General features: G+C 61.6%; 40 protein-coding genes and 1 tRNA gene (1 of these 41 running past the window's edge). 15 read left to right on the top strand and 26 right to left on the bottom strand.

Annotated elements, in window-relative coordinates:
* The 3 genes from HY962_07800 to HY962_07810 form a co-directional block, all read right to left on the bottom strand.
* A protein-coding gene (locus HY962_07800; GenBank protein MBI5646822.1) for an aminotransferase class V-fold PLP-dependent enzyme crosses the window boundary here: on the bottom strand, nucleotides 1–347 show its 5' end (the start). Its footprint begins 1,123 nt before the window's first position; the window shows 347 of its 1,470 coding nt (coding positions 1–347); it begins with the start codon at nucleotides 345–347; its stop codon lies beyond the left edge, outside the window.
* A gap of 329 nt (nucleotides 348–676) precedes the next feature.
* On the bottom strand, nucleotides 677–2,260 hold the full coding sequence (locus HY962_07805) for a DEAD/DEAH box helicase (protein ID MBI5646823.1): 1,584 nt from the start codon (nucleotides 2,258–2,260) through the stop codon (nucleotides 677–679).
* Between the two features lie 260 nt (nucleotides 2,261–2,520).
* Nucleotides 2,521–2,679, bottom strand: a complete 159-nt coding sequence (locus tag HY962_07810; GenBank protein ID MBI5646824.1) for a hypothetical protein — start codon at nucleotides 2,677–2,679, stop codon at nucleotides 2,521–2,523.
* Between the two features lie 108 nt (nucleotides 2,680–2,787).
* Here HY962_07810 and HY962_07815 point away from each other — a divergent pair, with 108 nt between their 5' ends.
* The 7 genes from HY962_07815 to frr all read left to right on the top strand — a co-directional run bounded on the left by HY962_07815 (nucleotide 2,788) and on the right by frr (nucleotide 7,266).
* A complete protein-coding gene (locus HY962_07815) occupies nucleotides 2,788–2,988 on the top strand; it encodes a hypothetical protein (GenBank protein ID MBI5646825.1) in 201 nt (66 codons plus the stop codon).
* A gap of 213 nt (nucleotides 2,989–3,201) precedes the next feature.
* Complete coding sequence (gene rplM, locus HY962_07820; GenBank protein MBI5646826.1) at nucleotides 3,202–3,651, top strand: 50S ribosomal protein L13; 450 nt, start codon at nucleotides 3,202–3,204, stop codon at nucleotides 3,649–3,651.
* Nucleotides 3,652–3,696: 45 nt separating this feature from the next.
* Complete coding sequence (gene rpsI / locus HY962_07825; protein MBI5646827.1) at nucleotides 3,697–4,092, top strand: 30S ribosomal protein S9; 396 nt, start codon at nucleotides 3,697–3,699, stop codon at nucleotides 4,090–4,092.
* Between the two features lie 127 nt (nucleotides 4,093–4,219).
* Complete coding sequence (rpsB, locus tag HY962_07830) at nucleotides 4,220–4,984, top strand: 30S ribosomal protein S2 (GenBank protein MBI5646828.1); 765 nt, start codon at nucleotides 4,220–4,222, stop codon at nucleotides 4,982–4,984.
* A 51-nt stretch (nucleotides 4,985–5,035) separates the two neighbouring features.
* Entirely contained in the window at nucleotides 5,036–5,887 is an 852-nt protein-coding gene (locus HY962_07835; GenBank protein ID MBI5646829.1) for an elongation factor Ts, read from the top strand.
* 64 nt (nucleotides 5,888–5,951) lie between these two features.
* Entirely contained in the window at nucleotides 5,952–6,695 is a 744-nt protein-coding gene (locus HY962_07840; GenBank protein MBI5646830.1) for a UMP kinase, read from the top strand.
* A 13-nt stretch (nucleotides 6,696–6,708) separates the two neighbouring features.
* Nucleotides 6,709–7,266, top strand: a complete 558-nt coding sequence (gene frr, locus HY962_07845) for a ribosome recycling factor (protein ID MBI5646831.1) — start codon at nucleotides 6,709–6,711, stop codon at nucleotides 7,264–7,266.
* A gap of 33 nt (nucleotides 7,267–7,299) precedes the next feature.
* Here the strand turns inward: frr and HY962_07850 are convergent, their stop codons facing one another.
* The 11 genes from HY962_07850 to purE form a co-directional block, all read right to left on the bottom strand.
* A complete protein-coding gene (locus tag HY962_07850; GenBank protein ID MBI5646832.1) occupies nucleotides 7,300–9,744 on the bottom strand; it encodes a PQQ-binding-like beta-propeller repeat protein in 2,445 nt (814 codons plus the stop codon).
* 270 nt (nucleotides 9,745–10,014) lie between these two features.
* Nucleotides 10,015–12,618 (bottom strand): T9SS type A sorting domain-containing protein, encoded by a 2,604-nt coding sequence (locus tag HY962_07855; GenBank protein ID MBI5646833.1) that lies wholly within the window; start codon nucleotides 12,616–12,618, stop codon nucleotides 10,015–10,017.
* A 132-nt stretch (nucleotides 12,619–12,750) separates the two neighbouring features.
* A complete protein-coding gene (locus tag HY962_07860; protein ID MBI5646834.1) occupies nucleotides 12,751–15,015 on the bottom strand; it encodes an IgGFc-binding protein in 2,265 nt (754 codons plus the stop codon).
* Nucleotides 15,016–15,306: 291 nt separating this feature from the next.
* Nucleotides 15,307–15,792 (bottom strand): heme-binding domain-containing protein, encoded by a 486-nt coding sequence (locus HY962_07865; protein MBI5646835.1) that lies wholly within the window; start codon nucleotides 15,790–15,792, stop codon nucleotides 15,307–15,309.
* 48 nt (nucleotides 15,793–15,840) lie between these two features.
* A complete protein-coding gene (locus HY962_07870) occupies nucleotides 15,841–17,940 on the bottom strand; it encodes a BamA/TamA family outer membrane protein (GenBank protein MBI5646836.1) in 2,100 nt (699 codons plus the stop codon).
* Entirely contained in the window at nucleotides 17,937–18,617 is a 681-nt protein-coding gene (locus tag HY962_07875; GenBank protein MBI5646837.1) for a response regulator transcription factor, read from the bottom strand. Before HY962_07875 ends, HY962_07870 begins: the two co-directional genes overlap by 4 nt.
* Nucleotides 18,614–21,163, bottom strand: a complete 2,550-nt coding sequence (locus tag HY962_07880; protein ID MBI5646838.1) for a GAF domain-containing protein — start codon at nucleotides 21,161–21,163, stop codon at nucleotides 18,614–18,616. The genes HY962_07875 and HY962_07880 overlap by 4 nt, the downstream gene beginning before the upstream one ends.
* The gene (locus tag HY962_07885) at nucleotides 21,154–23,115 is read right to left on the bottom strand and encodes an OmpA family protein (protein ID MBI5646839.1); all 1,962 of its coding nucleotides are present in this window, start codon (nucleotides 23,113–23,115) and stop codon (nucleotides 21,154–21,156) included. Before HY962_07885 ends, HY962_07880 begins: the two co-directional genes overlap by 10 nt.
* A 211-nt stretch (nucleotides 23,116–23,326) precedes the next feature.
* A complete protein-coding gene (gene uvrA, locus HY962_07890) occupies nucleotides 23,327–26,257 on the bottom strand; it encodes an excinuclease ABC subunit UvrA (protein ID MBI5646840.1) in 2,931 nt (976 codons plus the stop codon).
* A 104-nt stretch (nucleotides 26,258–26,361) separates the two neighbouring features.
* Nucleotides 26,362–27,348 carry a hypothetical protein gene (locus HY962_07895; GenBank protein MBI5646841.1) on the bottom strand — a complete coding sequence of 329 codons (987 nt, stop codon included), beginning with the start codon at nucleotides 27,346–27,348 and terminating at the stop codon, nucleotides 26,362–26,364.
* Nucleotides 27,349–27,439: 91 nt separating this feature from the next.
* The gene (purE, locus tag HY962_07900) at nucleotides 27,440–27,928 is read right to left on the bottom strand and encodes a 5-(carboxyamino)imidazole ribonucleotide mutase (protein MBI5646842.1); all 489 of its coding nucleotides are present in this window, start codon (nucleotides 27,926–27,928) and stop codon (nucleotides 27,440–27,442) included.
* A gap of 181 nt (nucleotides 27,929–28,109) precedes the next feature.
* Between purE and HY962_07905 the strand changes: the two genes are divergently transcribed.
* The gene (locus HY962_07905) at nucleotides 28,110–30,410 is read left to right on the top strand and encodes a TonB-dependent receptor (GenBank protein MBI5646843.1); all 2,301 of its coding nucleotides are present in this window, start codon (nucleotides 28,110–28,112) and stop codon (nucleotides 30,408–30,410) included.
* A 7-nt stretch (nucleotides 30,411–30,417) separates the two neighbouring features.
* Nucleotides 30,418–31,347, top strand: coding sequence for a DUF4249 family protein (locus HY962_07910; protein ID MBI5646844.1), 930 nt, complete (start codon nucleotides 30,418–30,420; stop codon nucleotides 31,345–31,347).
* A gap of 20 nt (nucleotides 31,348–31,367) precedes the next feature.
* Here HY962_07910 and HY962_07915 read toward each other — a convergent pair whose 3' ends face one another.
* The 7 genes from HY962_07915 to HY962_07945 form a co-directional block, all read right to left on the bottom strand.
* Entirely contained in the window at nucleotides 31,368–35,183 is a 3,816-nt protein-coding gene (locus HY962_07915; protein MBI5646845.1) for a T9SS type A sorting domain-containing protein, read from the bottom strand.
* Between the two features lie 138 nt (nucleotides 35,184–35,321).
* On the bottom strand, nucleotides 35,322–36,839 hold the full coding sequence (locus HY962_07920) for a DUF92 domain-containing protein (protein ID MBI5646846.1): 1,518 nt from the start codon (nucleotides 36,837–36,839) through the stop codon (nucleotides 35,322–35,324).
* Between the two features lie 96 nt (nucleotides 36,840–36,935).
* Complete coding sequence (locus HY962_07925; protein MBI5646847.1) at nucleotides 36,936–37,640, bottom strand: hypothetical protein; 705 nt, start codon at nucleotides 37,638–37,640, stop codon at nucleotides 36,936–36,938.
* Nucleotides 37,641–37,695: 55 nt separating this feature from the next.
* A complete protein-coding gene (locus tag HY962_07930) occupies nucleotides 37,696–38,793 on the bottom strand; it encodes an OmpA family protein (protein MBI5646848.1) in 1,098 nt (365 codons plus the stop codon).
* Nucleotides 38,794–38,896: 103 nt separating this feature from the next.
* Nucleotides 38,897–39,643, bottom strand: coding sequence for a 16S rRNA (cytidine(1402)-2'-O)-methyltransferase (rsmI, locus tag HY962_07935; GenBank protein MBI5646849.1), 747 nt, complete (start codon nucleotides 39,641–39,643; stop codon nucleotides 38,897–38,899).
* Nucleotides 39,630–40,916 carry a GTPase HflX gene (gene hflX, locus HY962_07940; protein MBI5646850.1) on the bottom strand — a complete coding sequence of 429 codons (1,287 nt, stop codon included), beginning with the start codon at nucleotides 40,914–40,916 and terminating at the stop codon, nucleotides 39,630–39,632. The genes rsmI and hflX overlap by 14 nt, the downstream gene beginning before the upstream one ends.
* Nucleotides 40,917–41,176: 260 nt before the next feature.
* Nucleotides 41,177–43,312: a BatA domain-containing protein gene (locus tag HY962_07945; GenBank protein ID MBI5646851.1), complete on the bottom strand. Its 2,136-nt coding sequence runs from the start codon at nucleotides 43,310–43,312 to the stop codon at nucleotides 41,177–41,179.
* A gap of 196 nt (nucleotides 43,313–43,508) precedes the next feature.
* Between HY962_07945 and HY962_07950 the strand changes: the two genes are divergently transcribed.
* The 3 genes from HY962_07950 to HY962_07960 all read left to right on the top strand — a co-directional run bounded on the left by HY962_07950 (nucleotide 43,509) and on the right by HY962_07960 (nucleotide 47,369).
* Nucleotides 43,509–44,234, top strand: a complete 726-nt coding sequence (locus HY962_07950) for an SIMPL domain-containing protein (protein ID MBI5646852.1) — start codon at nucleotides 43,509–43,511, stop codon at nucleotides 44,232–44,234.
* A gap of 122 nt (nucleotides 44,235–44,356) precedes the next feature.
* A complete protein-coding gene (locus HY962_07955) occupies nucleotides 44,357–44,830 on the top strand; it encodes a TlpA family protein disulfide reductase (GenBank protein ID MBI5646853.1) in 474 nt (157 codons plus the stop codon).
* 340 nt (nucleotides 44,831–45,170) lie between these two features.
* Entirely contained in the window at nucleotides 45,171–47,369 is a 2,199-nt protein-coding gene (locus HY962_07960) for a TonB-dependent receptor (protein ID MBI5646854.1), read from the top strand.
* Nucleotides 47,370–47,454: 85 nt separating this feature from the next.
* On the opposite strand, the gene HY962_07965 is transcribed toward HY962_07960, so the two are convergent.
* The gene (locus tag HY962_07965; protein ID MBI5646855.1) at nucleotides 47,455–49,500 is read right to left on the bottom strand and encodes a thioredoxin domain-containing protein; all 2,046 of its coding nucleotides are present in this window, start codon (nucleotides 49,498–49,500) and stop codon (nucleotides 47,455–47,457) included.
* Nucleotides 49,501–50,092: 592 nt separating this feature from the next.
* Between HY962_07965 and HY962_07970 the strand changes: the two genes are divergently transcribed.
* Together HY962_07970 and HY962_07975 are read left to right on the top strand one after the other, a co-directional pair.
* On the top strand, nucleotides 50,093–51,349 hold the full coding sequence (locus HY962_07970) for a DUF445 domain-containing protein (GenBank protein MBI5646856.1): 1,257 nt from the start codon (nucleotides 50,093–50,095) through the stop codon (nucleotides 51,347–51,349).
* A 184-nt stretch (nucleotides 51,350–51,533) separates the two neighbouring features.
* The gene (locus HY962_07975) at nucleotides 51,534–52,361 is read left to right on the top strand and encodes an RNA methyltransferase (GenBank protein ID MBI5646857.1); all 828 of its coding nucleotides are present in this window, start codon (nucleotides 51,534–51,536) and stop codon (nucleotides 52,359–52,361) included.
* Nucleotides 52,362–52,441: 80 nt separating this feature from the next.
* On the opposite strand, the gene HY962_07980 is transcribed toward HY962_07975, so the two are convergent.
* From HY962_07980 to HY962_07995, 4 genes are all read right to left on the bottom strand, one after another.
* Complete coding sequence (locus HY962_07980) at nucleotides 52,442–53,515, bottom strand: Omp28-related outer membrane protein (protein ID MBI5646858.1); 1,074 nt, start codon at nucleotides 53,513–53,515, stop codon at nucleotides 52,442–52,444.
* 57 nt (nucleotides 53,516–53,572) lie between these two features.
* A complete protein-coding gene (locus HY962_07985; protein MBI5646859.1) occupies nucleotides 53,573–54,418 on the bottom strand; it encodes a DUF58 domain-containing protein in 846 nt (281 codons plus the stop codon).
* Nucleotides 54,419–54,475: 57 nt separating this feature from the next.
* A complete protein-coding gene (locus HY962_07990; protein ID MBI5646860.1) occupies nucleotides 54,476–54,991 on the bottom strand; it encodes a tetratricopeptide repeat protein in 516 nt (171 codons plus the stop codon).
* Nucleotides 54,992–55,381: 390 nt separating this feature from the next.
* Nucleotides 55,382–56,134, bottom strand: a complete 753-nt coding sequence (locus HY962_07995) for a TSUP family transporter (GenBank protein ID MBI5646861.1) — start codon at nucleotides 56,132–56,134, stop codon at nucleotides 55,382–55,384.
* Between the two features lie 124 nt (nucleotides 56,135–56,258).
* On the opposite strand from HY962_07995, the gene HY962_08000 reads away from it, so the two are divergent.
* Nucleotides 56,259–56,345, top strand: a tRNA-Leu gene (locus HY962_08000).
* Nucleotides 56,346–56,653 lie beyond the last annotated feature (308 nt).

Genomic DNA, 56,653 nt, shown 5'->3' on the forward strand with positions numbered 1-56,653 from the left:
TTCGAGAGCTTGTTCACCACCTCGGTCGTGTTCTTCCCGAATATCACGATGTCGGATGCGGGATTGTATCCCACAAACGCGCCGGCCATTTCGTGGGCCTCGTCGAAGGCCCTGGTCGCCAGCATCGCCTTGAAACCCGTCCCGCGATGTACGCCGGAATAGAACTCCATAAAATCGTAAATGACGTCGAGCGCATGCCGCAGCGTGGGGGTGCTGGCGCCGTTGTCGAGAAACACATACTCCACCGTCCTCCCGTCCAACAGCGGAACCTGCGTGTCAATGCCCGCAATGTTCTCGCGGAGCATGTCCATGCTCCAGGCGCAGTGATGAGTGGACAGGTGTATCATGTGCGTGTCTCCATAGTTTTGTCTATCAACAAAGATAGAATTCTCCGCCTGCCCCGCAAAGCCGCCGCCGACAGCGGACGCCCGACACGCCTGCAACGCAAACCCGCTCCGCGGCCTGTTGCGCAGAGCGCCAGGTTTCAGCGCGATGTCGCTCCGCGATATGATCCTGCTTTGCGGAGATCCCCTCCGCGCCCGCGGAGCGGCATGTGTGCCGGCCTGGAAAAGCGGAGTCCCGGCATCGGGTGATGCCGGGACTCGGTGATTTGCGTTTGGGCTCTATGAGGTCTGAAAACACACCGCCTTTCGGCGGCATCAGCCGCGCGGGGTGTTTACCGCGAGCCGCGGCCGGTGTGTGATCCGCCCGCCTTCGGATACCCCGTGCCCTTTTTTTTGTTGCGCGTGCGCTCGTCCTTCGAGAAGGAGCTGGAGCCGCGATGTGTGTAGGTCGACGAGGACTGGGTGGAGCCGTGACGCGAGGTCCCCGTTTCGGAATCGCCGCTGCCGCTCTTCGAATACGACGGCTTGCTCTTTACAGGCGCGGCTCCGCCGGAACCGTATGAGGTCGCTGTGCTCGTGCGCGTACGGGCCGGACCCGCCTCATTATCGTTTTTGCGATACGACGGCTTGCCCTTTGCGGGCGCAGGTCGTGAGGACGAGTACGACGTGGGTGCCGACGACCGCGCGCGCGCGGGTGACGGCTGCTCGGAGCCCCACTGCGGACGTTGCGAGCGCTGCGGACGCTGCGGCTGCGGACGCGACGATCTGCGCGCGGAAGAGGTGTCGAAACGTTCGGCGGGGATGTCGGGATGTTCGGAGAGTTCCAGCGACATGTTGATCAGTTTTTCGATGTCGCGAAGGCCGCTGCGCTGATCCGGCGTGGCCAGCGAGATCGCGTGCCCCGTGCGTCCGGCGCGCGCCGTGCGGCCGATGCGGTGCACGTAGCTGTCGGGATCCTCGGGCAGGTCGTAATTCACGACCAGTTCGATGTTATACACGTCGATGCCGCGCGCGGCAATGTCGGTGGCGCAGAGTATGCGGTACTTGCCCGACTTGAAGCCGTCGAGCGCGTGTTTGCGCTGCGCCTGCGTGCGGTCGGAGTGAATCTCGGCGGCCGAATGACCCGCGCGGCGCAAGGCCTGCGCAACACGTTTTGCCCCGCGCTTGGTGCGCGTGAAAAGCAGGACGGAACCGGTGTACTGTTCGAGAAGTCGCTCGAGCAGGGGACCCTTGTTGTCCTTCGCAACCACAAACACTTCCTGCGAGACACCTTCCGCAGCCGTTCCCGTCGGGGCGATCTCGGTGCGCACCGGCAGGCGCATGTGTGTGGATGCGATCTTGACTATCGGCCCGGGCATGGTCGCCGAAAAGAGCATGGTCTGCCTGTCGGACGGCAGCACCTGGAGAATCTGTTCGATCTGCGGGGCGAAGCCCATGTCGAGCATGCGGTCGGCTTCGTCGAGAATAAGCACGGCCACATCGTTGAGGCGGACGTATCCCTGTCCGGCAAGATCCAACAGCCGGCCCGGCGTTGCTATCACGATGCGGGGTTTTTTGCGGAGGGCGCCGATCTGCGGACCTGCCGCCTCGCCGCCGATAAGAACCACCGCGCCGAGTCCCAGCGGCGGAAGCAGGGGCGCGAGCGCGTCGCGGACCTGCAGGGCGAGTTCACGTGTCGGGACGAGAATCAGCCCGCTGCCTTTTTTCGCGGCGAGCCGCTGCAGCATCGGGATGCCGAAGGCGAGGGTTTTGCCCGTGCCCGTCTGCGCGATGCCGATGATGTCCTTGCCTTCAATGGCGATCGGAATCGCCTTGTGCTGGATCGGCGTCGGCGTCGTGAAACCGAGCTTGGAGATGCTGTTCAACAGCCCCGGCGCGATGCCGAGACCGTAGAACGAGTTGTCAGTTGTGTGCATTGTATCCTGTACTGGCGCAGCATATGAAAGAACCCGCTGCCGGTCTGTCGGCGCGGGTCGTTTCGGGAGAGGGAAATATGTCAGTCGCGCACAATACCGGTTCCGGCGCTGCAAGCGGCCGGGTGATGCGGGAAGACGAAAAATGTGATACGATCGTGTAATCCAAAAAGTAAAAGACAACTATACTACACAATCTTTCTTCCAAAGTCAAGTAATTAGTCCGGAATTATCCTCACCAAGGACGGCGTTCCGATCATTTTTCACGACGAGAACTTCACCTCGCGGCTGGTGAACGGCGAATACCTCTTCGGGCCGGTCGGCGGATTCACCTTTGCGCATATCCGCGCCTTCGGCTCCTTGAAAAACGGCGAGCCCGTTCCCACACTGCGGGAGGCCCTCGACGCGGTTCTGTCGTCCACGTCTATCCGTTTTGTAGAGTTCGACGTCAAGAGTCCTCAGACGCTTGCCGCCCTCTTCGACATCCAACGCGAGTACCACGCGAAGGCGCGGGCGTCGCCCTGCACGTTGTGCGCAGCTACATCGACGCCTTCGGTCAGCAGAGCCGCGCCGAGAAGATGGATCCCGCCTATGTGCTTGCATGCGCCTGGCATGTCCCTCTCGGGGCATCGATGAGTCTGACCGCCGGTGTCGCGGCGCACTATCTCACCACGCTGCGTGTGTGTCTGCTGCTGCCGCAGGTGGGAATCGAACGCCTGCTGCTGGAATAAAGGAACGGGCTTCCGCGACAACAACACCGTCGTGCGAAGTGATATTTCCTCCCGACGCGAAGCCGCCCCGCGGCGGCACAACGGTTTTTTTCTCGATTTTCGGCGCAAAGAAGAGAAAAGCGCAACCACGATTTGACTTTTTGCCCGCCGTGGTGTTAGTTTGTAGATCGGTTTCTTTTATTTCGAGCAGTATCGAATCAACTAAGGCATACCATGAGCAATCAGACAACCGTCCGGACCTTCCACGCAAGGGAGGAAGACGTCGACAAAAAATGGTACGTCGTCGACGCGGAGGGAATGGTCCTCGGCCGATTGGCGGCGAACGTCGCGCACATTCTGCGCGGTAAACACAAGCCGATCTTCTCCCCGCATGTCGACACGGGCGACTTTGTAATCGTCATCAACGCCGGCAAGGTGCGCGTGACAGGCAAGCGCTTCGAGCAGAAGTCGTACTTCCATTATACCGGGTATCCGGGTGGCGCGCGCGTGCGCATGTTCAAGGATCTCGTGCGCAGCAATCCGCGCTTCGTGATCGAACACGCGGTGAAGGGCATGCTGCCGCACAACCGCCTCGGCCGCCGCCTCCTGAAAAAGCTGAAAGTGTACTCCGACGGCTCGCATCCGCACGCGGCGCAGAAGCCCGAAGTGCTTTCGATGAAATAATCGGCCCATTGGCACTGTAGAGAATTTCGATCCAAGGATAGATTCATGAAGCAAGCCCAACACACCCTGACCGTCGGTCGCCGCAAAACCGCCGTCGCGCGCACGCTCCTCGTGCCCGGCACCGGGAAAATCACGATCAACAGCCGGGACATCGACATCTACTTCCCCATGGAAACGTTGCTTGACGCGGTGCGTCTGCCGTTCACCGTGACCGAGACGAACGGAAAGTTCGACGCGGTCATCAGCGTGCGCGGTGGCGGCACTCACGGCCAGGCCGGCGCGGTGCAGCTTTCGATCGCGCGCGCGCTGCTCGAGGTCGACGAGGAATTCCGCCCCAAGCTGCGCGGCGCCAAGCTCCTCACGCGCGACTCGCGCATGGTCGAACGCAAGAAGTACGGCCAGAAGAAGGCGCGCAAACGCTTCCAGTTCAGCAAGCGCTGACACTCGTTTTTCTGTAACCATCACACATGCGTCCCGATCGCCGGGCGGGTGTGCGCGGGCATGCGCGCAGATCCCGGCGAGTGGACGGACGCAGCGGATCGTAACCCATACATAAGGAGACTATCTCATGCCTCGCGTACAGCTCGAAGAGCTTCTTGCGGCAGGTGCCCATTTCGGCCACCTGACCCGTCGTTGGAATCCGAAGATGAAACCGTACATCTTCATGGAGCGCAACGGCATCCACATCATCGATCTCAAGAAGACCCAGGAAAAGATCGACATCGCCTGCGACGCGGTGTTGAACATGGTGTCGCAGGGCAAGCGCCTCCTCTTCGTCGGAACGAAGAAACAGGCCAAGGACACCGTGCGCTCGATCGCCATCGACAGCGGCCAGAACTACGTCACCGAGCGCTGGCTCGGCGGCATGCTCACCAACTTCACCACCATCCGCAAAAGCATCAAGCGCCTCACCAACATCGAGAAGATGGAAGTGGACGGCACCTTCGACAAGATCACGAAGAAGGAACGCCTCATGCTCTCGCGCGAGAAGGAGCGTCTGCACAAGATCCTCAGCGGCATCGTCGACATGAGCCGCCTGCCGGGCGCGATCTTTGTCATCGACATCAAGAAGGAACACATCGCGCTCAAGGAAGCCCGCACGCTCGGCATCCCCGTCGTCGCCATCGTCGACACGAATTGTGATCCGACCGAAGTGGACCTCGCCATTCCCGGCAACGACGATTCGACAAAGACGATCGAAATCGTCGCGCGCGCGATCGCCAACGCCATCATCGAAGGCCGCGAAAAGGCCAAACTCGTGAAGGCCGAAATGGAAGCCGAGGACGAGCGCGTCGCGAAGGAAACCGAACGCAACGAGGAAGCCGGCGCCTGAGCCGCACGCAGAGACACGTATCCCATCACATAATAGCGACGACAGAGTATCATGGAGATTTCAGCAGCAGTAGTGAAGGCCCTTCGCGACAAGACCGGCGCCGGCATGATGGATTGCAAGAAGGCGCTTGCCGATTCCGAAGGCGACATGGAGAAAGCGATCGAGTACCTGCGCAAAAAGGGCGCGGCCACGGCCGAAAAACGTTCAGACCGTGCCGCCAACGAAGGCGTGGTTCTGACCGAGATCGACGGCAGCAACGGCGTTATCATCGAAGTGAATTGTGAAACCGACTTCGTCGCGCGCAGCGCCGACTTCCTCGGCTTTGCAGCGGAGGCGATGGCCGCGGTCAAGACCGCGCGCCCGGCCGACGTGCCCGCGCTTCTCGCCCTCGAATCGAACGGCCGTCCGCTCGCGGATGCGCTTACCGACATCATCGGCAAGATCGGCGAGAAGATTGAAGTCCGCCGTTTCGCCGCGTTCACCACGCAGGGCCAGATGATCGACTATATCCACCCCGGCGCAAAGCTCGGCGTGCTCATCGAACTGTCGGCGGGCAAAAAGTCCGACGAAGTCGTCCAGCTCGGCAAGGATCTCGCCATGCAGGTTGCCGCGATGAATCCCGTCGCCGTCGACCGCGATGCGGTTCCGGCCGACGTGCGCGAGAAGGAACTCGAGCTGTACCGCCAGCAGGCGCTCGAGCAGGGCAAGCCCGAAAACATGGTGGACCGTATCGCGGAAGGAAAACTCAACAAGTACTTCCAGGAATACACGCTTCTGGAGCAGAGCTTTGTGCGCGACACCACAAAGACGGTGAAGGAGCACGTCGAGGCCGTCGGGAAGACGATCGGCGAACCCCTCTCCGTCATCCGCTTCACGCGTTTCCAGGTCGGCGAAGGTAACTAATATCGAATCCCCTCACAGGCCTTCCGGTTTTCCGCCGGAAGGCCTTCGTGTATAGGCACCTCCCATGGATCTTCGCTACAAGCGTATCCTTCTCAAGCTGAGCGGCGAATCGCTGATGGGCGAGCGCGCATACGGCATCGATCCCGCGGCGCTCGAACAGTACGCGCTCGAAATTCTTCCGCTCGTCGAGCTGGGCGCCCAGGTGGGCATCGTGCTGGGCGGAGGCAACATTTACCGCGGCGTGGCCGCGGTTGCGCAGGGCCTGCACAAGGCCTCGGGCGATCAGATGGGCATGCTTGCGACGATGATAAACTCGCTCGCGCTGCAGAACATGCTCGAGGCGAAGGGTGTTGTCACACGCCTTACCAGTGCGATCGAGATGAACCAGATCGCCGAACCGTACATCCGCCGCCGTGTCATCCGTCACCTCGAGAAGAACCGCGTGGTGATCATGGGCGCCGGCACGGGACACCCGAACTTTACGACCGACACCGCCGCCGCGCTGCGCGCGGTGGAAATCGAGGCCGATGTCATCATCAAGGGCACACGCGTCGACGGCGTGTACGATGCGGATCCCGAGAAGAATCCCTCGGCGCAGCGTTTCGACACGATCGATTATATCGACGTGATCAAACGTGAATTGCGCGTGATGGATCTCACCGCCATCACCCTGTGCCGCGAGAACAATCTCCCGCTCGTCGTCTGCGACATCAACTCGCCCAATGCGCTGAGCCGCATCGCGCGCGGCGAACATGTCGGGACACTTGTTACATCGCTGGCCGCATCGAAATCCCCAGACCGTTCATAAACCGGAGTTCCGAATGATTCAGGACATCGTTAAGGACGCCACGCACCGCATGGACAAATCGGTGGAAGCCCTGCGGAATGAACTGCACAAGATCCGCACGGGAAAAGCGACAACCGCCCTGCTCGACGGGGTGAAAGTCGATGCGTACGGATCACACATGCCGCTCAATCAGGTTGCCAACGTGTCGGTGCTCGACGCGCATACACTCGCCGTGCAGCCGTGGGATCGGGGAACGATCCAGGCGATCGAAAAGGCGATTCTCACCGCCGATCTCGGCTTGAATCCCGCCAACGACGGCACCCTCATCCGTGTGCCCATCCCCGCGCTCAACGAGGAGCGCCGCAAGGAATTCGTGAAACTCGTGCGCCGCTTCGGCGAAGAGGCCAAGGTCGCGCTGCGTAATGTGCGCCGCGATGCCAACGAACATTTGAAGAAGGCCGAAAAGGACGATCACGTCTCCGAGGACGAACGCAAAAAGGCGGAAAAACAGGTGCAGGATCTCACCGATAAACACATCGGCATCATCGACCAGCTCCTGAAAGCCAAAGAAACCGAGATCATGGAGGTGTGATCTCCTGTTTCGTCATAAACCCTCTTCATGGTCCTAGCGCAGCACCTGGAATGTCGTTCCGATGGATGCCCCTTCGCCGTCCGTGACGGTGCAGATGTAGGCGCCTGATCGGAGCCCACTCACCGGGATTCGAATCGGGTGTGTGCCGATACCGGATACTTTCTGATCGGCGATCGTCAGAATTGTTCTTCCGAGCAGATCAGTGACATGGACGGAGACTTCCTGCCGCCGTGACGTATGCACACGCAGCACAACATACTCCAGTCCAGGATTCGGATACGGGGCCTCTATCGTGAGCGCCGTTGCGCGTCCGGGTGCGGGTCGATCATCACCCAGTGTCTGAGTGGAATCGTCTACCGCGGCGAAGTAGGATCGGTATTCGTCCATACATCGCGAGAAGACTCCGCCGGCGTACACGGTGATACCGTCGACGGTAATCGCCTGCACGTAGCCGTTGGCTTTCGGATTCCAGGGTTTTGCCCATCCCGTGTTCGCATCGATCGCGGCGAGACACGCGATATCGACGCCTCCCATCTGCATGAAGTTGCCGCCTGCGTACACGGTGTTCCCGGCCGCGGCGAGTGAGAATATCGAAGCCGAGTTCCCCGATCCTGACAGAGTCACCGGAGCCCACGGCATCGTTTCGCCTGTTGATATTGTGATCGCCGCGAGGTCGCGTCCGTACACAAAGCCGAACCTGCCACCCGCGTACAATATGCCATTCCTCGCGGCGAGTCCGTACACCGCATCCGAACCGGTTATCATCGATAAACGGGCATTCCAGGAAAGCAAGGACCCATTGCGCGCGTCGAACGCGGCGAGATTGAAACGCGGCTGCCCTCCGATGGAGAGGAAGTCACCGCCGACAAAAAGTGTGTCGCCGACGGAGAGCAGTGTTGATGCGCCGTTCCTTCCCGGATTGGGTTGCCAGTAGTCGAGTTTGCGGCCACTCTCGCGATCAAAGACGGAATACTCCTTATTGACGCCTCCGAGAAACACCCTGTTACCGTGTACCGCGAGCGATGAAACGCTCGAGCCCGCGGTCGCCTTGGAAAACCGGGAGACATCCGATCCCGGCGCGAATCCGACAATGCGCCACGGGAGCAATGAGCAGCGTATGGCATCGAAAGCCGCCAGGCGTGCGCGCGCCGCCCCGTCTATCCATGCGAAGTCGCCGCTCACGAACAGTGTATCACCCGCAAGCAGCAGACCCGTCACCACATTATCCGCTCTCGGATTCCACGGCGTCGGGGCACCCGTCCTTTTGTCCAACGCGGCAATGTGTACACGTTCCACGCTGTTCACGCTGGATAATTGTCCGCCGGCGACTATTCTGCTCTCTTCGGTCAGAAGCGCGAAGGCGGGCCAATTCGCCTGCGGCGCCCACGCGCCGAGCGAACCGTCGACATAGGAAAAGTCGGCAAGGTACATGCGCAAGGAATCACCTGCCCTTGTGAATTTCCCGCCTGCGTACAGAACCGCGCCACTCACTTCGAGTGTCTGCACGGTGCTGTTCAATCCTGTACGCCACGGAAGCGTATCGCCTGTCGCTGTGTGAAGCGACGCGATGTGCTGACGCGCGGCGTTTCCGATGTTGGTGAACTCGCCACCGGCGTACAGGGCATCTCCCCGTAACGCCAGAGCGTGCACCGGCGCATTCGCATCCGCCCGCCAGGGCAAGGGAGTGCCCGTCGCGAGATCGAGTGCCGCGAGGCGTGCCCGCGCCGTTCCTCCGATCGAGACGAATTTCCCTCCGACGTACAGGACGCTGTCGATGGATCGCAGGCAGTACACTGCCGAATCAACTCCGGGATCCCAGGCCCGGACTGCTCCCGTGCCTGCATCCAGCGCGGCGAGATGAGAGCGCTGCAGCGCGCCCAGTGTCGTGAAATCACCTCCAACGTACACGGTGCCGTGCGCGATATGTACGGACCGCACGGTTGCATCCGCCGAGGGAAATGCGCCCAACGCCATACCCGAACGTGTGTCCACCGCCGCGAGATTCTCTCTGTCCAAACCGCCGATGGTCCGGAACGATCCACCGACGATTAATACATCGCCGACGCGATCAAGCGACATCACCTCCCCGTCGGGTTCGGGCAACCATGCGCGATCAGGTGTGCCATCGGCGTGCACATGCACCAGGTGCCGTGCCTCAAGTACCCCGACGCGTGTAAAATTGCCGCCGATAAAATACCCCCGCGCGCCGTCGGGTACGATGGCACGCACGATGCCGTTGACTTCCGGCAAACCAGGCATACGTTCCGCCGTGACCGGGTCCATCGCGACAAGATTTCCCGTGTATGGTCCGATGCGGACGAAATCGCCGCCAAGGAAAACGAGCGAATCCGTAACCGCGATGCAGCGGACCGGACTGTATGGTATCCAGTACTTCCGCTGCAGAACCTGGGCCTGCATGACCATCGTCATAACGGCGAGTGCTGCCAGAAAAACGGGGTAGATTATCCTTTTTTTCATAGACGCCTCCAAGGCCTCGTTGCTACTGTTCACCACGGGGGTTTACACACCGCCGGACGTGCTTTCATCAACACCATACGACAACCGAACTGTGGACGGCCTGACAGGATGAAGTAAAAGTTCTGATATCCGAAGATCAATGGCCGTATGCAGCATTAGTCTGACTAATGTAAAAAACTGCCGCGGAGTGGAGGCGTGAATCCGACTCCACTCCGCGGAAAGCTCGTATCCAATGTGTCTGCGCCAATCAGGCACTCGACCGGATGTGTATTACCGCGCCAGGATGACGGTGCGCGTCGTTTCATGGGCGCCCACACGCATCGTGATAAAATACATACCCGGAGCCAGTCCTGCGGCGTTCCATTCAACACCATGGGGACCGGCTTCGTATACGTCGTCGACAGGAACGGCCAGCGCATGCCCGAGTGCGTCATACACCGTGATCCGTAGCGCCGCTGTCTCTGGCAGGGTGAATCGAATCATGGTGCTCTCACTGAAGGGATTCGGGTACGACTCGTCCAGCATATACCCTGCCGGCAGGCCGTCCGTGGCGGCGCGCTTTGGTGTACCGACCCGAGCGCCTCCGCCGAGCAGGTGCCAGGCCGCCAGAAGCTGCCGATCGGCGGGGAATACGGCGAGGGCCGTATCGAGCCGCGCGAGTCCGGCCGTCTTGTCGCCCGCGTAGGATTCCATGAGCGCTGCCATGCCCTGTGCCGATGTGTGGCGCGAGTTGACCTTCGCGGGCGACAGCGCCGCGATCTCGTCGTACACCGCCACCGCGTCGGCGTAGCGCCGCTGCGACATGAGACTCTTGCCCAGGTGTGCGAGCGCCGCTGCGCGCTTGTCCGCATCCTTCGTTGCGCCGAGCAGCGTGCGGCAGAACACATCCATCTGCAGCGAGTCCACCCGGCGGCCGAGCATGAACAGGCCGTAATCCAAGTCGCCCGCGCCAAGCGTGGCAAGTTGCGTCTGCAGGTACTGTTTCATCGACGGGGGATCGCCCGCCCGCTGCCACCATGCACGGCTGTCATACGGCGATGCAGTTCCGGCTGCCACGCTTCCGCCTATACCTGAAGGTCCGAGTTCCTCGCCGCAGCCGGACACCGGATTCGCACTCAGACGCGGGAACGTGTAGGCGCTCCCGTTCGGAAGATTAAACGCGTAGTTGTTGTTCCACCAGTCCTGTATCACCCAGGCCTCGGAGCCGCCGTCCATCGTCCCCTGGTACTGCCCAGGGTTGGCATAGACGATCGAATTGTCTCTCCCCTGAAAATGCGCCACCATCGTGCCGCCCTGATCAGGCGCCTCGTAGACACGGGCCATCTCGAAAATGCTGTTTTGATCACCGAACAGATTCTCGATCACATTGTCGTGCACGCAGTTGAGACCGAGCGAATCGGGCTGCACGGCGAGGTCTTCGGGATCGGTCATGCCCGGCGGCGCGTAATAGGCCCGGAGGTATCCGTTTGAGACGTTGTGCAGACCCCACCAGTTGTTGGTTCCGATGCGCGAATGCCGCACAGTGGTCCACTTATACCCGTTGTCATACGAGTAGATGCCGCTCTCTCCGTTCGAAAAGATCTGACAACTGTCGATATACGGCCACGAGTTCGAGAACACGGCCACGCCATGAAGATCGTTCGAGGTGACGAGGAGCTGTCCTAGGTAGGCATAGGCGTTGTCGTCGATGCTCACGCCATTTCCGCCGTTACCCACAATGGAACCATTCTTGAACCACGGCGCGGCTTCAGGTCCCTGCACTTTCACACCGTCGGAGTTGGAATTCGACGCCGTCACGCCGAAGAAGCGCGGATAGCTGTTGGAGACGAGGACCCCGTGGTACAGATTCTGCGAGAATGTACAGGTCGTGAAGGTCGAGGTTGTATGATTGTCGATGATCGCAAGCGCGGTGCGCGCGTATGTGACATAGAAATGGTCGCCGTCGGAGGCAAGATTGGACTGTATGACAACACCGTCCCAGAGGCCGGGCGTCGGCGAGGCGGAACTCGACGTGAAGTTAATCCGCGAGTTGTCGACCAGCGTCCCCGCGTGAATACGGCCATATACGTCGAGACCGGTTCCATCGTCGAAGTACCAGGTTGTGGTGAGTTCGCTGCTGTAGAGATTGTCGGCGAAGCCCTCGATGTCGAGGGTTTTGTCGTTCGTGGAGGACACGTACACGTCGGCTGTCATGCGGCAGTTGACGTCGAGCCGGGCATTGTCGATGCCGTAGCGCGGGAGGTCGCCCCCTCCGAGTTCGAAGAGCCGTGTGGCGAGTGAACCCCGGTCGCGTTTGTATGTCGTGAACGCTGTGCCGCCGCCTGTGGCGCCGCGTATGAGGTCGCGCAGATGCACGTAGTCGTTGGGCTGGATGGTGATGGATTGCTCGCAACGCATCGGATCCGTCGCGTTCGGTGACGCGACAAACGCCGTGAGGTAGCTTCCATCCCACACAAAGAGCACACGGTATGTATTGCCTGCTCCGAAATTTGCATCGATGAGGTTGAGGATGAATGACCATGTATTATTGACGGTAACGGTGAACTCACCAGCGCCGACCGTTCCTTCATAGGTCGTGATATCGCCTCCCGCACTTCCCTGACCCGCGCGGTAGGGGGCGTTGTATCCGGCAGCGTCGAGGAAATTACTGAGAGTCGCGGTTTGCGGATATGCATACTGGTCGTCGTAGAGGAGGTCCTCCTTGAATACGAATCCTTTCAGTGCGAAGGAAAATGTCGCGGATGTTTGAAGAGTGTTTTGGAATGCGAGTTCGCAGCCGTTGAACGAGAAATCGATGTACTGCGCGCGTAGCGGGCAGGTGAACGCAAATGCGAGAATCCCCGCGAGGATTCCTCGTGTGAGAAGGTGTTTCATGGAAACTCCATGGATGATGGGGTGTGTTGCATGAAACCCGGCGTACGCGCGCTTGCGCAGGGTGCGGTATGTCGTGTATAAGTATAGCGGTGCTTCAGTCGCTCCCGAATTGCTGTATCCGATGCCTCTCAATCATCTGAACGGAGGGATGTATGCCACACCCTGTATTATTAAACCAGAAAATGGAAAATCCGCCCGTTGCCAGCCATAGACGAGCATCAGGCAGGGTTTGGGCGATCGAACGACTGCCGGTCCCTGTGGCATTTCCATATCGTACCAGGCGTAATTTCCGATGCGGCGGAAAAGTGCTGGCGGAATGGGAGTGCCGTTCAACGTGATGGTGTCTGATTCGCCCGCGCGCGCATAAACGCGCACCCGGTGATGCGCCGCGATCACGTAATGGTTCGTAGAGTGATTCGGGAGGGTAATCAAATCGGCGAAACCGTAGTACTCGCGCCCCCACAACTCCGTCGGGTGCAGCGCTACCACACCCGCCGTGGCGGCGGAATCCCAGGGACAAGTGTAGTCCCAGAAGGCCGCGAACTGATAGGCCATGACGGGTTTGCTCGCCGTCACAACCATAGGCACGGCGAGGAGTGTGTCGAAACGGTCTCCGCGGTGCAGCAGGCGCTGCCGTGCCGAATCGCCCAGGAACACACGCGTGGAATCGTGCCATGCGACAATGCGCAGCATGTCCTCGTAGCGCAGCGCCACACGTTTCTCGTAGGGGACAAAAACGTATTCCGTACCGAGGCGACGTTCGTCGGGAACCCCGTCGAAGCCCACTCCCCCCCAGTGTCTCGTGAACAGGTTCCCCCCATCCCAGTAGCGTGTCGTGTCGTAGGGGATGCCTCCTGCGAAATGTTGTATCACCTGAATGGGAGCATCGGCCGTGATGACGGTTCCATTGTAATCCCGTGGGGAGGTACGTGGATCGAAGGCATATCTCGGTGTGTTTCTCCACCAGGTGGTGTCCGGTACATGCAGATGCGTCCAGGATCGCGGTGGAAGCCGGAATGAACTCCGGATACCGCGAGTGTATGTCTCGCGGAGGACGTTGCGATCGAAGAGACCACGTATCAGGTCGAACTCCCGGGGAAGCACCCGTATCTCCGCCGCGCTGTCCATGGTTATTACAAAACATTCGCCAGTTCTCAAACCACCCGGAAGTATATACTCCGTTGCCGCGGTTTCCGCCGGCCAAATAAGGGTAGCGTCGGTCTGTTCATCCACTTTCGCGGCCCCGAATGGCCGTGTGCCGTCAAGATGAATCGTCATACTCTGATAACAATGCAGTGAATCCGGCCAATACATTGGGTCAGGTGGACGCCAGATGTACTCAGTGAGACAGACGGTATCGGGAATGCCTGCCAAGAGTGTGATGGTTGTATCACGCGGTGCGAAATTGATGTGTCTATCGTCAATGTACCGCAGGTGTACTTCGGTGTTCTCGGCTGACACAAGCAGCAGGCAATCGGCTCGATGCTCGCCTCCATGAACGTCCTCCGCCCTTACAATAAACCTCTTCCCGAACGAGGTCGGCACGGGTGGTGGATCGGCGGCGCGGAAGCCGAGTGCCGTGCCGGTCTCTCTCGCGCCGGCCGGGGGCACTGCCGCCGCATACCATTCGAGGTACACCGCCGCGTCGTCTATCGGGCGTCCGGGCAAACCCCTGTACCCGTACGCCGCCATGCCCAGCGCACCATGCGAGCGCCACTGGCCGGCCAGGAACAGGTCGGGCGGTGTCACACCCTCGCCTGCAAGGCGCCCCACCGCTGTGTCGGGCGCAAATATCCCGCCCGCCACGCTCCAGCGCGTGGGCACGGCATGATCCGCGAGCAGCGTTTCGGCCGTGCAGGACGCGGTCCCGAGCAGCAGCGGCGCGTTGTCGTTTCCCGCCGCGTTTACGTCCATCTGCACGGCCACGCCCACCGCCGCGGCCGCGCCGGTCCGGTTCTCCACCCGCACGCGTACGCGCACCTCGTTCCACGGCGGCGCCGACACGGGAATCAAATCCTCGATCACCGCATACTGGCCTGTGCGTGTTGCCAGCAGCCAGGTGTAGCGCAGGCGGTCCTGCAGCCGTTCGGCTGTCCCCTTGCCCAGATTTGTCACATTCACATCGCGGCCCAGGATCGCCCAGCGGTAATTCGCCCACACCCGTCCGTCGATGGACACACTCAGATGTGAGGTCAGGTTGTACGGGTGTCGCCAGAGAACGGTGCGCCCGTCGGCGTGGGTAACGCCGAAGCGGCCGGAACTTGTATCGAGCAGCGCCGTGACCTTCCCCACCGTCATCGACACGATGGGTGAGGGCGACGACACGACCTGGGCCGCCACAATCACCGGCGCGAGGACGAGGAGACTGGCAATGAACGAAACCCTGCATCGATTCATGCGTGTGACCCTGAAGGAGAAGACAGAACCCAATCCGTACAGAATATAATACCCCCCCCCCCCCATTGTCAAGGCAAATCGGAAAAATAATTACATTAATACGACAATAATATCGGATGTTATGTATACGATTTGCGTGCGCCTCGGTTCGCCTGACAGAACAAGTGGATACACCGTGCGGCGAGCTACGCGGGTACCGCTAGGGAATAACAACAACGCCCCGCTCAGCGGGGCGTTGTTGTATGTGTGTCGTAGTTCCGCGATTTGCGCGTGGCGCGGAGCTGGGGCGGACTATTCGCGGTCCTCGTCTCCGTGCCCGGCGGCTGTCTCGGGTTTGGCGGGACCAAAGGTCGCCTCGAGTCCCTGCGCGAGCTTCTCCTTCTCGGCGTCGGTGAGTGATGCCGACGGATGCATCAACGTATATTTTTTCAGGGGCATTTCACCGCTGCGTACTTCAGAGGCGGCTTCGTCGGCCTCCTGCTCGCCGCTGCCCCACTGCGAGAGATTCATCTTTGCGCGGCCTCTCTCGACATCGTCCTGCACAAGCCACGACGCCGGGGCGATGTGTGAATGCCAGGGCCACACGGTCTCGTTGCTGTGGCAATCGGCGCAGGCGCGTGTGAAGAGGGCGCGCGTCTCGGGCGAATTCCACGGCGGCTCACCTGTCACGGCGGGATTGCTGTGATCGCGGCCGTAGGGCACAAGCTGTATGCCGAGCAGAACAACGGCAAAAAGTCCGAAGAAGATTTTGGTGAAACGGCGGATGGAGATTTTCATGTCGGGGGATATCCTGATTGTTGCCGGGGGCTGCGACTGCTGTTGCTGCTAAAATGCCTGTCCGAAATTCAGATACAAGCCGGTGCTTTCAGGACCGAAGCCGACGTCCGCCCGCGCAACGAAGGTGTCGTAGTAAAAACGCAGGCCGACCACACGTCCCACGGACCAGCGGTTGAGATCCACACGCAGTGGATCCGGCCACACCTTGCCTGCATCGAGTCCGAGCACGGCGCCGAAACGCCAGACAATGGGGAAGCGCAGTTCGACGTTCGCAATTGCCGTTGTCTTGTCCACGAAGCGGTCGGCGGTGAGACCGCGCTGCGTGTCGTTGCCGCCGATGCTCGGGAGGTAATGCACGGGGATACCCGCGCCGAATACGGACTGGGCTGTGAGACGCGCGGCGAGCACGGTGCGCGGGTAAAAGAGCGTGGCGTACCATTGCAGTGTCGCGCCTATGCGGGCGAACTCGGCGTCTCGGACGGCGAGCGGAACCGCGTATTCCAGCTCGAGCTCAGCCACAACACCGCGTGAGGGGTTGAAGAAGATATCGCGTGTGTCGTAGCGCGCCGACACACGCAGCGAAGATGCCGTCACACGTTCGGTGCCGCGCGCGTCGGGTGTTGCCGCCAGCGCACCCGAATCGGAGAAGTCGGTGTTGCGGTTCCACATCCATCGAAGCCGCACGTCGGTGACGAATCTTGTCGTCCATCCGCGCGAGAATGTGAGCGCGGCATCGACGAACTCGCGGGTGAGCTTCTCGCCGCGCTCGAAGGGCGCGGCCGATCCTATGCCGTAGAAATTGTACTCCGGATTCCAGTCGTACCGGAGTTCAAGGTCCGCCGCCATGTCGTACACCTTCCCCTGCCGCACGTCGGTGTGCGGGAAGGAGGTGACGAACTTGAAGTACTTCTCGCCTTTCATGCTGAAGAAGGCCATGGCGTCGAAACTCTCGCGTGCGCCGAGTTGATTGACGAGCAGCGTCTTCGCGACGATCGCAAGACCGAAGTTGGAATCGTACACGGGTACGGGGAAATATTCCCATGTCGTAGTCACATTGCTGGGCAGGCCGTCGCCGTCGTGCGGCACCTGCGACAACATCGAGCGGAGATTGATGTCGGCATACACGCCGTAGTGATCGGAAAATGCCGCTCCCGCGCCTATCAATGCGGCTGTGCCGCGTTCGGATTGTACCAGACCCGGACCCGCGAAAATGTGGTCGATCTTTCGCGCCATGCCGTCGTGCCAGTAGCCGAGGGCTCCGATCGCATCGCCGGAGTCGACACGGGCCATGGCGGCACGCGACAGCGACACGTGTGCATTCGAGCGTGGATCCCAGGTGGGCGGCAGACCCGCGGTCACGTCGGTGAGAGTACTGTCCGGAAAAAGGATTCGCAGATCCGAATCATCGGCCGTCGTGTTGAAATCGCCGAGCAGTATCAGAGGCGACGATCCGATTTTTTCGTCGAGGTAGCCGCGCAGACGCAGTGCCTGATCGCGCCGCTTTGCCGCACGCTCCTCGAAGTCGCGGCGTATCTCGTCGCCGGTTGTAGCGCCGCCCGCGGCGGTCCGCAGATGCCTGTCGAGCCAGTCCCGCGTTTCAGGTGTCGCGGGTACCGACGCGTCGAGATGCACGTTCACGATATGGAGCACGGCACCGTCTATCATCACACGCGCAACAAGCGCCGCGTTGTTCTCCGTGAAATGGAAGGAGAGGATGTTGCCCGACACGCCGAAGTTGCCCGAAAGATCAACGACGTCGACAAGCTCGAGCCGCAATGCCCGTTTGGCGAGGATGGCTATGCCCTCGTTCAGATTCCACGGCAGGCCCACGCGCCCGGCCTTGAGACCGGCGTTGACACGGTGCGAGACCGCGTCGTAGCCCAGCGCGTCCGCAATGTCACAGGTGAGGGACGAGGACGGATTCACCTCCTGCAGCGCGATGATGTCGGCGTCGAGCGCGCGCAGCGCGCTTACGAGGGAATCGTGGCGCAGCGCGCGCTGCTCGTCCGTTTCCACCTCGCCGACACACAGCGTGCCGCTGTAGTCCAGACCCGACCAGATGTTGACGGTCGCGACACGCACATTCTGCGCCTGCGCGAATACCATGCAGGCAAGCATACACAGGCCGGAGAATACAAGATGTCTCATTGCACGAACTTGTACCCCGCGGTATGCACAGTGACGATATGGCGCGGGTGTGATGGATCGATTTCGATTTTTTTGCGGAGCGACAGGATGAAGTTGTCCACCGTGCGTGTGGTGGGAGTCGCGTCGTACCCCCACACGTCGTCGAGGAGCTGCGCGCGGGTGATGACCTCGCCCTCGCGCTCGACAAGGTACTTGAGCAGTTGAAACTCGCGCGCGCTGACGTCGAGCACGGCCCCTGCGCGGCGCACCTCCTGCCTGCGGAAGTCGACCTGCACCTCGTCGAAGAAAAACTCGGTCAGCGCGGCCGGGGTGTCGCTGCCGCGCCGCAGAATCGCGCGTATGCGCGCGATCAGCTCGCGCACGCTGAATGGTTTGGTCATGTAATCGTCGGAGCCGAGTTCGAGGCCGAGCACCTTGTCGAATTCCTCGCCGCGGCTCGTGAGCATGATGATGGGTGTGGTGTTGCCCGCGGCGCGGAGTTCCTTGCAGATGTCGCGGCCGTCCATGCCGGGAAGCATGAGATCGAGCACGATGAGATCGAAGCGCATGGATGCGGCCGTCCGGTACCCGGCCGCTCCGTCGCTTTCCCCGATGACGTCAAAGTGTTCCGCCGTCAGCGCGTCGGTGAGGCCGCGAAGAATGGCGGTGTCGTCTTCCACGATGAGAATGCGTTTCATGCGTGTGCCGTGTGTGTGATGTGTGTGCCGTCGTTCTCTGTCTGTTCACGCGGTTGCGTCGCGGCGGACGCACGGGCCGCGGGAATAAAAATACGGAAGGTGCTGCCCTCGCCTTCAACACTGCTCACATCCACGCGCCCGCCGTGCGCGCGCGCGATATCCGCGACCAGCGCGAGGCCCAGCCCGGCGCCGCCCGCGCGTGCCGCGTTCGGGTCGCGGGCGCGGAAGAACGGATCGAAGATGAGCGGGAGTTTGTCGGCGGCAATGCCGACACCGCGGTCGCGCACCTCGAAGACCACGTCGGCACCGTCCGGTACGAGGCGCAGCCAGACCTGCTTCGGCGTGCGCGAATACTTCAGCGCATTGTCGAGCAGATTCATGACGGCCTCCTGCAGCGCGTCCGCATCCGCCTCGATCGGGGGAGTACCGGGCGCGATGTCGACCTCGAAGGCCGCCTTTTCGGAAAGAAACTGGTAATGTAATGCCGCGGCGGCCCTGCGTGTGAGCTCGGCCGGATCCACGGGGATGCGCCGGTATTCCTTGATACCGCGCTCGATGCGCGAGAAGTCGAGAACATTGTCTATCAGTCGCGCGAGCCGCCCCGTCTCGCCCTCGATGATGTCGAGATACTCGCGCGCTCTGTCCGGATCGGTGATGGTGCCCTCGCGCAGCATCTCCGCGAACATGCGGATCGAGGTCAAGGGTGTGCGGAGCTGATGCGAGACGCCCGAAACAAAAAACGACTTCATCCGATTCAGCTCTTCCAAACGCCGGCGTTCTTCCGTCTCGATGATCATACGCTCGTGTAAATGCAGCCGCTCGAGCGCGCGCGCCGTCTCCGCCGCAAGGGCGCGCAGCAGTTCCAACTCCTCGGCGTGAATCGCGTCGGCGCGCGATTTCATACGCAGCACAATCACACCCAGCAGCTCGCCGCCGCTGCTGTGCAGCGGTGCGGCCACTGTCCACACGTGCGCGCGCAGCCAGGCGGCGATTGCGGCCGGTATGTCCTGCTTGTCCCTCGTCGCCTCGGGCAGCGCAAACACTTCGCCCGGATGCAACGTCCGGCCTGCGTCGGCGGGCGTTTCGAGCCGCTCTCCGCCGCCATTGTCGACGTCCGCGACGCGGGCGAGGTCGCCGATGCCGGGCACGACGACGTACACGGCGCACTCCTCGGCGCGCAGTAACGACCGCAACTCGTCCGTCACCTGCCGCGCGATCGATTCCGTGCTCAGCTCGCTGTTCAAACGTGACGCGACGGTCCGCACGATGCGTTCGAGATTGGCGCGCGCGGGGAACAGGGCGTCGTCGAGCGAGCGCATGAACTTGCGCCGCAGAGGGAAGTAGGCGAGCGCAAGTGCCACAATCACGGCGATGTCGGGCAGGTGTTCGGTGAAGTTTTTTTCACCCCGCACCGCCGCGGCGGTGGCGAACACGGCCAGCAGATACACGCACCACACAACGATGGAGAGGACGCCGCGCAGCAGACCCCGGTGCCTGTCGACCTCCACGGTCATCATGGTCGAACGCAGGAACACCACAATGAGCGTGAACGGGATGCCCAGGATGAGAATGATGGTGTACTGCTCGGGCACGCGCCCGCCGGTTTGCCAGAATTGCGGGAGCAGATTCAGGACCAGCAGCGGGACGAGTCCGATAAGCACCGCCGCGAGTAAACGCAGTATCGCGCGACGGGTGTGCACATCCTCGGCCCACCGGTACGAGAGGAAAAACATGACGGCCGAGCCGATCGTGGCGGTGCCGAGCGCGATGTGAATGAAGCGGTAGAAGAACAGGAACACATGAAACGTATCCGGATCGTACGCGCGCATCACGGCCACGTGTGTCAGACTCAATCCCGCGGTCACAACGGAGGCAGTACCGTAGAGCACGGCGGTCTTGATGCGGAAGCTCCCGAGCCAGCGAAGAGGGAACTCGCTCGCGACGAGCAGCAGTCCGGCGGAGGTGCAGAGGTACGTGGCGAAAAACAACACACGGAGCATTTCGCTCACAATGTCGTGCGCCTCGATGCGCCCGTATGTCAGAATGATGACCGACGCCGCGCTCACAAGCGCCCAGTGCATCGCCAGTGCCACGCTGTCGCGAGGTCGTTTGACAAGCACAAACACCGCGAGCATCCAGCACACGAAGGCCGTGGCCGCCGTGAATATAGCGTAACTCGCCGACGGATACGCCGCGACAAGCCGCATATGCGCCGACGCCTGCAGCCCGTTGCGCCGGTATTCCACATGACATACGCTGCCTATTGTGGAAAGATCGGCGAACAGCTCCACGGCTTCGGGATCGAAGATTTTGTTTCCGTCCCACGCGACCAGCACATCCCCCGCCTCGATATTTCCCGCGTCGGCGGGATGTGTCACCTCCTCGACAACCACACCGGAATCCGAACCCGCGACAAGCATGGGTGTCATGGGACGGTGGAGCAGGCGCGGGATGTTCACCGCGCCTGCCACCAGAAGAAGTATGTCGACGACGAGGAATAGCGCTGTCCGCGGGGATATGCCCCGTCGAGCGCTCGCTAGTCGCACGTGCGCGTCACCTCGACGGTGATGCGGCGGTTCTGTTTGCGCAGGGCTTCGAGCTGCGATTTTGTCATCTTGCGCAGCGCCTTGCCCGTCGGCTCCTGCACCTTCTCGCGGCTCGAGCCGTAGCCGATGGTCCGGCTGAACTTCTCGGGTTTGGCGCCGTTCTCGATAAGCCACTGCACGACACGCTTCGCGCGCAGCTCCGACAGCTCCTGGTTCCGCACGGGATCACCCTCGCGTGAGGCGTGGCCCTCGATGCCGACCTGCAGACTGTCGCACTGCTGCACGTAGGCCAACAACTTCGCGAGATTCGCGCCCGTCTCCGGCACCTCGAAATTGAACTGGTCGGAATTCACGATGAACAGAATCTCGGGGAAGTCGACGCGTGTGCCGACCTTCGGTTTCTGCGGACAGCCGTTCTTGCCCTTCTCCGTGCTCGGCTTGCCGGGGATGAGCGGACAGTCGTCCTCGCTGTCGATAATCGCGTCGCCGTCGGTGTCGGCCTTCAGCGGGTCGGTGCGATATTTCTCCGACACTTCCTCGCCGTCGCGAAGTTTGTCCTTGTCGGTGTCGGCCGAAAGCGGATCGGTGCGGTAGCGGTCCGACACTTCATCACCGTCGATGAGTGTGTCGTTGTCGCTGTCCGGATTTTTCGGATCGGTCTTGTATTTCACCACCTCGTCGCCGTCGGTGATCTTGTCGTTGTCGGTGTCGGGATTGTCGGGCGCGGTGCCGGTCTTGCGCACTTCGTCGGCGTCGCTCAGGCCGTCGCCGTCGGAATCGGTCTTCATGGGATTGGTCTTGTATTTCGACACTTCCTCGCCGTCGTTGAGGCCGTCCTGATCCGAGTCCGTGGCGTTGGGGTTGGTCTGGAACTTCGACAGCTCCTCGCCGTCGGACAGGCCGTCGGCGTCGCTGTCGGCCTTTGTCGGATCGGTCTTGCTCGTGCGCGCCTCGTCGCCGTCGAGCAGCCCGTCCTTGTCGGTGTCGGCGCCGAGAGGATCGGTCTTGCGCGCGAATTCCTCGCCGTCGCTCAGTCCGTCGCTGTCGGTGTCGGCCTTGACCGGCGAGGTCTTGTGTGTGAAAATCTCGTCGCCGTCGTTGACATTGTCGCCGTCCGAGTCGGATTTTTTCGGATCCGTGCTGTGGACACGCACCTCCGCGAAGTCGTTGAGTCCGTCGCCGTCGGTGTCGGGATTTTTGGGATCCGTGCCGAGCGTGCGCTCCTCGTCGTTGGTGAGTCCGTCATTGTCGCTGTCGATGTTGCCGAAGATGTACATCGACACGCCGAGGCCGAAGGTCAGGAACGCGTCTTTCTCCGTGCCGCTCACCTCGTAGTCGTCCAGGAAATCCGTGCCGGTGAAATGCATGGTGGCGCGGCCGTTCACGACGATGTCGTCGGTGATATACGTTTCAAAGCCGATGCCAGCGGGGAAGTAGATCCTGGCCTTGTCGTATCGCGCATTGCGGTTGTTCGGAAGCGGATCGTTGGCGAAGATGTTTGCGGGATTCCAATCCAGCCAGCCCACGCCGGCGAAGATGTAAGGCACAAAGCGCTGCTGCGCGAAGGGATTCACCGAGAGAAGAAGGTCGTACGTGTTGAATCGAATCGCGTTCTTCTCCTGTATCACAACGGGATCGTTCGGATACGTGTCGCCCAGTTTGGCGCCCGCACCGAAATAGTCCGGATACTTGCTGATGAGTTCGGGCGTCACCTTGTGGCGCATCTGCCCGAAGGTTGTGGACGCGTGCAACGACAGAGGACCGACGATGTTGTACCGCACAAACACGTCGCCCGCGAGCCAGAATTGATTGTCGCTGAACTCGCCCCAGTATTTGACGCCGCCCCCGTTGAAGCCGAAGGAAACACGCCCGCCCGCGCTCTGCGCGGTGCAGTTGTGGCCGAACAGAAAGACCGCTACAGCAAAAAGCGCGACAGCCATGGTCCTTTTCATGGTCCCTCCAAGTTTCCGTGCGAGTATCTGAAGTGTTGTTGCTCTTAAGATACTACAATTCGCGCTGTTGTGTATCGTCCGTCCGCGGATTCGCGGCGCCGTGAGCGGGAGTACCGATTCAGCACACGCTGCACGGAAATACCGGACCGACGTATCGGAAATATCAACAGCCGGCGCACGGGAGCGGTATACGCCGCCGCCTTCGCGTCGGCTAGGAGCCGTGTGCGGCGCCGCGGGACTTTCGCAGTTCTTCCCGGAGAAACGCGGCGGTGTATCCCTTGCCCGATTCCGCAACCTCTTCCGGTGTGCCCTCGACAACAATGTACCCGCCCTCATGTCCACCTTCGGGACCGAGATCGATGACCCAGTCGGCCGCCTTGATCACGTCGAGGTTGTGCTCGATGACGACCACGGTGTTGCCCTTGTCTACAAGCTTGCCGAGCACGTCGAGCAGCATGCGCACATCCTCGAAGTGCAGGCCGGTCGTGGGTTCGTCGAGTATGTACAGCGTGCTTCCCGTGCCGACTTTCGACAGCTCGGTCGAGAGTTTCACACGCTGCGCCTCTCCCCCCGAAAGGGTGGTGGCCTGCTGTCCGAGGCGGATGTATCCGAGCCCCACGTCGTGCAGCGTCTCGAGCTTGCGGCGCGCGCGCGGTATGTCGGCGAAAAATGCGAGGGCGTCTTCGACGGACATGTCGAGCACGTCGGCAATGGATTTGCCGTGGAAGTGAACTTCGAGAGTTTCACGGTTGTACCGTTTGCCCTTGCAGACCTCGCACAGCACGTACACGTCGGGCAGAAAGTTCATCTCGATTTTCCGCACACCGTCGCCGCCGCAGGCGTCACAGCGCCCGCCTTCCACGTTGAAGCTGAAGCGGCCCGCGGAATAGCCGCGGATCTTGGCCTCGGGCAGACTCGTGTACAGATCGCGGATGATGGTGAACAGCCCCGTGTACGTGGCCGGATTCGAACGCGGTGTGCGGCCGATCGGCGTCTGATCGATGTCGATCACCTTGTCGATGTGCTCGAGACCCTCGATCTGCCGATGCGACAGAACCGGGACGGCCGACTTGTAAAAGTGTCGCGCGAGCAGGGGATACAGCGTCTCGTTTATCAGTGTCGATTTCCCCGAGCCGCTGACTCCCGTCACACAGATGAAGGCGCCGAGCGGCAGCTTCAGCGACACGTCCTTCAGATTGTGGCCGCGTGCGCCGTGGAGGACGAGCTGTGTGCCGTGACCCGCGCGCCGCGTGGCGGGCACCGGTATGTCGCGCAGCAAACGCAGATAGTCGACGGTCAACGAATGCGGGGGTAGTGTCTCCGTCGCGGCCGGATCGGCGGCGGCTCCGGCTGCGGTGTTTTTCTTTCCCGCCGCGCGTCCTACACGGCGTGCAGTCGCATGAAGGAGCGTGTCCACCGTCCCCTCGGCCACCACACGTCCGCCGTATTCCCCGGCGCCCGGACCAAGGTCGATCACATGGTCGGCGTTCTCGATCATCTCGCGGTCGTGTTCCACAACGATCACGGAATTGCCGAGGTCGCGCAGCCGCTTGAGCGAATCGATGAGTTTGACGTTGTCGCGCTGATGCAAACCGATCGACGGCTCGTCGAGTATGTACAGGACTCCCGTGAGCTGTGTGCCGATTTGTGTCGCAAGCCGTATGCGCTGCGCCTCGCCGCCCGAGAGCGATCGCGCCGAGCGGTCGAGTGTGAGATAGTCGAGCCCGACGTTGTGCAGGAATTCGAGACGCGAGACGATCTCCTTCAGCACCTGCCGCGCGATTTCCTCCTGCCGCGGCGTGAGTGTCAGATCGGAAAAAAAGACCAGCGCATCCTTTACCGAGCGTCGTGTGATCTCGTGTATCGGCGCTCCTCCGAAACGCACGGCGAGTGATTCGCGCCGGAGCCGTCCCCCCTGGCAGCTTGCACACGCCACCGAGGTCATGAACGACTCGGCCCATTCGCGGATGCCGTTCGACGTGGTGTTGTCGTAGTAGTGTTTGAGACTCGGTATCACGCCGGCGATGGAGGCGTTGTACACCGACGAGCGTCCGTTGGGATGTGTGTACGAGATCTTGTGTTTTTCCTTCCCGCTCCCGTGCAGCAGCATCTCCATCGCCTCCGCCGAAACCTGCGAGAGCGGGGTGTCGAGGTCGAAGCCGAATTTCTGTGCCACGGCCTTCACCTGCGCCCACCACCAGGTGTTGCGCGGTTTGCCGAGCGGCGCGAGCCCTTCGTCGTTCAGAGATTTGCCGGTGTCGGGCAAGATGAGCGTGATGTCGAATTCGCGCCGTTCGCCGAGTCCGTCGCAGTCCGGGCAGGCGCCGTAGGGCGAGTTGAACGAGAACGAATTGGGCGCGGGTTCGTCGTAGCTCGAGCCGCACACGGGACACGCGTTTTTGCGGCTCATCAACACGTCTTCGCCGTTCACGTGTATGATCACGACGCCGTCGCCGAATTTCATGGCGATTTCGAGTGAATCGGTCACACGCGCGCGCGCCTCGGGATTGGCCACGAGACGGTCCACCACAATCTCCACGTTGTGGATTTTGTAGCGGTCGAGCTTCATGCCGTCCTCGATCTCGCGCACCTCGCCGTCGGTACGCACCTTCGTGAAGCCGTCCTTCGCGATCTGCTCGAACAGTTCGCGGTAGTGGCCCTTGCGACCGCGCACCACGGGGGCCAGGATCATGAGACGCGTGCCCTTCTCGAAGGCGAGGACGCGGTCCACCATCTGGTCCAGACTCTGCCGCTCCACGAGTGTGCCGTCGTTCGGGCAGTGCTGCACACCGGCCCGCGCGTAGAGCAGGCGCAGGTAGTCGTATATCTCCGTCACGGTTCCGACGGTCGAGCGCGGACTCCGGCTCACGGTCTTCTGTTCGATCGATATCGCCGGACTCAGCCCCTCGATGTTGTCGACGTCGGGCCGCTCCATCGTGCCCAGGAACTGCCGCGCGTATGGCGACAGGCACTCGACATAGCGCCGTTGGCCTTCGGCGTAAATCGTGTCGAAAGCGAGACTCGACTTCCCCGATCCCGACAGACCCGTGATCACCACGAGTTTGTCGCGGGGGATGTCGAGGTCGATGCCCTTCAGGTTATGCTCGCGCGCTCCGCGTATCTGTATGACGTCGGGTTCCATGCGTTCCATCGTGTCCAATCTTAAAAGATCAGAAAAACAGCGATGGGGAGCAAGGTCCTGAAGGGAGATGCATCTCGTCGGTGCGGGAGTTCCGGATCGTGGTGTTACATCCTCTGCAGCGGTAGCTTGCTGCGCAGCAAGGGAAGGTCATACAATCCGCTGTATGCGTAGCCGGCCGCATCGATACCGATGAACAGTGGAACCTCCGGAAAGCCCTTGCCGTCGTAATAATGGACCCACACACCGGGCGGCGTGACGTCGATCCACGTGGCACCGCCGTCCCGGGAGAATTCCACGAAGGGGCCGGTTGTATGGCGGAGACACACGGCGTTGTTCACCGCCACCATATCGTTCCCATGCGAGGATACCACCGGGCCGCGGTTCACCCAGCTCGCCCCATTGTCGTCGGAGCGATGCAGTTCATCACTCAGCACATAGATTTTTCCGTGTGTGCAGGTGACCGTGAGAATGCTCTTCGCTTCGAGTGCGGGAGGGCAGATCCAGCTCTGCCGCGAAGGATCCGAGATGTACAGGCCCGACGTCGTGCCGATGACGAGCCGCCCGGCGGTATCGGAGCGGATGACGGTCACTTTCTTCGTGGGCGTGATCACCTGTGGCGCGATCGGTGTCCACGAGGCCCCTCCGTCTGTGCTGCCGAAAAGGCCGTTCAGTGGTCTCGCGATGATCAATTCCCCGCCCGGCAGGCTATGAAACGCGGAAGCGTTCTCCTCTCCGAGACGTTTCCATGACCATGCGGCAGTATCCAGAACGTACACCCATGTAGACGATAAGGTTGCGGAGAAGACTGCCCCGCCGCTCGCCCCGGCCAATTTATCGATATAGATGTCTTTGGGCATCCCGCCTATGCGGGCTGACCAGTGTGTTCCTCCGTCCGTTGAGACGTAGGCACCCGATACGGTCGCGCAGACGAGACGGCTGTCTCCGGCGTCGTGAAAGACCAAAGGGCTGCTGCGCTCGGCGGACAGCCTCATCCAGAAGTCGTCCTCGTCCTCGTTGTCGCAACCCATGCTGCCAATGAGGCAGAGGAGACACAGCACGAGCACCGCACATGGAATGCAGTCTCGTCTCACGTCTCTCGTCTCACGTCTCACGTCTCACGTCTCTCGTCTCACGTCTCACGTCTCTCGTCTCACGTCTCACGTCTCTCGTCTCCCTCCAGCCCTACGGCAGCGTCTCGTTGAGCACCTTCTCCGCCTGAGCGGTGCGGAAGGCGCGGAGTTTTTCGCGCAGGTCGGGACGTTTGTTGGCGAGTATCGCGACGGCGAGCAGCGCGGCGTTCGACGCACCGGCCTTGCCGATGGCGAGTGTGCCGACCGGGATGCCCGCCGGCATCTGCACGGTGGAGAGCAGCGAGTCGAGTCCGTTGAGCACGCTGGCCATGGGCACGCCGAGCACGGGCAGTGTGGTGTGCGCCGCGACCACGCCGGCCAGGTGCGCGGCCCCGCCGGCGGCGGCGATCATCACCTCGACGCCGCGTCCTTCGGCATGTGTGACAAGCTGTGTCACCTGCGCGGGCGTGCGGTGCGCCGACAACACCTTGCACTCGTGGGGCACGCCGAATTGGTTCAACATGTCACTCGTATTCTTCATAATTTCCCAATCCGATTTGCTTCCCATAAGCACGATGACAAGGGGCGTCGTGTCCGGCATAGTGTAACCTCTGAGATTCTGGTTCGTAGAATAGCTGATTATTGGTACACGCGGAATGATAGTGTGCGCAAGAACGAGCGGCTGTCTGGCCGCTTCTTTGTGAAAGTACCACACCGGGGCCGACGGGCCAAGTCCGCGCCTTCTCCGCCGAACGACCGCTTTTCCGTCAGGGAATCTCCACATGAAACAGCACATGAAAAAAACACCCATTCGTATTGTATTCGCTCTATGCCTGCTCGCCCTGGCGGCTGCGCGCCTCGATGCCGGAACACCGGAAACCCTCGGCGGCGGCGTGTCGGGCTTTGTGACGGACAAGGAGACCGGCGAAACCCTCGTCGGTGCGACGGTGCGCCTGAAAGGCACGTCACTCGGCACTGTGACAAACAAAAGCGGCTTCTACGCGATTGCAGGACTCGGCGCGGGCACCTACACCATGGTTGTCAGTTTTGTGGGATATCAGAAGCAGGAAATGGTGGTGACGCTGGGTGACGCCGAATCGAAAAAGATCAATGTGATACTCCTGCCTGAAGCCCTGCGCGGCAAGGAAGTGGTGGTGGTGGGAAACCGCTTCGAGACCGACAGGCAGATAACCGTCAGCCATGTCAACATTCCTGCGGCGCAGATACAGCAGATCCGCATCGGCGGTGAAGCCGACGTGTTCCGCTCCATCCAATATCTGCCCGGCGTGCTTGCATCGTCGCAGATTTCGAGCGGCCTGTATATACGCGGCGGCTCGCCCGATCAGACGCTTGTCCTGCTCGACGGGTCCACCGTCTACAATCCCTCGCACCTCTTCGGTTTCTTCTCCACCTTCAATACCGATGCGATAAAGGACGTCGATCTCATCAAGGGCGGGTACCCGGCGGAGTACGGCGGCCGTCTTTCGGCGGTGCTGGATCTTGTACAGAAGGACGGCAATCAGAACCAGATCGAAGGACTCGCGTCGGTCGGACTCATCTCGTCGAAGCTCTCCATGCAGGGGCCGGTCGGAAACGGGTCGTGGTTCATCGGAGGCCGGCGCACCTACATCGATGCACTGACGAGTATGCTCGAATCGGCCGAGGATCCGCTTCCGGACTATTACTTCTACGATGCGAACGCAAAGATCTCGCAGAGTCTGGGCTCGTCCGACAAGGTGTTCCTGAGCGGTTTCGCGGGGAAGGACCAGCTCGACATCGACAACAATTCGGGATTCAACGGCAGCATGGGCATACGCAACACCGCCGCCGCCTCGCGCTGGACACACGTCTTCGGCGAGAATCTTTTCTCGGTGCTGAACCTCAGTTGGAGCGAATACTCGAACAGTTTCCGCACAGCGTCTGCCGGGTGGGAGACCCGCGTCGAAAACGGCATCGAGGACTACACGCTCAAGGGCAACCTCGAGTGGTTCGTCACTCCCTCGTTCACGCTGAAGTCGGGTTTCGAAGGCACACACTACCTCTTCACCTACCTGCAGAACTTCACCGGCAACGCCGACTCGGCCATCGCCGAAGGCACGCGTGAAACCGGGCGCATGAATCTTCGCGCCGACGACAACACACTTGCCGCCTACGTGCAGGGCAACATGCACCTCACGGATCTGCTCTCGGTGCAGTTCGGCCTGCGCGGCAACTGGTACGAGCTGCGCGACATCGTCAAACTCGATCCGCGCTTCTCCCTGCGCTGGCAGGCCCAGTACAACCTTGCGCTGAAGGCCTCGTGGGGCATGTACCATCAGTACTTCCGTCTCGCGTCCCTGCCCGACTTCAGCTTCTTCGACACCTGGCTGCCCACCGATTCCACCGTCAATCCGTCTCACGCGGTACACTACGTTCTGGGCGTGGAAAGTCAGCCCGTCGAGGGATACGATCTGAACATCGATCTGTACTACAAGACGATGCATCACCTGAGCGAGCTGAACATGTTCGCGACCACGGGCCGCGATGTGGCCGACTTCTTCTATGACGGGCGCGGCGAGGCCTTCGGCATCGAGCTGTTTCTGCAGAAAAAAATAGGACGGCTGACAGGTTGGGCGGGATACGCGCTCGGCTTCATGAACCGGCAATTCGATCGTATCAATCGCGGCGCGTGGTTCCGTCCGCGCTGGGACCGGCGGCACGACGTCAAAATCGTGGCCATGTACCAGATCGACGAGTCGTGGGATGTCGGCGCGACGTTTACGTTCCAATCCGGCCAGTCGTACACCGGCATGACCTCGCGTGTGCAAAGCTCCATCCCCGGCGACGATATCAGTGTCGGTGTGACGATGCCGGCCGACAGATACGGTCTGCGTCTCCCGCCCTCGCATCAGCTCAATATCAACGTGAACTACAACACCACGGTGTTCGGTCTCCCCGCAAAAATTCTGCTCGACATCTACAACGTGTATTCGCGGCGCGATATCTGGTTCCGGTACTACAACACCGACGGCGACGTCACCACCGTCGAGGACGTGCGTCTGTTGCCGATACTCCCGAGTCTTGCCATCGAAGTGAAGTTCTGAGGCCGCCATGCAATCATACACATACTCCACAACCCCGTTCCTCTCCGTGCCGCTGTTACTGAAACGCGCCGCCGTCGTCTTTTCCGCCCTCGTGCTTCTTTTTGTCGCAAGCGCCTGCGAAGACACACCGCCCAGCGCCTATGTGCCCGTGCCGTATGTCGAGGCGTATCTGTTTGTCGACGCGCCTATCGAGGGTGTCACCGTGCTGATGTCGCAGTCGTTGGGCGCCCCGTACAATCACGCATCCGCGGTGGTGCGTGATGCGCAGATCACCGTCGCGGCCGACGGAATCGACTACCCGCTCGTGTTTCGCGAAACGTCCGACGGGGGCGCGTACGCCTTTCCCGACACGAGTGTGAAGGTGAAGCCTGGCACCACGTACACACTCACTGTGCGGCTGAAGGACGGGGCGGTGTGTACGGGCGAAACTGTCACGCCGCAGCGCATCGGGTGGACGCGATTCCCGTACTCGACACTGCAGTATCCGAGCGATACCACCAAACTGCCGTCACCCGATTCGCTGCGCATCGCCTGGTCCGCGGGCAGCAACGCGGAGTTCCTGATCCGCGTGCGCTGTCTCGACACGCTCGCCTACGGCGCGCTGCTGCAGCCCCCGACCGGCGAGGAAAACAGCCGCACCAACAACCTCGACGATTTCGAGACGCCCGAGACGCCCACGTTTTACGGCACCGCGCGCTGGGGCTACCTGCAGGCCACCTCGGCGCCGACGGTGTGGAATGTGTTCAAATGGCACGGACGTAATGAGGTGGCTATCATCGCGCCCGACAAACATTTTCTGAACTGGTTCAAACTCACACGTTTCAGCGGCGCGCCGCAGTACAACGAGGAGTTCTCGAACATCCGCGGCGGTACCGGTGTGTTCGGGTCCGCCGCAAGCGCGACGCGCGAAGTGTTTCTGTTCAAGCGGCAGAAGTAAAGGACCAGCAGGTCCGATACTCAGCGCGCAAGCACAAGCATCGACGTGTGTACGCCGCCGCCGGTGCTGAGCACGAGGCGGTACACGCCGTTTGGTTCGTCGCCCGCGATGAAGCTGCGCGTATGATAACCGGCCGCCAGCACCGCGTCTTCCAGGCGCCGCACGAGGCGGCCGTTTGCATCGTACACGTCGAGAGTCACCGCGTCCGCGCGCGGGATCGAGAACACGATCTCGGTCTTTGTGGTGAACGGATTCGGGAATGTGGAGTGCAGGACCACGGAGGCCGGCACACGGAAGGCGACCGTGACGACGGGGCTGTAGTCGAAGGAGCCGTCGCGGTCCACTACCCGGAGCCGGTACTGCACCGCTTCCGTTTCGGGTGGTGCCGCGTCGGTGAAGGAATACGAGCCGGGTCTGTCGCTGCTGCCGCGCGCGTCCACGGATCCCACCTCGTCCCAGGCCGTCAGACCCGGCGCCGCGCGGCGTTCGACCACAAAGCGGAAGCTGTTTAATTCCGACACCGTGGTCCAGCGCAGCATCACGCCGCGCGACACACGCTCGGCGGTGAAGTCCGCCATTTCGACGGGCAGCGGCGACGAGGGATCCCCGACCGCGAAGGGGCCGAACGACGAGACACTCGTGGCGCTGCGTGTGTACGGATTTGAACCGCCGGCCGCCGCATACGTGGTGATGGCCGACCAGGAGCCGCTGTAGCGCGTAATCGCCGAACTGCTTCGTGTGAACAGCGGCGTTTCGTTGATGCCGTTCCACTGCAGGAGGACGGTGGCTGTTGATCCGCCCGCGGCCGCCTCCGCGATATGCCAGGTCTTGCCGACGATGTGTGTGGTGAAGGGACTGCCGCTCGTTCCCGCACTGAGCACACCGTCCGACACACGCACGCGGAACTCGTCGGCGGTGCCGGAATTGGTGATGGTCACAGGCGAATAGCGTGCGGCACTGTCGCCCACCGGGAAGAGTATGGCGCCCGTGCGGCCGCCGGATCCGATGCCCGCCTGCCGCAATTCACCGCTGCCGTCGGTGACGATAAACGCCGAGGAACTTCCTCCGGAAATGCTGCCGGTTGCCGCGATGGACAGGTTGTTCGAACCCAGGACGATTGTACCGTTCACGAGATTCAGCACGTTGTCCACGGTCACCGCCCCCGCGAGTGATGTCGACGTTGCGTTGTCGTAGGACAGGCGGTCGAGTGTCAGGGCGGGGATGGACGCGGGCGGCGTGGTGGAGGACGGAATAAACACCGTGTCGCCGGCCGTCGGAACGGCACAGGGCGCGTCCCAGTTGCCCGCGGTACTCCAGGCCGTCGAAACGGCACCGGTCCACGTCAGCGTGGTAGGATTGGTGGGATGTGTGGTGAGCACCATTGCGTCGGAGCTGAAGCAGCCGTTTGTATCCGTGACTGTCACGGTGTACGTGGTGGTCGACGACGGCGAGGCCTTCGGATACGAGACGACGGAACGGCTCAGGCCCGCGCTGGGCGACCACTCGTACATCTTCGGTTGCCAGATGAATTTTGCGATGGGCCTGTACGGTGTAATTGATGCGGCCGATGCGCCGCAGCCCCCGGTTCCTCCCACAAAAGTGGAACGATACGACGACAGCGTGAAGGGTAGATTCACATGCACGAGATACGCGCTGGCCGAGGGTGTGCCGGAATTGTTGAAGCAGGTCTCGAGAATCAGATTGCTTGTGCCGTCCCACAGAAACGGCGTGTCGAAGTACAGCGTGTCCCAGCGCGCGAGAGGTGTGTACGAGGTCATGGACAGCACGGGAGTCATCCCCGAACGGAATCCCGTGCTCAGCGATGTGTCCGTGGTGTTTTTCATCGAGACGGAGAACGACGACATCGCCTTGGTGCCGCTGGTCGATGACACCTGCAGCGCCACCGCGGTGATGTACCCCTTCTTCACGCCCGCCGCGCTGAGTTCGGATTTCATGTAGAGCATCTGCGTACGCTCGTCCTCGACGGTCGTGTTGTACGGGATGGAGGAACTGACGCCGATGCTGGTGCCTACCGTGGAAATCGAGTCGGTCGTTGCCGTGCCGATACGCACCGAATCGCCGATGCAGATGTCCTTGTCCGCCCCCGCTGACGCTGTCGGGGCGCTGCTCACAGTGACGGTCAGCGTGTCGTTCTGCGTGAGGCAGGTTCCGTTTGTGACAGAGACATAGTACGATGTGGTACTCGCGGGGGAGACCGTCTTTGTTGCAAGCGTGTCGCCCGCCCCCGTGCTCCACAGATACGTGATGCCGCCGTAGGCGCGAAGGTCCACCGATCCGCCCGTGCAGATCGTGGTATCGCGGCCGGCATTTGCCCGGATCTGCGTCATGCGCGGATACGTGCAGACGTCGGCGGTCATGCTGCGCCGCAGCACCGCGTTTGCGGCGGCGGTGTCGTTGCTCGCCAGGGTGCGCTTCGTGGCGCCCGCGCCGATCGAGTAGTGCATCACCACGCTCGAGTTGATGACGTGCGCGAGTTGATGTCCGTGGCCGAGTTCGTGCAGGGCGACGGACTCGAAATCGTACTGCGAGCCGCCGGGTGCTCCCGTTGCATAGTACCAACTCGTTCCGCTGTCGAACACGATGTCGAGTTCCGTCACATACGCGGCGGAATCGCTGCCGCATTTCACGAGGGACCAGTAGGAGGAACAACGGCCAAGCACCCCGGAGGGCAGTTCGGTGCCGACATCAAAACGGATGACGTTGATGCCGTCGTAGGCGATGCTGTCGGCGCCGGTTGTCGGACCGATATCCCAGTTTATTCCGCCCGATACGTTTGTGCCGCAGCGCCAGGTTTTGAATGCGCGGAGAAAGGCGTCCTGCGCTGACGTGAAACCTTTGAACGCCGGGGTCATCTGCCAGGTCAACCCGCCGTTCGGATTGTCGGTGATGAAGCGTGTCGGATGCGAATTGCCCGTAAAGGTCGCCGCGAGCAGGGCGTATGGAACGGTCAGCGTGGCCGCGCTGGTTACCGAATCCGGATCGCTGTTGAAGACACGAATCGTACCCGTGCCCGCCTTGCTCGGCACTTCCACCGTGATCGACGTCGCGCTCCACGAGGTGTATTGCGCGGACGCGGCGCTGATGTATGTCGTGCCGCCGTCGTCGGCGTTTTTGAATCGCACCGTGCCGGATCCGCGCGACGCGTTGTAGTTTGTGCCCGTGATCGTGATGGTGCTGTCCTGCCCGGCGGAACGGTTGGCCGGTGTAAACGAACTGATCGTCGGCGTGGCGAGAAGGGCCTTCTGTTTCGGATTCGTCTGTCCGAAATTCAGAACCAGCGGCGCGATCACGCGCGGCGTTTCGCCGGTGAGGCGTGTGACGGCGTTGCGAAGATCGGTGCTGTATGATGCGTATGACATAAACGGACCGCCCGCGCTGCCGTCGCGATCGTAACGGACAAAACCCTGCAGACTTGCGTACACCATCATGCTGCGCCCGCTGTTTGTCGCGAGGATGCCCGGGATCCGCGAGGGTTCGCAGAAAAACAGGCCCGCATCACCCGGCTCGAGCTCGAGCGTCTCGGTGAGATGCATGTGTACGTCCCCCACGGTTCCGCCTTCCGTGATGATCTCCATTTCCGTGCCCGTGAATCCGCCGCGGAACACGGTGCTCACCTGAAGGAGGTTGGATGTGTAGATGCGCGCCCGCGCCGCATCCCAGTACGACGACTGTGCGGTGATACGTCCCTCGACGATCATGGCCGACTTCGTCACCTTTTCCTCAAGTGTGACGGGACGGAGCTGGGCGTGGCCGACTGCCGCTGCAAGCAGCAGGAGGGCTGTGATGGTGAAGCAGGTCTGTATTCGTCTGCGCATGGTTGTTCCTCGCATTCTATAACCGACAGGTACAGCAAGGCAGAGCGCGAAGATTGTCTCACGTGCTGCGGTGCTGCGGCGGCGGTTTCAATGCGCAAAAAGTAGCAAAAAAATACGGATGATGCAGAGACGTTTTTCTTATATCATGAAAAAGTTGCTCGCGACGATCCAGCCGAGGGCCGCGCCGGCGCACACGCACACGATGTTCACTGCATCATTGCCCATAAAGGCCACGCCGCGTGAATGCGTCGTTTTTGCTCCGCAGTGCTCGCGTTTCTCCGTGTCCGATCCGCACACGGTGCAGGTGTACCGCGCCTGCACCGATGCGCCCAGCACGCTGTCGATGATGGAAGCGAACGCCCCCGCGGCGACGAGTCCCGCGAGCAGGGACCACGGCACCGCGTCCATCCCGAGCATGACGGTCCCCAGGGTGCTCACAACTGCCGCTCCCGCGATTCCGCCGAGAGTACCCAATACCGACACGGCACCCGAGCTGCCCCGCGGTGAGGGGCGGAAGGTCAGGATGTTGCGCGGAAGACCGCGCGCGAGTCCGCCAATTTCCGTTCCCCATGTGTCCGCCGTCGCCGCGGCGACGGAGCCGAGAAAGGCGAGGTACCAGCGCGGATCGGGAAACACCACATGCGCGAGCGCGAGGAGGCCGCCGATGCCTCCGTTTGCGGCCACCTGCCACATGTCGCGCGCGCCCGTTTTTTCGATCAGCGTGTCCATGCCGCTCTTGCGCGTGCGCCCGGCGCGGGAAAGGAAACTCGAGAGCAGGAAAAAAGCGAGTATCGGCAGCGCCCACAGCCATCCCCCCGTTCCATACACGATAACAGCCAGCAGGTAGGTCGCTGCCGCGCCGGAGGGCGAGAGCAGGCGCAGGCGCACGGAGACGGCCGCTGTCAGGAGGCCGAACATGGTGGCCTCGATGAATTGTGCGGCCGATGCGGAGGCATCGGATCCGCCCCATATCCACAGCCCCGCCGCGACGGCGAAGGGCACGGTGATGTTGTCGAGTCCGCGCGACGAGATCGCCTCCCACACGGTGGCGAAGACTGCGAGACTGATGCAGAACAGGATCAGGAGCAGCGTCTGTCCCGACGCGGCGGGCAGCAAACCCGCCGGCGACGTCATATGAGCGATGGCCAATGCGCCGCATGAAACGAGGAACATGGCGGCGGAACCCTGCAGCGATTTTGTATCGGACCCGAGACGGTATTCGCGCGGACGCCTGATGCTCTCACCCACGGCCGCCGCCGCTCCGTCGCCCAGCGCCAGCACCAGCATTGCCGCAACAACAATGTCGGGCCGGCTTTCCCAGAACAGGAGCGCCAGCCCGAGCAGGGCCGCGGGGTAATAGACGGTGCCGAAGGAGCGGCGCTGTGAATGGTGCACTGCGCGCAGCACACCGAAGTGATAGGCCGCCGTATTGACCAGGATGAACACCAGCGACAGCAGCACTATCGGCAGTGCGCGTGTAAAAAGACCAGGGCCGAAGGCGATCAGAATGCCCGTGCCGATGTGCACCGATTTTCGTGCAATCTCGGGCGCAAAACCAAAACGTTTGTGCAGGAGTTCGACCAGGGCCAGCAGAGCGAGGATGCTGCCGGCGAGAATGGCGAGATTCCGTATTTCAATGGCGGATAGGAAAGGCATCGGCTGCGGATCGTGATTGAATGATAGCGCCTAACGTACGGAAACGAAAAACGCCCCGGAACCCGGGGCGTTTTTCCATGCGGGAACAGCGTGTTTTTACAGTCCGCCCATCGGGACGGCCGTCTGATACAGCTTGTCCTTTTCGGCCTGCCAGTATTCGCCGGTGACCTTGCCGCCGGTTGCGCTGATGAATGCCACACCCGTGGCCTGCGTCTTCACGAAGTCTGTCGGCTTCAGGATCTTCTTGCCGTTGGCCTTCACGAGTTCGTGGGCCTTGCCGAGTTCGCGGCCGTTGTCATCGTAAAACTTCACGTCGATGGTCACGTCGCGGCCGTCGCTGTTCGAGAGCACCAGATATGCCTCGACGCCCTTGTCGGCCACAAAATGCGGACACACGAGCTTGCCGTATCCCGGCGCGAGGTAACCGATGGTGGTGGTGTTTTTCCACGCTTCCTTTTTGTAGAACTGCCAGTACTCGGCGTTGATGTACCCGCTCGAGGTGATCTGCACTGTGCCGTTCACCACCGCGTTGTTCACATACTTGCCGGGATTCAGGTTGAGCTTGCCGAAGGGCTGCACGATTTCCTTGCCTTCGCCGACAAGCTTGCCGTCGTTGTTGTAGAACTTCATGTTCACGACGGGACCCATGCCGTCGAGATCGGTGATCACCAGATGCGATTCGATGACGCTGGGATCGGACACGAAGTGGTTGATGATGAAACTCTTGCCGCCCTGCGCGAAAAGCTCGCCGGTAAAGACCAGGAAAGCGGCAATGACGAGGAACTGCGTTGTTCTATTCATGATGTCTCCTGCTTTCAGTCGTGTAAGTGGACGTTGATCGTGATCGTGCGCATGGTCAAAGTTTCTTGAATTCCACACGGCGGTTGCGCGCCCGATTCAGTTCGGAATCGTTCGGCACGATCGGGCTGGCGGGTCCGTAGCCCTTGATCACGAGGCGCTTGTCGGCGACCTTGCCCTTCTTCACGAGATAGTCCTTCACGGATTTTGCGCGGCGCTCGGCGAGCTTCACATTGTAATCCGCCTTGCCCTTGTCGTCGGTATAGCCGCCAACTTCGTATTTGGTTTTTTTGTTCGAGGCGATGTTCATCGCCTTGGCCACTTCGTCGAGATCGGCAAACGAGCGCGCCTGAATCTTGTCGCTGTCGAAATCGAACTGCACCATGAGACGCATCAGCTTCTCGTTGGCGAGCGATTCGGCCGTGGGGGCGCTGCTCAGCATGGCGTGCGCAATCTGGTATTTCTCGCGCGACGACACCTGCCAGTACTCGCCGGTGATCTTGCCGCCTTCGGTCTGAATGTACGCGACACCCGTCATCTTCTTCTTGCCGACGAGATCGTAGGGTTCGATGCGGACCTTGCCGTTCGCGGGAATGACCACCTTGGTCTGGCCGGCGAGATCGCCCTGGTCGCTGTAGAATTCGAGATAGACCGTCGAGCTGCGGCCCTGGCCGTCGGCAACAACAATGTAGCTCTCGATGGCGGGATCGGAAACAAAGTGCTGGCAGACGAGCTTCGTCGAACCGGGCGCAACCGCGGCCGGCACGGCGATGTTCTTCCATCCGAGGTTTTTGTCCTTGTAGAACTGCCAGTACTGACCGGCCACGGGTTTGCTGGAGCTGACGCGAATGGTGCCGATCATCTTGCGGCCCTTCACGTACTTCTCGGGATTGACGTTGATTTTGCCGTTTGCGGGCAGTGCTTCATTGCCGCTGCCGGCCAGATTGCCGTTCTCATCGTAGAACGACAGGGTGACGGATCCGCCCGCGCCCGTGGCGTCGGCCACGACGAGGTGTCCCTCGACGACTGCGGGATCGGACACAAAGTGATTGACGATGAGCATTTTACCGCTCTGCGCCTGTGCCGTGTACATCATCGCGACAAGGGCGAGAACGATGAGAGCGGCGCTTTTCATACCATGCCTGTGTGAGTGCATGTGCGACCTCCTGAACTGGTTGATAAGGTGGAAACGAGTCGGAAGCTGGTTTATTGTGCTATTAGACCTTCAACATACCCACTTTTTCTGAAAAAAGCACCCGTTATCCCTGTTCGTCTTCGGGTGAGGGCTCTTCGCTGTTGTCATTTTCCCGCGCTCCCTCGAGCACGATGACAAATTCACCCCGTGGCGGGTGGGTCTCAAAATGCTGGAGCACGCTGCCCAGTGTGCCGCGCACCGTTTCCTCGAATCGTTTTGTCAGCTCGCGGCTCACGGATACACGGCGCTCGCCGAGAGCTTCGCGCAATTCGCGCAGGGTTTTTATCAGACGATGGACGGATTCATACAGAATCACCGTGCGTGTCTCGTCCGCCAGCGCGGCGATACGCGCGCGCCGTCGTTTTTTCTGTGGAAGGAATCCCTCGAAGTGGAAACGGTCGATCTGCATGCCGCTGCTGACCAGTGCCGCGAGCGCGGCCGAGGCCCCGGGTATGGGCACAACCGGGATGCCCTGGGCGACGGCGGCCGAAACCAGCAGCGCGGCCGGATCGGACAGACCGGGGGTGCCCGCGTCCGACACCGCTGCGATGGAGGCGCCCGACTCGAGCCGCGCGAGCAACTGTGGGATGCGGCCCCGTTCGTTCCCGCTGTAACAACTGATGCAGTCGGTCTCGATCTCGTAGTGTCGCAGCAGGCCACGCGTGGTGCGTGTGTCCTCGGCCGCGATCAGGTCCACCCCGCGCAACACGTCGAGCGCGCGGAGGGTGATGTCGCGCAGGTTCCCGATCGGGGTTGATACGACGTACAACACGCCCGGGCGCGGTTCGGGAAGGGACTCATGTTTTTCCATCGTCCTCCTCCACACGGCCTTCGTAGATCTTGAGAATGCGGGCGGCAACCGCCGGCTGTATGTCGCAACGGAGGTGGATCGCGTCCTCGTCGAACGACTCGTCCACGACCTCCGCTTCACGATGGAACTCCGCCATGATGCGGAAGTCGGGCGGGCGGATCACAAAGGCGCGCAACGAGCGGCGCGATTCGACGGCGCGGCGCAGGGCCTCGAGCAGCTCGCCGAGATTCAATCCACGCGCGGCCGAGATAAACACCGCATCGGGGTAATGCTCGGCCAGCACCGCGATGCGACCGGGTCCCTCCAGCGCATCCACCTTGTTGAACACCATGATGGTCGGTTTCCCCTCGGCGCCGAGATCCTTCAGGGTCTGATTCACCACGGCGATCTGTTCGAGGCAGAACGGATGCGCCGCGTCGGCGATATGCAGAATGATGTCGGCCTCGAGAACCTCGTCGAGTGTGCTCTTGAACGAGGCGACAAGATGCGAGGGCAGCTTGCGGATGAAACCCACCGTGTCGGTCACGAGCATCGTGTCCCTGCCAAGCTCCATCGCGCGCACGGTCGAATCGAGCGTGGCAAAAAGCTTGTCCTCGGCCAGCACGTCGGCGCCCGTCAGGATGTTGAGCAGCGTCGATTTGCCGACGTTGGTGTAGCCCACCAGCGCCACACGCACCACGTCGCGGCGCGATTTCCGCTGCGTGGCGCGCTGCCGGTCGATGCGTTCGAGCTTGTCCTTGAGATGGCTGATGCGGTCGCGCACGAGACGGCGGTCGGTCTCGATCTGTGTTTCGCCGGGACCCTTGGTGCGCAGGCCGCCGTACTGCTTCGAAAGATGCGTCCACAGGCGTGTGAGTCGCGGAAGCAGGTATTCGAGCTGCGCGAGTTCGACCTGCGTCTTGGCCGTGTTGCTGCGCGCGTGCTGCGCGAAGATCTCGAGGATGAGCGTCGTCCTGTCCATGATCTTGCGGTTGACCATACGCTCGAGATTGCGCTGCTGCACGGGAGTGAGATCGTCGTCGAAAATCACCGTCTGCACGTCGGCCTCCTCGCAGCGCTCGGCGATATACTCCACCTTGCCCTTGCCGATGAAGGTGGAGGCCGCTATCGACGCGCGGTTCTGGAACACCTTCTCGACGACCTCGGCTCCGGCCGTCACCGTGAGCAGCTCCAACTCCTCGAGATGTTCGTCGGTCTCGTAGCGCTGCAGCGACGGCGGCCGCGGTACACCCACGAGGATCACCCGCTCGAGACGCGGGGCGGTGTCGTGCATGGTGCCGCGTTTTCCGCGCGGACCCCGCTCGACCTCGCCACCATCCTCCGCGTCGTCGCCGGCGGGAAAATCAGCGGGACGGAAGCGCGAAGGCGGACCCTCGTCGTCGTCGTGATAGTCCGGCGGCCGGAAGCTGGAAGGCGGTCCCTCGTCCTCCTCGAACGACGCGGGCTGTCGGTCCGGGGCGTCCCTGTCGGGCGCGGGGGCGGCTGATGCGCCGTCGCCGGCCATATCCGCGTAATCGTCGGGCGGCAGTGTGTTCATACGGGTGTGACGGCCGCGGCTGTGCGCGAATCACGCGCGATGAACATCTCGAGCAGGGCGCAGAGCAGCGCGAGGCCGAGCATGTATTTCCAGAGTTCGACACCGAAGCGCGCCTCCGTGATCGCCTGGCGCACGTCGGCTGTGCGGCCCAGTTCCGTCACCCGCTCGATGCCGAGACGCGAGTAAAACATATCCCGGTCCTTTTGTCCGATTTTTTCCATCGCGGATTCGGCCGGATCGATGTTCATCGAGACGGCGCGCAGGGGTGTGCCGTCGCGGCGGAGCAGATACGTGCCGGGCGCGTCCAGATCGGCCAGCGAAAACACGAGGCCCGCGCTCAGCGACTTCGGCGCGAGTTTAACTGCGCCGCCGTCCGGCGCCGCAAGATCGTAACTCCCGCCCGCGCCTCGCGGCGGCAGGGTGATGTCGAACGATTCGCCGATGAGGCGGGTGCCGCCCGCGTCGGCGCGCGCGGCGAGATAAAAGGCCCCGCGGTGCAGAAGCGGAACGAACAGACCTTTGAGCGGGAACGACGACCAGGCCAGATCGGGCGCCACCGCAAATACGAGGACGCGACCGGCGCCGCTGCGTGTATCGAGAAGAAACGCGTCGCCACCGCTGGTGCCTATTACCTGCTGCGCCTCGTTGCCCGCGCGCAGGCGAAGGAGGGCGCGGATCTCCGGACCGTCGACCACCGGCGGCCGGCCGTCTCCCGAGGGCGTGAACACGGTGCGGAACAGCGGATGATCGTAGTCGACATCCTTGAATGTGGCTGTCACCTCGTTTGCGCCCGGGACGCCGCGCATACCCGCGGGCGCGGGCAGGCCGAGCGCGGGCAGCACGGTGCGGATGAGTGTCTCCTGCGTGCCCGTCGCGTCGGGGAAGAGCATGGCGCCGCCGCCGCTGCGCACCCAGCCGGCCAGGCGTTCTGTGAAGGCGGGACTCGCAAAACCCGCTCCGAGCAACACCACAACGTCGTAGTTCTCGAGATTCGCGGAGAGCAGTGCCGCACGATCGGCGCTATGCAGCACGAGCGGACGCGCGGCGTCCTCACCCGTGCCGGGATCCAGCGCAAGGCGTGTGATCGCGGCGTCCTGCCCGCCCGTGGGTCCGAGCAGCACACGCAGATTTGCGGGGACGTACAGCGAGAAGTGACGGCGGTTGTCTTCCGGTATTGCGTCGTCCTCGAGTTCCACGTATCCCTGCACGAAGCCGGCCTTCTTTGGTGTGACGGTGAAACGCACCTCGGCGCGTGCGCCCGGAGCCGCGTCGACGCTGCTCTGCACGACACGTTCGCCGTCGAGGAAGACGCTGATGAGCGCGCCGCTCAACGCGGCGTTCTGATCGTTGAACACCGTGGCTGTAAGTTCGACGGGTTTGTCCTTCTCCAGCAGCGCGTTCTCCACCGACACCGCGGTCACGGCCGCGTTGTCGGTGCGGGCCGCGCCGAGCGGAAACACAAAAACGCGCAGTGAACCGTCGAACAGCCGCGGCGTGGGGGCTTCGCCCGGAGCCGTCGCAAAGTGGGTCCGCTGCTCGTCGGAGATGATGTAGAGTTCCTTGTTGAAGTTGTTCGATGTGGCAAACAGGGCGCTCGCGGCGGCCAGTGCATCGGTGATATTGACGTGGCGGTACGAGGGTTCCGCCGCCTCGAGTTCGGCGCGCAGGGCGCCCAAAGCGGCCGTGAAACGCGGCTCGCCGCGGCGCGCGGCCGAGAGGCGCACCAGGGCCGCCTCGTCGCCGGGTTTGAGCATGTCGAGCACGGCCCGTGCCTTTTCCTTGGCCTGTTTGAAAAGCATGCCGCGGTTGTCGGAGTCAAACATGCTGAACGAGTCGTCGAGCACGATCACGACGGAGGTCCGCGCCTCGGTACCGGGCAGAAAGCCGAGCGTGCTGCGCAGAGCGGGCCGCGTGAAGGCAAGGACCACAAAAATGACGAGCAGCGTGCGCAGGGCCAGCAGTATCCACTGCCGGACTTTCAGCTTGCGGATGCGGCTGCGTTGCAGCTCCTTCAGGAAGGCGAGCGTGCTGAACTCGATCACTCGTGTCTTCCGCAGGTTGAGCAGATGCAGAATGATCGGGATGGCCGCCGCGGCAAGCGCGATCAGATACAGCGGATTAAGAAACGTCATGCGATGCGGGGCGCCTGCTTTTCATGTGGTGGAGACAATGAAGTTATTCGCCCCATGCGGGAAAAACAAGGCAGAGAGGCGGATACGTCACGCAGCAGGGCGGGCGATTGGTTTTGACTGTGATGTTTCCGCGTGCTAGATTCGATTCCGTCATCCGGATTCGAATCATACTTTCACACTGCAGGGGTGCCTCGTCATGCGCGACAACCATTTTGTCATTCCATCCATCGTGCTCGCTCTCGGGATTGTACTCGGTATCGGCGTGTTTTCATGGAGCTGGCGCGACGCGCGCAGCGCCGATCAGACGATCACTGTCACGGGTTCGGCCAAGAAGGACATCGTCTCGGATCTCGGCATACTGCGCGGGTCGGTCGCGGTCGAATCGCCCACCGCCGCCGCGGCGTATCAGGAGTTGAAGTCGCAGATGCCGGTGCTGCTCGAGTACCTCAGCGCGCAGGGCTTCCCCGAGGATCAGGTCGAGAAGTATCCGATCACCAATTATCCGGTCTATAACTACAACACCGACGGTGCGCAGACGGGCATCAAGGGATATGTGTACAGCCAGAAGGTCGAAATCACATCGAAGGACGTCAACAAGATTCGCGTCCTTGCGCTCGACATCCCGTCGGTCATCGAGAAGGGCGTGTTTTTCACCGCCGATCCGCCCGAGTACCACTACACAAAACTCGCCAATCTGAAGGTGCAGATTCAGGCGGAGGCCGCGAAGGACGCGATGATCCGCGCCGACCGCATCGCCGAGTCCACAGGCAGCGATCTCGGTCCCATGCGCTCGGCACGTATGGGAGTGCTGCAGATCACGCCGAAAAACTCGAACCAGGTGTCGGACTACGGTGTGAACGACGTCAGCTCGATCGAGAAGGAGATCACCGCGGTTGTGAACGCCTCCTTCCAGATCAAGTAGCGGCCGCGCCGCTGCGGCGTTCCCGCGCCCCCGCGCGGGTCATATGGCAAGACATTGCGCTTCACTGCGGGAATCCTTTTCTTGTGGCGATGCATCATATACCGACACAGAGGAATCTCCGCATGAAACACATACTCACTTTTTCACTCGTATTGCTGCTCGCCGCGGGCGTGTCGTTCGCGCAGACAAAAAAGGCCGCGAATTTTAAACTGCCTTCCGCCGCCGGAGCACAGATCGAACTCGCCAAGCTGAAGGGCCAGGTGGTCGCCGTGAATTTCTGGGCGACGTGGTGCGGCCCCTGCAAAGCCGAAATCGGCGGCTTCCAGCGCGTCTATGATAAGTACAAGAAAAAAGGCCTCGAAATCGTCGGCATCTCGCTCGATGAAAAGGGGTGGAACGTTGTGAAGCCCTTCATCGAAAAATACAAGATGACGTATCCCGTCGTGCTCGACAACGGCACGGTGGCCAATGAATACGGCGGTGTGAGCGCCATCCCCACCACGTTTTTTGTGGACCGGAAAGGCAACGTGATCGAAAGCCATGTGGGCTACATGTCGGAGCAGGACTTCGAAGCGAAAATCAAAAAACTGCTCTGATCATCGTGATGTGAAACCGCCTCCCGAAGAGGGACGCGGCTCCGCGCGCTGCGTCTCACCCGCACGACTGTTTTGAAGGCCTCCAACGGAGGCCTTCGCCATTTTATGCCCGCCTTCATATGTTTGGGAAAAAAAACGGCGGCGGGACTTGCTATTTAGAATTAGTCTTAATTAAATTAACAGTGTGACGGCGGGCTGTATTCTGATCACCCGATTCGGCGAAGAGACCCGTCCCGCTTGAACTGAGATTGTAAGTTCCTCCGAATTCCCTCCCTGGATCCTCTGTGGACTCTGTCCACACAAGCCCCGGATCCGGACATCCCATCCCACAAGGAGTCCCATGAAATCCCGCACCGTTCCCATTTTTCTTCTCTTTTTGTGCCTGAGCGCCACGGCCCTGTTCGGGCAGAGTCCGCGCCGTGAGAAGGACTCGCTGCTCACCTTCGACATGCCCGAAGTCGAGATTGTCGGAACCAAACCCGGTCTGATCGACCGCGTGCCGGGCTCGGCAACGGTTGTGACCGCGGAACAGCTCCACGCGGCCGCACCCCTGTCGGGCAACGAGGTATTCCGCGCCGTGCCTGGGCTACATGCCGTGGACGAAGAGGGCGGCGGCTTCCGGCTGAACCTCGGCATCCGCGGTCTGGATCCCGATCGCAGCCGCACCGTGCTGGTTCTGGAAGACGGCGTTCCCATCGCACTCGCGCCATACGGCGAACCCGAGATGTACTACACGCCCGCGATGGACCGCATGCAGGGACTCGAGATTCTGAAGGGGAGCGGCTCCATCCGTTTCGGCCCGCAGACCATCGGCGGTGTCATCAATTACCTGACCTCGGATCCGCCTGCACACAGCGAGGGGTCTCTGCGACTGTCCGGCGGCAACGGCGCGCTCGCCTCGGCGCTTGCACGCTACGGCAACACCTTCGGCGGCATCGGCGTCCAGATGTCACTGCTCAGAAAGTCGGCCGAAAACCTCGGACCCACCTGGTACCGCATCAACGACGCGAGCGCGAAGGTAAAACTGCGGCTCGACGCGTCGTCGGTGCTGGGGTTAAAACTCGCCGCATACGACGAAGAGTCGAATTCCACCTATGTCGGGCTCACCCAGACCATGTATGATGCGGGACAGTACGACGCCCGCATCGCGCCCGACGACCTGCTCAAGATCCGCCGCTATTTTGTGGCGCTCTCGCACGACTGGCATCTGGGCACGCTCACTTTGCTGAAAACGAACCTCTACTGGTACACCACCTCGCGCGATTGGCGGAGGCAGGACTACTCGTACTCAGCCTCCGCGTCGAATCGCACGGGGGTGGTGTTCGGCGACACAGGCGTCGCAGGCGGCGCGATATACATGCGCGCTGGCACGGGGAACCGCGACAGGCAGTTCGAGGTCGCGGGCCTCGAGCCGCGGCTTTCGACGGAATTCGAATTCGGCGGCACGTCGCACCAACTCGATGCGGGCGCGCGACTGCTCTTCGAGCGCGCGTTCGAACAGTTTGTTGTCGGAACGAGTCCGACGGCCGTGGGCGGCGCAACCACGCAGGACGAAATCCGCAGCGGTCTCGCGCAGAACTTCTTTGTGCAGGATCGCGTGTCCTTCGGCGGACGCCTCACGGTGATCCCCGGCATACGCTTCGAAAACTTCACCTACGAGCGGCACATTCGGCGCGGATCCTTCCGCATCAACAATACCACGGCCGTGCGTGACACCAGCATTCTCGGTGATAACAGCGTCAGTGCCGTGATACCGGGACTGGGACTCACCTATCGCGCGGCCGAAGGCCTGATGCTGTTTGCCGGAGCGCACCGCGGCTTCGCGCCGCCGCGTGTGAAGGATGCGATCACCAATGCGGGCGAGGTCCTGCACCTCGATGCCGAAACCAGTTGGAATTACGAACTCGGGGCGCGCACATCCCCGCTGCCGGGACTGACAGCCGAAGCCACCGCATTTTTCCTGGACTTCACGAACCAGATCATTCCCGTCTCGCAGTCATCAGGCGGCGCAGGGACGGGGTATGTCAACGGCGGCCGCACAAAACATCTGGGTATCGAAGCCGCGCTGCAGCTTGAAATCTCGCGGCCCGATGAAGACCGCTACGGCGTATCGCTGGAGAGTAATGCCACGTTTGTCGAAGCCACGTATGGCAGCGACAGGCATATCGTCAAATCGGGTATCACGCACAATATCAACGGCCGTCGCCTGCCCTACGCGCCGTCGTGGCATTTCTCGCACACGGTGAACATCGAGGCGCCGTTCGGCGTGTCGCTGCACGCGACGCTGACACAGGTGACACGACAGTTCGCCGATGAATTCAACACCGTGGCTCCGACCGCCGATGGCCTCGTAGGCGAAATACCCGGAACGACGATGCTGGATCTCACCGCGCGTTACGCGCTGCCCGCGTTGCACAGCAGCTTTGTGTTTGCCGTAAAAAATGCGACCGATGCGCGTGTCATCGTCTCCCGCCGTCCAAGCGGCATCAAGGTGTCGCTGCCGCGTTTTGTGACTGCGGGTGTGGAGCTGAGTTTGTAACGACCGGGTCCCGGAACAAACGGTGAACGCGGTCCGCGCCAGTCGGATGCAACGCGGCTGCGTGCTTCCATTCGATATCTCGAAGTCAGCGCAGGAGTGTGATAAAACTCTCGAGGTCCTGCACCGGTTGCCGGCATTCGAACCGTTCACAGACGTACACCGTGGCGCGGTCCCCGAGAGGGGACTGCGCCGCGATGAACGGCACAAGCGCGCGGATGGAATCTCCCGCGGAGCCGGTTTCGTGCAGCAGCGCGATGGTGCCCGGCAGCAGGAGTTGTTGTACGGCCTCGATGTAGGGACGCGCGGAATGGCGGTCGTGCGCGGCGATGACAATTTCGCGCGGTGCGCCGGTGAGGAAGTCGAGCGCTGTGAGCAGCAGTGTGTGACCGGTCGGATACTCGTCGGCCTGTGTGCCGAAGGTTTCGATGAGGGCGCGGGCGCGGTCTTCGTACCGCGTGTCGCCGAGCAGCCGGCCGAGACGCGCAAGTGCGTAGGCCGCCGCGGAATTGCCCGAGGGCATGGCGCCGTCGTAGACGTCCTTGCTGCGTGTGATGAGTTGTTCCGCGTCGCGCGCCGTGAAAAACAGTCCGTCTCCCGCGCCGTCGCTGAAGTCCGCCAGCATGCGGTCGAGGATGCTTTTGGCGGTCGCGAGGTGTGCGGCGTCGAAGGTCGCGTCGTACAGATCGAGCAGACCGAGGGCGAGGAAGGCATAGTCCTCGAGGAAGCCGTCGATGCCTGCGCTGCCCGCGCGCCATCGGTGCAGAAGTGTGCCGTCGTCGCGGCGCAGGACGCGGAGGATAAACTCCGCGGCGCGTACAGCGGCATGCACCAGCTCCGGGTCGCCCAGTACCGCGCCCGCGCGCGCCAGCGCCGAGATCATCAGGCCGTTCCATGAGGTAAGCACCTTGTCGTCGAGCGAGGGGCGGACGCGGCGCGCGCGCGCGGCGTAGAGGCGCTGACGCGCCTGCTCGAGTATGCCCGCGGCACGCCGTTCATCGAAGCCGTGTTGTGAGGCCCATGCCGCAGGATCCACGGCGATGTGCAGAACGTTTGCGCCGTGTTCAAAATTGCCCGCGGCCGTCACGCCGAAGTACTCCGCCAGCGCGGCACCGTATTCTGGCCCGACAGCTTTAAGGAATTCGTGCTCGGTGAAGACGTAGAATTTCCCCTCTTCTCCCTCGCTGTCGGCATTCTCGGCGGAATAGAATGCGCCGCCCGGATCGCCGAGGTCGCGAAGCACGTATGCGGCGATCTCGCGCATGACACGTTCCTGCTCCGCCGATCCGGTCAGGGCGTACAGGTCCGCATGTGCCGCGAGCAGCAGCGCGTTGTCGTACAGCATCTTCTCGAAATGCGGGACGAGCCACTGTGCATCGGTGGAGTAGCGGCAGAAGCCGAAGCCCACATGGTCGTAAATCCCTCCGCGATACATCGCTGTGAGAGTGTGCCGCGCCATGTGCGCGAGTTGCTCGTTTCCGGTTCGTGCAGCGCGGCGCAGAAGGAATGATAGCGCGTGTCCCATCGGGAATTTGGGCGCGCCGCCGAAGCCGCCCTGCACCGGATCGAAGGTGGCGGAGAAGCGGCTCCCGGCCTTGTCCAGCGTGTCAGCGCCCAGCGCGCGTGGATTTTCGACGGCACTGTTCAGTGCGCGGCGCATCTCGCCTCCTATCCCCAGCACCTTGTCGCGGTCCGTTTTCCAGGCGTCGGACATCGCGCGCAACACGCGCAGAAATCCCGGGCGCGCGTAGCGGTCGTCGCGCGGGAAGTACGTCCCCGCATAGTAGGGCTCGCGTGAGGGTGTGAGAAAGACGCTGAGCGGCCAGCCGCCGCTGCCCGTCATGGTCTGGCACACGGTCATGTAGATGTGATCGACATCAGGCCGTTCCTCGCGATCGACTTTTATCGAGACAAAGTGTTCGTTCATGTATGCCGCCACCTCGTCGTCCTCGAACGATTCGTGTTCCATGACATGGCACCAGTGGCATGTGGAATACCCGACGGATAAAAAGATGGGTTTGTCCTCTTTTTCGGCCTTCTCGAAGGCCTCCGCGCCCCATTCGAACCAGTCGACGGGATTGTGTGCATGCTGAAGGAGGTAGGGGCTGGATGCGAGGGCGAGGCGGTTGGGCATGTTGTTTTGAGATGGTAGAGGGTAGTTGGTAGATGGGTAGATGGTATTTGGTAGATGGTAGTGTGGTCTGCTCAGGGTGTGTGAGGATACAGGAGGAAGGAGACAGGAGGCATTCACTGCACCGACATGGGTCGCATGACTCCTCGTATGCCCATGAGGGGACAGGAGGAAGCATGCGCAGGCGTGTGTTCGTGTTGCTATGAATAATTTCAGATTTCCCCCTCTTTTTAAGAGGGGTTGGGGGGAGTTCTTACACGAATCATCGCGATCTGTACGCTGCGCCAGCGTCCTTTCTCCTCACACGAGTGTAAGGATACAGGATCCAGGAGACAGGAGGTGGGCGCCAAGTCAGGCCGTTTCCTCTTTGTTCGCACACGACGAGCCGGGAAATCATACGCACTAACGTAGCATTATAAAAAACACGGCTCATCGGTGATTGATTCCGCCGCAATAAGTTGCATTCCTCTTCGAGGATCACAACCTTTCCGTCTACCGTCTACCGTCTACCGTCTACCGTCTACCGTCTACCGTCTACCGTCTACCGTCTACCGTCTACCGTCTACCGTCTACCGTCTACCCATCTACCAGCAACATGCCCAACCGCCTCGCACCCATCTCACTGATCCTCGCCACAATCCTCTTCGTGGCCACGCTGCCCGTGTCGGCAACGTACTGGGGTGGGCTCGTGAACGCATTTGCGGAAGCGGCAATGATCGGTGGTCTGGCGGACTGGTTTGCCGTCGTGGCATTGTTCCGCCGCCCCTTCGGACTTCCCATACCGCATACGGCCATCCTGCTCAAGTACCGCGCCCGTATCACGCAGGGTATCAGCGACACGGTACAGAATTCGTGGCTGAGCAAGGATGCGTTGCTGACACGGCTCGCCGGTTGGGATCTGGCGGGAATGCTGCTGCGGGCCGCGCAGGATCCGGTGCATCGCGCGGCGCTCATCGCGGCGCTCCGGTCCACGCTCCGAGAAGCAGTGCGCTCGATGCAGCCCGAAACAGCGGCGCATGCGGCTATGGACCTGGCGAAAGGAGCGGCGGACCGCGACCGCCTCGTGTCGCTGGTGACGGGCGCGGGAACGCAGGCCATCGAGGCGGGGTGGCATATGGAGGCGTTGTCCTTCGCAGCCGGAGGTGCGGCCGACTGGCTTGGAGAAGAACGAGTGTCGGCGATGCTCGCCGCGAATCTGCGCGCGACGATGGAAGATTATTCGGCGTCGCCCCTGCGCCGCCTCGGCAAATGGATGGCGGAAAAATCGAATGTGCTGAACTACGACGACCTCGCCCGCTCCATCCTTGCAAGTGTGCGCGACGATCTTGCGGCAATCCCGCGCGAGGAGTCGCACCCGGCCCGGGTTTCCTTCGATGAGTGGGTCCGGCGTTTTGTCGGCGACCTTCCGCAGAATAACGAGGCGGCGGACTTCATAGAAAAATCCGCCACCACGGCGATACATTCCGCTGCGGCAGGACAGGGACTCACGGCGGTGTTTGAACGCCTGCGCGGCTGGCTGCTCGACGATCTTGCACGCGACGACTCGCGTATATTGCAGCATGCGGTCGCGTGGGCTGATGCGGGACTGTCGCGGCTTGCCTCCGACGAGGCGGCATTGCGGGCTCTCGATACGTGGCTCAAGGAACGGCTCGCCCGCGCCGTCGAGGAAAACCATCATGAAATCGGCGCCATCGTCCGCCACAATCTCGACACGCTCAACGACGAACAACTCATCACACAGATCGAATCTCGCGTCGGACCCGACCTGCAGTACATCCGCCTCAACGGTGCCATCGTCGGCGGCCTCGTCGGCGCCGCGCTCTACCTTGTGAAGGACGTGCTTGTGGGCTGAACTTTGCTACATCCGTGCGTATGTACGTTACACGTAACACGTTTCACGTAACAAGTGGAAAGTGGCAGGTGCGAAGTCACACGTGACACGTCGCGGCTCCCCCTCCCTGTACCCACTCCCCCGTCCCAAGTCCCCCGTCCCCCGTCCCCACTCCCCACTCGTCCCGCCTCGTCCCGACTCCACAATGCTCATCCACCAAACAACCTCCCTCGACGTACCCGACCTCGAACCCTATCGCACGCTGCGCGAAAAGACACACCATTGGCGCGACGGATTTTTTGTGGCGGAAGGTGAGAAGGTCGTTCGTCGTCTGTTCGCCAGCGGGCGTGAGGTGGTGTCGATACTGCTCTCACCCGCATGGTTCGACGAGCTGCGCGCGACGTTGGAGGAGCCGCGCTTCGAGGCGCTGGACGTCTATGTCGCGGAGGATGCGCTGCTCGAATCCATCACCGGCCTCGCGCTGCACAAACGGCTGATGGCTATCGGCCGTATCCCGCCCAGCCCGGACTTGGACGCACTGAGCGCGCCTCTGACAGGGAGCAACCTGCATGTCGCGATCGAGGGTCTTGCCGATGCCGAGAACATGGGCATCATCGCGCGCAACTGCGCGGCCTTCGGCGTCGAATCGCTGCTCACCGGCGAGGACTCCACCAATCCCTGGTTGCGACGCAGCGTACGCGTGTCGATGGGCACCATCTTCTCGCTTCGCACACACCGCTCACCCTCGCTGCTCGAAACCCTCTCGGAGTTGCGCGACCGACATGGCTGGACCCTGATCGGCACCACGCCGCGCGGTGGCGACACCTCGCTCGCGCGGCTCACGTCCGCGAGTACCGGACCAGTCTGTCTTGTATTTGGAAGTGAAGGCCGCGGGCTTTCGACAGAAGCGCTCGCCGCGTGTGACGGCCTCTACACCATCCCCATGTACGGCGCCGTCGATTCGCTCAATGTGGCCAACGCGCTTGCGGTGGCCCTGTTTGCGGCGCAGAAGGACGGCCTCGGGCCGCGGTAATCCGGGGCCTTTAACGGGACCAGCCACCGCGGCGTCGAGCCGCCATTGCGGGTGAGTACGACCGGGGTGGCCCCTCGCGTTTACTGCAGATGGATTTTCGCGGCCTGCAGCACGTGTTTGGTGTCGGGATTCTGCACGAAGACAACCACGCTGCAGTTGGCGCGCACCCAGCGCGGTTCCATGTCGATGGTGCGGATGAATTCCGAGGTCTGGCCCGGCGTGAGTGTGATCGCCTCGCCCTCGGCGTCGGGCAGCATGGTGCGCATGACGTCGTAGTGCACGTCTTCGGCGTTGCCGTCGTTGTAGTGGATGTCGGACTCGGTCACCACGGTGTGCAGGCGCAAATTCTGGCCGCTGAGCGACGCCAGCGGACGCACGCGCACGGTCACCTGTATCCGTCCGCCGACATCCTGCTTCTCGAGGTCGATACGCGCCTCGGGTTTCACGTTGATGTCGGCATTGGTCATGGAGATCCAGTTCTGCGCGCTCGCGCCCGCGGCCACGCCGCTGACCCATGTGTTGGGCGCGCTGGCGTTGGCAATCGGAATCGGCAGGAACAGATACGTGATGCGCGGACGCGCCCAGGTCTGCGACACCTTCCACAGACTGTCGCTCGAACGCGGGAACCATGCGTGGTACTTGATCACGGCCATACGCGCGCGATGGTAGTCGTCGTCCGTTGCCTGCTTGAAGGCCTCGTTCGCGGGGGCGCAGGGCACGCAGTTCGCGCTGGTCACGATCTCGACCAGTGTCATGCGCGGCACTTCCTCCGACTTCTTCAGGCCCTTTACAATCTGCACGCGTTTTTCCGTCATCGATCCCGCGTTGTCGTAGGCCTTGAGCACGATGGTGTGCGGACCGTCGGCGAGCGCTGCGATCGAGAGGGTGGCCTTCCAGGGCTCGGCCGTGACGGTGGCCGACGGCGCCTCGTCGTCGACGGAGAGGTCCACCCTGGTCACGCCGATATCGTCCACCGCCTGGAATATCACCGTCACAAGGTCGATGCCCACCGTGTCGCCGGGCGAGGGCGAGAGTACGGTGATGACCGGCGCCTCGATGTCGGGCGCAACGGAATCGTCGCGCTGCGCGCAGCCGTGAAGCAGGAAGGCGACCAGCGCCGCAAACAGGAAGGACGGAATCAGAGAGCGTCTCATGGGAACCTCGGACGGTGCGGTGTGATCACCGCGGGGTGGGAATGTGATGTCTGCGTCTCAACCGCCGACGCGGCGGCGTTTGTTCAGAAATTCGTAGAGCGCCACGTCGAAGGGCATGGCCGTGTCGAGCAGCACGTAGTCGATACGCTGTTCGCGGCATTCCTTCTTGTAGCGGTTGATGAAGTCGCGCATGGCCTCCTGATACGAGCGCTGTATCTGGAAGGGCTGCGTCATGAGTTCCTCGCCGCTTTCCATGTCCTTGAAAATGGCGTCGCGCCCGAACTGGAAATTGCGTTCGCGCGGATCGAGGATGTGGAACACGATCACTTCGTGCTGGCCGTGCCGGAAGTGTTTGAGCGCGCTCATCACCTCGGCGGGATCGTCGAAGAGGTCGCTGAACACGAGCACGAGTCCGCGTCGCTGCAGGCGGTCGGCCACGGCATTGAGCACGCGTCCCGTGCCGGTGCTGCTGCCCGCGCGCAGGCGCTCGAGTTCGGCGAGGATGTTCTGCAGATAGACCTTGGTGGAATGCGGCGGGAGGAAGGAGCGGATGTCCTCGTCGTAGGTGACGAGGCCCACGGCGTCCTGCTGACGCACGAGCAGATAGGCGATGGCTGCCGCGAGATACGAGGCGTACTGCAGTTTGGTGACCTGCCCCTCGGCCTTGAAGTTCATCGACATGCTCGCGTCGACAAGGATGTAGGCCTTGAGGTTGGTCTCCTCCTCGAACTGCTTGATGTAGTAGCGGTCCGTGCGGCCGAGCACCTTCCAGTCGATGCGGCGGATCTCGTCGCCGGGCATGTACTGCCGGTGTTCGGCGAACTCCACGCTGAAGCCGTGATAGGGGCTTCTGTGCAGTCCTGTCATGAATCCCTCCACCACAAGCCGCGCGCGCAGCTCCATGGATGCGAGCCGCGAGACGATGTCGGGGCGGAGGTAGGACTGCTGGTCGGGCACGGTTTATTTGCCTTTCGCGACGGGCTGCTGCAACGTGTCCTGCTGCAGTGACTGCAGCACTTCCTCGGCGCTCTTTCCGAGATTGGCGAGTTCCACCTTCACCGAGGCGGTGATGTTTGCATCGAGCGCGGAATACGAGGCCAGGTATTTCTCGTACAACTCCTTCGCGCGCGGCACGTCGTTGAGTACGTTCGCGGCGATGAAGCCCCCGAGGAACAGGCCCTTGCCCGCATAGGGTGTGCCCGTGTACTGTGCGTCGATGCCCGCGAGGACTTTCACCGCCTGCGCGTAGTCCTTTTTGTCGTTCTGCAGAATCGAGCCGTGCAGATACAGGGCTTCGGGCGCGCGCGGACTCTCCGGATAGTCGGCCACGAGCTGCTGATAGTAGATGATGGCCGTGTCGACCTTTTTGGCGTCGTACGCCTGCTGCGCGGCCGCCATAATTTCGGAGTCGGACATCTTTTTTCCGCAGGCGGCGAGCAGCACCGCGAGCGAGAGACTGGCAAGGAGGATTTTCATGCGGGTATTTTCACGTAAGTGTGTGCGGGGAGACGTCGGTCTCTGTGTATCCCTTGAAAATACGAACAAATGCCTGCGCGACGAAAACCAATCGCGAGTACCATTGCGTGAAGGGGTAAAGGGGTAAAGGGGTGAAGGGGTGAAGGGGTAAAGGGGTTAAGGCGTAAAGGGGTAAAGACGCCGTGTCACCCTGAGCGGAGTCGAAGGGTGGCACGGCGTAACAATTTTCTACCTTGCCACTTTGCTATCCTATGGAAGTGGAAAGTGGAAAGTAGCAAAGTACAGTCAGCCGCCATTCCACTTTCTACCTTGCTACTTTGCTACATGTCACATTTCACATGTTACGTGTTACGTGTAACGTGAAACGTATCCTCGCCCACGCTGCGGGTCTCACGAGAAGAACACGATCTTCACGAGCAGTGCGGCGAGCACGATGCCGAACACGGGTTTGATGATGCGCGCGCCGCCGCGGATGGCGAGTCCGGCGCCGATCCACGCGCCGGCGATGTTGGCGGATCCCATGACGAGCGCCACCGGCCACACGATGTGGCCGCCGAGCAGGAAGGCGACAATGGCGGCGTAATTACTCGCGAGGTTGGCCACCTTGGCGTTGCCCGTGGCGCGCACAAAACCGAAGCCGAAAAAGAACACAAAACCGAAGGCGAAGAACGAGCCGGTGCCCGGACCGAAGAAGCCGTCGTAAAAGCCGAGGGAGGCGGCGAAGAGTGCCGCGCCCGCGAAGTGTCTCCATGATGCGCCGGCGAACGTGTCTGTGACGCCGAAGTTTTTCCGTATGAACGTGACCGCGGCCACCACCACGATAAGTATCGGGATCAGCGCCTCGAGCGACTGTCCGGGCACACGCATCACCACCCACGCGCCCGCGAAGGATCCGCCGAACGAGAAAATGAAGGCCGTGACTGCGATGGGCAGGAACACGTGTCCGTGCCGCACATAGCGGTACGCGGCGAAACTCGTGCCTATCGCGCTCTGCACCTTGTTGGTGGCCAGCGCCGCGTGCGGCGGGAGTCCCGCGGCGATAAGCGAGGGCAGCGATATCAGTCCGCCGCCGCCGGCCATCGCATCAACAAAACCGGCAAAGAAGCCGGCCAGCGCGAGGAATATGTAGGTGAGGTCGTGCACGTTTTCGAAGCTCAATCACGTGCAAAGTACAAAATGCCGGGGATCTCCCTGCACGGGAGCCGCCGATGTACTCCGTCGCTGTTTTGGATTCACAGACGAAAATTCCCACATTTGTACTCTGCTTGCTCGAGTGGCGGAATTGGCAGACGCGCTGGACTCAAAATCCAGTGGGATTGAAAACCCCGTGCCGGTTCGACCCCGGCCTCGAGTACAAGAACGGTACACGTAAAACGTGACACGTAACACGTAACAGCTCGACCATGACGCCGTGTCATGCCGATCCTGTCGAGGCACGACGGCGTAAAGGCGTAAAGGGGTAAAGAGGTAAAGGCGTGACGCGCAAAGCAGTGTCTCGCTGTTCACACCCCTTTACTTGTCATGTACTAGCTACGATTAGACCTGACAGACGGTAGGTTGGTCTGTCTTATTCGAAGACTCAAAAGATGTTGGTAATGTATCGAGGAGTTTTTCTTTTGCAAGCGGTATGGAATCGAGAAAGGTCTGCATCGGCGTCTTGCC

The organism is Ignavibacteriota bacterium (assembly GCA_016218045.1).
In the GTDB taxonomy this organism is placed as follows: Bacteria; Bacteroidota; Ignavibacteria; order SZUA-365; family SZUA-365; genus JACRFB01.

What these genes read in the sequence shown, in the direction of transcription:
- HY962_07805 (MBI5646823.1), bottom strand. Translation starts at nt 2,260, where the DNA reads ATGCACACAACTGACAACTCGTTCTACGGTCTCGGCATCGCGCCGGGG.
- rplM (MBI5646826.1), top strand. Translation starts at nt 3,202, where the DNA reads ATGAGCAATCAGACAACCGTCCGGACCTTCCACGCAAGGGAGGAAGAC.
- rpsI (MBI5646827.1), top strand. Translation starts at nt 3,697, where the DNA reads ATGAAGCAAGCCCAACACACCCTGACCGTCGGTCGCCGCAAAACCGCC.
- rpsB (MBI5646828.1), top strand. Translation starts at nt 4,220, where the DNA reads ATGCCTCGCGTACAGCTCGAAGAGCTTCTTGCGGCAGGTGCCCATTTC.
- HY962_07835 (MBI5646829.1), top strand. Translation starts at nt 5,036, where the DNA reads ATGGAGATTTCAGCAGCAGTAGTGAAGGCCCTTCGCGACAAGACCGGC.
- HY962_07840 (MBI5646830.1), top strand. Translation starts at nt 5,952, where the DNA reads ATGGATCTTCGCTACAAGCGTATCCTTCTCAAGCTGAGCGGCGAATCG.
- frr (MBI5646831.1), top strand. Translation starts at nt 6,709, where the DNA reads ATGATTCAGGACATCGTTAAGGACGCCACGCACCGCATGGACAAATCG.
- HY962_07850 (MBI5646832.1), bottom strand. Translation starts at nt 9,744, where the DNA reads ATGAAAAAAAGGATAATCTACCCCGTTTTTCTGGCAGCACTCGCCGTT.
- HY962_07855 (MBI5646833.1), bottom strand. Translation starts at nt 12,618, where the DNA reads ATGAAACACCTTCTCACACGAGGAATCCTCGCGGGGATTCTCGCATTT.
- HY962_07860 (MBI5646834.1), bottom strand. Translation starts at nt 15,015, where the DNA reads ATGAATCGATGCAGGGTTTCGTTCATTGCCAGTCTCCTCGTCCTCGCG.
- HY962_07865 (MBI5646835.1), bottom strand. Translation starts at nt 15,792, where the DNA reads ATGAAAATCTCCATCCGCCGTTTCACCAAAATCTTCTTCGGACTTTTT.
- HY962_07870 (MBI5646836.1), bottom strand. Translation starts at nt 17,940, where the DNA reads ATGAGACATCTTGTATTCTCCGGCCTGTGTATGCTTGCCTGCATGGTA.
- HY962_07875 (MBI5646837.1), bottom strand. Translation starts at nt 18,617, where the DNA reads ATGAAACGCATTCTCATCGTGGAAGACGACACCGCCATTCTTCGCGGC.
- HY962_07885 (MBI5646839.1), bottom strand. Translation starts at nt 23,115, where the DNA reads ATGAAAAGGACCATGGCTGTCGCGCTTTTTGCTGTAGCGGTCTTTCTG.
- uvrA (MBI5646840.1), bottom strand. Translation starts at nt 26,257, where the DNA reads ATGGAACCCGACGTCATACAGATACGCGGAGCGCGCGAGCATAACCTG.
- purE (MBI5646842.1), bottom strand. Translation starts at nt 27,928, where the DNA reads ATGCCGGACACGACGCCCCTTGTCATCGTGCTTATGGGAAGCAAATCG.
- HY962_07905 (MBI5646843.1), top strand. Translation starts at nt 28,110, where the DNA reads ATGAAACAGCACATGAAAAAAACACCCATTCGTATTGTATTCGCTCTA.
- HY962_07910 (MBI5646844.1), top strand. Translation starts at nt 30,418, where the DNA reads ATGCAATCATACACATACTCCACAACCCCGTTCCTCTCCGTGCCGCTG.
- HY962_07915 (MBI5646845.1), bottom strand. Translation starts at nt 35,183, where the DNA reads ATGCGCAGACGAATACAGACCTGCTTCACCATCACAGCCCTCCTGCTG.
- HY962_07920 (MBI5646846.1), bottom strand. Translation starts at nt 36,839, where the DNA reads ATGCCTTTCCTATCCGCCATTGAAATACGGAATCTCGCCATTCTCGCC.
- HY962_07925 (MBI5646847.1), bottom strand. Translation starts at nt 37,640, where the DNA reads ATGAATAGAACAACGCAGTTCCTCGTCATTGCCGCTTTCCTGGTCTTT.
- HY962_07930 (MBI5646848.1), bottom strand. Translation starts at nt 38,793, where the DNA reads ATGCACTCACACAGGCATGGTATGAAAAGCGCCGCTCTCATCGTTCTC.
- rsmI (MBI5646849.1), bottom strand. Translation starts at nt 39,643, where the DNA reads ATGGAAAAACATGAGTCCCTTCCCGAACCGCGCCCGGGCGTGTTGTAC.
- hflX (MBI5646850.1), bottom strand. Translation starts at nt 40,916, where the DNA reads ATGCACGACACCGCCCCGCGTCTCGAGCGGGTGATCCTCGTGGGTGTA.
- HY962_07945 (MBI5646851.1), bottom strand. Translation starts at nt 43,312, where the DNA reads ATGACGTTTCTTAATCCGCTGTATCTGATCGCGCTTGCCGCGGCGGCC.
- HY962_07950 (MBI5646852.1), top strand. Translation starts at nt 43,509, where the DNA reads ATGCGCGACAACCATTTTGTCATTCCATCCATCGTGCTCGCTCTCGGG.
- HY962_07955 (MBI5646853.1), top strand. Translation starts at nt 44,357, where the DNA reads ATGAAACACATACTCACTTTTTCACTCGTATTGCTGCTCGCCGCGGGC.
- HY962_07960 (MBI5646854.1), top strand. Translation starts at nt 45,171, where the DNA reads ATGAAATCCCGCACCGTTCCCATTTTTCTTCTCTTTTTGTGCCTGAGC.
- HY962_07965 (MBI5646855.1), bottom strand. Translation starts at nt 49,500, where the DNA reads ATGCCCAACCGCCTCGCCCTCGCATCCAGCCCCTACCTCCTTCAGCAT.
- HY962_07970 (MBI5646856.1), top strand. Translation starts at nt 50,093, where the DNA reads ATGCCCAACCGCCTCGCACCCATCTCACTGATCCTCGCCACAATCCTC.
- HY962_07975 (MBI5646857.1), top strand. Translation starts at nt 51,534, where the DNA reads ATGCTCATCCACCAAACAACCTCCCTCGACGTACCCGACCTCGAACCC.
- HY962_07980 (MBI5646858.1), bottom strand. Translation starts at nt 53,515, where the DNA reads ATGAGACGCTCTCTGATTCCGTCCTTCCTGTTTGCGGCGCTGGTCGCC.
- HY962_07985 (MBI5646859.1), bottom strand. Translation starts at nt 54,418, where the DNA reads ATGGAGCTGCGCGCGCGGCTTGTGGTGGAGGGATTCATGACAGGACTG.
- HY962_07990 (MBI5646860.1), bottom strand. Translation starts at nt 54,991, where the DNA reads ATGAAAATCCTCCTTGCCAGTCTCTCGCTCGCGGTGCTGCTCGCCGCC.